This window comes from Williamsia sp. SKLECPSW1, assembly GCF_054332755.1.
This window is the reverse complement of the sequence record NZ_JBTGLI010000001.1, coordinates 1,549,028-1,605,654: the sequence shown is the minus strand read 5'-3', so window position 1 is coordinate 1,605,654 and position 56,627 is coordinate 1,549,028. Positions and strand designations below refer to the sequence as shown.

Here is a 56,627-nt window from a genome sequence, read left to right as displayed (position 1 = left end):
GCGCGTCATGATGTGGCTCGCGCGCTCGGCCGCGGCTGCGATCGGGGTGTCGGCGTAGCGCTCGGTTTCACGTGAAACATCGCGCCGCGGAGCGGGCGCGGGATCGCGCTCGGTCGGTGTTCCCTCCGGAGGTCCGTCGGCCACCACATCACTCCTTCGCCCGCGCCTGCCCAACATCGTGCGCTCAACTCCATCGCTGATCCGGACGGCCGACGCCGACCTCTGCTCCTCGTCACCGCGACGCTCGGCGGCGCTTCTCCGGTCTGTCCACCCGCCGCGCTCGCACGATCGTCGTCGGCATGGAAAGGGTATCCGCCCCGACCGTCTCGACGCGCAGCGCGGTCAGCCCGAACTTTCCGACGGTCGCCTTGTGTGTGGCGATCTCCTCCGCGGCGGATGCACCTTTGATCGCGATGAGCTCGCCGCCGGACCGGATGAGTGGCGCGGACCATCGCGCCAACCGGTCCAGTGGTGCCACGGCACGCGACGTCACCACATCCGCGTCGCCCACCGCATCGCGCACGACGCGCTCCTCGGCACGCCCTCGGACCACCTCGATGTCCAGACCGATCGCATCGATCGCCTCGACGAGGAAGAGGTATCGCCGTTCGAGCGGCTCGACGAGCGTGACACGCAGCGAGCCGGCAGCGAGCGCCAGAGGGATGCCCGGCAGACCCGCACCGCTCCCGATGTCCACGACGGTGCTGCCGTCGGGGATCGCCTCGCCGAGGACGCCACAATTCAACAGATGGCGGTCCCACAGTCGCTCGGTCTCGCGGGGACCGATGAGTCCGCGTTCCACGCCGGCTGTGGCGAGCAGGTCGCGGTACACACGGGCGCGCCCGAGTCGGTCGCCGAACACGGTGAAGGCCGCGGCCGCGATCTCGTCTCGGTCGAACTCGTTGTCGTGTTTCACGTGAAACATCCTCGGTGACGTAGGGGAGGGGAGGGCCGAAGCGGGGGCGACGAGACAGGGCCCCGACCGTGTGGTCGGGGCCCTGTGGTCATCGGCGCAGCACGGGGTCCGAGATCACTCGGCGATCACCACCACCCGGCGGCGCGGCTCGGTGCCCTCGCTCTCGCTGTACACACCCTCGACGGCAGCGACCGCGTCGTGGACGATCTTCCGCTCGAACGGCGACATCGGGTCGAGCTCCTCACGGCCGCCGGCGTCGCGGACTCGCTCGGCGACCTCTGTGCCGAGGCGGCTGAGCCGCTCGCGCCGACCGGCACGCCATCCGCTCACATCGAGCATGAGACGGGACCGGTCGCCGGTCGACTGCTGCACGGCGAGTCGGGTCAGCTCCTGCAGCGCGTCGAGGATCTCGCCGTTCTTGCCGACGAGCTTGCCGAGGTCGCGTCCTCCGTCGATGCTCACGATCGCGCGATCGCCGTCCACGTCGAGATCGATGTCACCGTCGAAATCCAGGAGATCGAGCAACTGCTCGAGGTAGTCGCCCGCGATCTCGCCCTCCTCCACGAGGTGGTCGTCGTCGTCGGTCGTGTCATCGTCGGTCGTGTCGTCGGCACCAGCCGCATCGTCGGACTCGGTCACCGTGGCGTCGTCCGTCGTGTCGACCTCGTCGGTCCCGGCCGCCGCCGTCACCTCGGCCACGTCGTGCTCGGCCTCGCTCGTCTCTGTCGTCATGGGTCATCCCTCGCGATCGTGTGTGGACAGGTCTCTGTACGGCGCCCGTGGACGCCGGGGGAGGGCGGCGGCCGTGCTGGGGCCGCCGCGGATCATCGGCGTTTGCGCCGGCGTTGCTGCGTACCCGTGGGGCGTTGTCCCGGCCGGGGACTGGCGCCGGCGGGTTTGCGGGCGGCACCGCCGCCACCGCGTTTCGCCCCGCCGCCCTTCGTGAGGTCCGTCCGCCCGTTCGGGCTCGGGGCCACCGTCGGTTCCGCCGTGTCCGAGGAGGCGGTCGGCTCGATCTCGTCGCCGGTCTCGTCCTCGCTCGCACCGTTCGTCAGCGCTGCGCCCTTCTTCTTGGCGCGGTCGGGACGTGCACCCGGCTTGGGTGCGTTCGCCTTCAGCTTCTCCTGCTTGGCGAGCTTGTCGGCTTCCTCTTCCTTGGCGATCTGCCCGAAGACGATGTGCTGCTGCGCGTAGGTCCAGAGGTTGTTGCTCACCCAGTACAGGAGGATGGCGACGGGGAAGAACGCACCGGACACGAGGATGCCGAGCGGGAAGACGTACAGCGCGAGCTTGTTCATGATCGCGGTCTGCGGGTTCTCCACCGCTGCAGCGGTCTGCCGCGCCACCGACGCACGCGAGTTCATGTGCGTCGCGATCGACGACAGGATCACCAGCGGGATCACCAGATAGATGATGTGCGCCCGGGTGAAGTCGACGATGCCGTCGGCGCTGAACGCCAACCACTCCGACTTCGGCTGCGACACGGCCGCCGACAGCGGGACACCGAAGAGACGTGCGTCGAGGAAGTTCTGGACCTGGTCGGCGCTGAAGAAGTAGTTGCCGGTCGACCGGGTCTCCGCGGCGGTCATACCCAGCTGGCCGAACCCGGTGCCCATCCGGTTGAACGACCGGAGCACGTGGAACAGACCGATGAAGACCGGGATCTGCGCCAGCATCGGCAGACACCCCAGCAGCGGGTTGAACCCGTGCTCCTTCTGGAGCTTCTGCATCTCCTCGGTCATCTTCACGCGATCCTTGGAGTACTTCTTCCGGATCGCCTGCAGCTGAGGCTGGATCTCCTGCATCTTCCTCGTCGTGCGGACCTGCTTGACGAAGGGCTTGTAGAGGATGGCACGCAGGGTGAACACGAGGAACACCACCGAGAGCGCCCACGCGACACCGCTGCCGCCGGGGCTGTCGGGAAGGACATGGCTGAACAGCCAGTGCCAGACCCACATGATCCCGGAGACCGGGTAGTAGATGAAGTTCAGCACGGTGTCACTCGCTCCTCACTGGCGCGGGTTGATGGACGACGTTCGGGGACCGGGTCGTATCCCGGCGCATGCCACGGCCCGCACCGCAACAGTCGCCAGACGGCGAGACCGCCGCCGCGGACGGCACCCCAGGTGGTGATCGCCTCGACGGCGTAGGCGCTGCAGGTCGGCTCGAACCGACACGACGGCATCCGCGTGGGCGAGATCCAGACGCGGTACAGCTCGATCGACCACACCAGGACCTGCCGTGGGAACGCCGCCACCCTGCTCATGACGCGGCCGCGCGATCGGCGAGACGAGTCCGGGCGGTACGCAGCGCCGCGACGAGCTCGGTGGACAGCTCGGTACTGGTCCGTGTGGCAGCCGACGGCAGTGCACGGATGACTATCAACCCGCTCGCGTCGGGGCCGAGACCGCACCCGGTCTCCTCGACGGACGCGGCGGCGGCACGGAGACGGCGGGCGACGGCATGTCTGGTCACGGCGTCACCGACAGCCTTGCTGACGATGAGGCCGTATCGGGCGCCTCGATCCACCGCCGTCACCTCCGGGCCATCCGTCCGCGCCACATGCACCTGGATGTCGGCACGACGAACCCGCACACCCCTTCGGAGTGCGCGGGTGTAGTCGGAACTCCGGGAGATCCGTCGATGCCGGGCCAGCACGATGCAGGCGTCCGCGAGCCCGTGGGCCGCGGAACTCAGGCGGTCAGGCTCGCGCGGCCCTTGCGGCGACGACCGTTGACGATGGCGCGGCCGGCGCGGGTCCGCATCCGCAGACGGAACCCGTGCACACGGGCACGACGGCGGTTGTTGGGCTGGAAGGTGCGCTTTCCCTTGGCCACGCGAGAACTCCTCGTTCATCTCGACCTCCGCGCACACGGCGCCGACCGGCGCGTGCACGATGGGGTCATCGGTGATGGTCTCCTGCCGTGGACCGTCGTCGCGGGTGGTGACCGGGCACCGGGGAGACCGGTGGGCCGACGATCACGCACTCACGACGATCACACCTCGGCGACCCTGCGAGACTACTGATCGCATTCGGCACCGTCAAACCGCCGTATGGCCGACTACCAGCGACGACGCCCCGATCACAGCCGGATCACGACGGCGTCGACGCCGGTCGACACGCCGTGTACTGCGCGGTCGTTGAAACTCCGGGCCCGGTGTGGTGCGAACTGTTGAGCACACCCCGACGAGTCTGTTAGCTTCTCTCGGACGACGGGGTCCCCGACGGGTCGGATCCGGGGCGTCGCGTGATCCGCATCCTGTCCACAGCTGTGGATAACCGTGTGGACAATCGAGCGTCGCCCGACCACGATGAGTACGCGGCCGTGGTCGAGCAGTGCGCAGCTGCCCACGACGCACAGTGGCTGCGTCGAACGCTGCCGGGAGGGATCCAGTGAGCACCGACCGCGATCAGCTCGATCCATCCGATCGCGACGGGTACCACCGCGAGTCCTTCCCCGAGATCTGGCAGCGCGTCCTCGTCGACCTCACCGCCACCCCCGACACCGGGGAGGAACTGACCCGCCAGCAGAAGGCGTGGCTCTCCCTGGTCCAGCCGCTGACGCTGGTCGAGGGCTTCGCACTCCTCGCCGTCCCGTCGGCACGGGTGCAGGAGCAGATCGAGCGCACCCTGCGTGAACCGATCCGCGCCTCGCTGAGCACCCATCTCGGTCGCGAGGTCGACCTCGGCGTCCGCATCGACCCCGACGCCGAACCCGCCGCGGTGCCGTCCGCCCCCGTCGAGGGCATCCGCACCCCGGACGCCGCCGAGGGCCTCGACGCGTTCTCGGACACCTTCGCCGATCGACGTGACACCGCGGTCGACCACCGCTACGAGCCGGTCGGCCCCGAACCGGTGCGCACCACGGCACCGGGAACGCCCGAGGGCCGCGACGGTGACTGGTCCAGCTGGTTCAACCCCGGCCCCGGCGACCCGAGCAGCCTCAACCCCAAGTACACGTTCGACACCTTCGTCATCGGCGCGTCCAACCGCTTCGCGCACGCCGCCGCGGTAGCGATCTCCGAGGCGCCGGCGCGGGCGTACAACCCGCTCTTCATCTGGGGCGAGTCCGGACTGGGCAAGACACACCTGCTGCACGCCGCGGGGCACTACGCCCAGCGGCTGTTCCCGGGGATGAAGGTCAAGTACGTCTCCACCGAGGAGTTCACGAACGACTTCATCAACTCCCTGCGTGACGACCGTCGGGTCGCGTTCAAACGTCGCTACCGCGACGTCGACGTCCTGCTCGTCGACGACATCCAGTTCCTCGTCGGCAAGGAGGGCATCCAGGAGGAGTTCTTCCACACCTTCAACACCCTCCACAACGCGAACAAGCAGATCGTCGTCTCGTCCGATCGCCCGCCCAAGCAGCTCGCCACCCTCGAGGACAGGCTGCGGACCCGGTTCGAGTGGGGCCTCATCACCGACGTCCAGCCGCCGGAACTCGAGACGCGGATCGCGATCCTGCGCAAGAAGGCGCAGATGGACAACCTCCAGGTCCCCGACGACGTCCTGGAACTGATCGCCTCGAAGATCGAACGCAACATCCGCGAACTCGAGGGCGCACTGATCCGTGTGACGGCGTTCGCGTCGTTGAACAGTGCGGAACTGAACCTGTCGCTGGCCGAGATCGTGTTGCAGGCGCTCCTGCCCGACACCGGCAGCGTCGAGATCAACGCCCCGACCATCCTGGCCATCACCGCCGAGTACTTCGGGATCAGCGTGGACGAGCTCCGGGGCCCCGGGAAGACACGGTCCATCGCGCAGGCTCGTCAGATCTCGATGTACCTGTGTCGCGAACTGACCGACCTGTCGCTGCCCAAGATCGGCGAGACGTTCGATCGGGACCACACGACCGTCATGTACGCGGACAAGAAGATCCGCAAGGAGATGGCCGAGCGGCGCAAGGTCTACGACTACGTCCAGGAGCTCACCGCGCGCATCAAGCAGCGCTCGCACCCCTGACGCCGGCCCGCCCATCGGGGGCGGACACACCGTCATCTCTCGACCCTCAGTCGACACTTCACGCGGCCGAGCGCGCCGTCGTGTCCTCCGGACGGACGATTCCCCAGCTGTGGATAACTCGGTGGATAACCCCGCTGTCCTGTGGATCGGACGTGGAGTTCGATGAACAGGAACCGACGCGTGCACAACCCCGTGGCATCGGTGTGGTGACGGTGCACACAACGTCCACATCCCGACGCGCGACGTGAACTGCACCGCGAGGCTCCTGTCCACAGATTGCACAGCCGCTATGACTGTCATGAAGTTCTCTCTCGAAGAGAGTCTTTGAAAGAAGCGATGTGGACAGAGCTGTGTCCCCACCCCGGACGGGCGGAGGCCTCCGCCCGAGAGCGATCCGCACCCGTTGACCACGACGCGGGTCACAGCGTTCTAGAGTGGGGCGCACATCGAGCATCAGCCACGTCCGACGTGGCCGGCGGGTACGGGAGGGTCGAACGCGGTGAAGTTCCGTGTCACACGCGATGAGTTCGCCGACGCCGTCGCCTGGGTGGCCCGCAGCCTGCCGAGCCGTCCACCGGTCCCGGTCCTCGGCTGCGTCGTCCTCACCGCGGGCGACTCGGGTCTGACCGTCTCCGGGTTCGACTACGAGGTCTCCGCCCAGGTCGACATCTCGGCCGAGGTCGCCGACGAGGGCCGCGTGCTCGTCTCCGGCAAGCTCCTCGCCGACATCACGCGGTCGTTGCCCGCCAAGCCGGTCGACGTCGCGATCGACGGGTCTCGCGTCGTGATCAACTGCGGCAGTTCGCGTTTCTCGCTCCCGACCATGCCGGTCGAGGACTACCCGAGCCTCCCGGAGGTCCCGGGTGTCACCGGGACCATCCCGGCCGAGGTCTTCGCCGAGGCGATCGGCCAGGTCGCCGTCGCCGCCGGCAAGGACGACACGCTGCCGATGCTCACCGGCATCCGCGTCGAGATCGAGGACGACACCGTCGTGCTCGCCGCGACCGACCGCTTCCGTCTCGCGGTACGCGAGCTCACGTGGCAGCCGTCCGGCACCGACACGGCCGCCGTCCTGGTACCGGCGAAGACGCTCTCGGAGTCCGCACGATCCGCCGGATCCGACGGGTCGCCGGTCTCCCTGGCGTTGGGGTCTCCCGGCACCATCGGCGCCGAGGGACTCCTGGGCATCCTCGGGCAGGGACGGCAGACCACGACGCGCCTGCTCGACGCGGAGTTCCCCAAGTTCCGGCAGCTGCTGCCCACCTCGCACACCTCGATGGCGACGGTCGACATCGCCGAGCTCACCGACGCGATCAAGCGTGTGGCCCTCGTGGCCGAACGCGGTGCCCAGGTCCGCCTGGAGTTCTCCGAGGGATCGGTGCAGCTGACCGCCGGCGGGGACGACGCGGGCAAGGCCGAGGAGGAGGTACCCGTCGGTTTCCACGGCGAGCCCCTGACCATCGCCTTCAACCCCACCTACCTGCTGGACGGTCTCTCTGCGCTGCACAGTTCGACCGTCGAGTTCGGTTTCACCACACCCAGCCGGCCCGCGGTGCTGCGTCCGGCCGGCGAGGACGCCCCCGTCCCCGACGACAGCGGTGCCTACCCGGCACCGTCGAGCGAGTTCACCTACCTGCTGATGCCGGTCCGCCTGCCGGGCTGATCGGGAGAGGATGTGCGGCCATGCAACTCGGTCTGATCGGTCTCGGAAAGATGGGCGCCAACATGCGGCGTCGGATCGCGGGAGCCGGACACGAGGTGGTCGGCTACGACCCCCGCCCGGAGGTCAGCGACGTCGACTCGCTGAAGGATCTCGTCGCCGCGCTCACCGCGCCGCGTGTGGTGTGGGTGATGGTGCCGTCCGGTGACCCGACTCGCGAGACGGTGAAGTCGCTCGGCGAACTGCTCGAACCCGGCGATTTGGTGATCGACGGTGGCAACTCTCGATACACCGACGACGCGCCCAACGCAGAGTTGTTGTCCGCCAACAAGATCGGTTACATCGACTGCGGTGTCTCCGGCGGCGTCTGGGGTCTGGAGAACGGCTACGGCCTGATGGCCGGCGGGTCACCCGAGGACATCGAGAAGGCCATGCCGATCTTCGACGCACTCCGTCCCGAGGGTGATCGTGCGGGTGGGTTCGTCCACGCCGGACCGGTCGGTGCGGGCCACTACGCGAAGATGGTGCACAACGGCGTCGAGTACGGCCTCATGCACGCCTACGGGGAGGGGTACGAACTCCTCTCCGCCGAGTCCCTCATCGAGGACGTGCCCGGGACCCTGCGCGCCTGGACGCACGGCACCGTCATCCGGTCGTGGTTGCTCGAACTGCTGGTGGACGCACTCGAGCAGGACCCGGGTCTGGCCGAGATCTCGGACTACACCACCGATTCCGGTGAGGGACGGTGGACTGTCGAGGAGGCGATCCGGCACTCGGTGCCGGCGAACGTGATCTCCGCGGCCTTGTTCGCGCGGTTCGCGTCGCGTCAGGAGTCGGGCTCGCCGACACTCAAGGCCGTGTCCGCGCTGCGTCAGCAGTTCGGCGGGCATGCGGTGCGCCCGGCGGATTCCTGACCGCACCGATCTCCTCGCCTGATCTGCCGTCGTGTTCGTCCGTTCCCTGCGCCTGCGTGACTTCCGGTCCTGGCGCAGCGTCGAGGTCGATCTCGGACCCGGCGCGACGATCATCGTGGGGCGCAACGGTTTCGGGAAGACCAACCTCGTCGAGGCACTGAACTACGTCGCAACCCTCCGCTCCCATCGCGTCGGCACGGACGCCGCGCTGGTTCGCACGGGGGCGGACGCCGCGGCGGTGTCGGCGACCATCGTCAACGCCGGTCGCGAGCTCACCGTCGAGGTGGTCATCAGCCCGGGTCGTGCGAACAGGGCCACCGTGAACGGGGCGCCGTCCCGACGTGCACGGGACGTCGTCGGGATCCTCCGGTCGGTGATGTTCGCACCGGAGGACCTCGCCCTGGTGCGGGGTGAACCGGCGGAACGTCGGCGTCTCACCGACGAGCTCTCCGCCCTCGCGGGCCCGGCGATGGTGGCTGCGCGATCGGACTACGACCGGGTCCTACGACAACGGTCGGCCCTGCTGAAGACCGCCGCGTCCGCACTCCGATCCGGGGGGTCGTCCGCGGAGTCGGTGATCAGCACCCTGGACGTCTGGGACACACAGTTGGCGAACCTGGGTGCGACCGTCACCGCCGGCCGCATCGACACCGTCGCCCGACTGCGCCCGCACTTCGCGGGCGAGTACGCCACGCTGGCGCCGGCATCACGACCGGTGGATCTGCGGTATCGGCCCGCGGCAGGTGACGAGGTGGTCCCGGCCGACGGGCGCGCCGACGTGGAGTTCATCGAGGCGACGTTGCTGACGCGGCTGGCCCAGGCCCGGCAGAAGGAGATCGACCGCGGTATGTGCCTGGTGGGGCCACACCGCGACGACCTCGACATCCTGCTCGACGGCCAGGTCGCGAAAGGTTTTGCCAGTCATGGTGAGTCGTGGTCCCTGGCCCTGGCGATTCGGCTCGGCTCGGTGCAGCTCATCCGCGACGACGGTGCCGAACCCGTGGTGGTTCTCGACGACGTGTTCGCCGAACTCGACGCCTCCCGTCGGGCGGCCTTGACCACGTTCGCCGAGTCGGTGGAACAGGTCCTGGTGACCGCCGCGGTGGGTGACGACATCCCGGGGGCCGTGGTCGGTCGTCGTCTGGCCGTCGGCGTCGACGACGATCATGATGTCCGAGAGTCCCATCTGATCGGGGACACCGGCACGACGGAGGAGGCCGCGGATGGATGACGAACCCGCAGCGAATCCCCCCGGCTCGTACTCGTCCGGTCACGAGCTGGCCCGCAAGGCGCTCGAGGACGCGCGCGAGGCGGCGAAGGCCGCCGGCAAGGCCGTGGGCCACGGCAGGTCGTCGGCCCCGTCTCCCCGTCGCGGTCGTCGACGCTGGTCCGGTGCTCGACCCGACGGTCGGGACCCGCAACCGTTCGGATCCGCGGCGGGGGCACTGGCCAGGAGCCGTGGCTGGCAGCCGAAGCTGGGGGAGGGGCAGGTGTTCGCGGCGTGGGACCGGATCGTCGGCGACGACATCGCGGCCCATGCGCAGCCCACCGATCTGCGTGACCGTGTGTTGTCTGTGACCGCCGAGTCGACGGCGTGGGCCACCCAGCTCCGTCTGGTCCAGCGCGACATCCTCGCGAAGATCGCCGCGGCGGTGGGACGGGACGTGGTGGTGTCCCTGCGCATCACCGGGCCCCGGGCCCCGTCGTGGCGGAAGGGCACCCGGACGGTGCCCGGGCGTGGTCCGCGCGACACCTACGGGTAGGTCGCGCCGACGGGTGGCGACGGGTCTCGAGCGGGTGTGTCGGAGGACATCATCAGCGGCCCGAGACGGCGCGCAGGCGCGTCCGACGTCAAGCGCCCCTGGATTTCGGCCAGAAAATCCGTCAGCGGGCGCGTCAGACGGGCTGCAAGGCCGTTTCCGCACAGGTGAGGCAGTAGTATGGACCGGTACTGCCCCGACTCGGGGCGCAGGCGTGTGCGAGCAGATCGACCAGCCCGGATCCCGACCCCCACCCGGCGGGGCTCCGGCGAGGACAAGGAGCGGACCCCACTCGTGGCGGACACCAACGGCACCAGCAAGCCCACCCGATCGCCGAAGAAGGCCGGCAGCGATTACGGCGCCGACTCCATCAGCATCCTCGAGGGTCTCGAGGCGGTCCGCAAGCGGCCCGGCATGTACATCGGCTCCACCGGTGAACGCGGCCTGCACCACCTGATCTGGGAGGTCGTCGACAACTCCGTCGACGAGGCGATGGCGGGCTTCGCGTCGCAGGTGGACGTGACGATCCTGGCCGACGGAGGCGTGCAGGTCGTCGACGACGGCCGCGGCATCCCGACCGACATGCACAAGACCGGTGTGCCCACCGTCGAGGTCGTCATGACCCAGCTGCACGCCGGCGGCAAGTTCGACTCCGAGGCGTACGCGGTCTCCGGCGGCCTGCACGGCGTCGGCATCTCCGTGGTGAACGCACTGTCGACGAAGGTCGAGCTGGCCATCGCCTACGGCGGCAGCCACTGGTCGCAGACCTACGACCGCGCGGTCCCGGGCCCCCTCGAGAAGGGTGCGGCGACACGGAAGACGGGCACGACGGTGCGGTTCTGGGCCGACCCGGACATCTTCGAGACCACCGACTACAACTTCGAGACCATCGCGCGGCGTCTGCAGGAGATGGCGTTCCTCAACAAGGGACTCACCATCACCCTGACCGACGAGCGCGCGAAGATCGTCAACGACGTCGACGACGTCGAGCAGGCCGAGTCCATCGAGAGCACGACGGCGGCCGAGTCCACCGACGACGCCGCCGACTCCGATGCCGTCGTCGAGCCGGGCCCGGACACGGAGAAGAAGGAGCCGGGCAAGCCCCGCACCCGGACGTACCACTACCCCGGTGGCCTGATGGACTACGTCGCCCACCTCAACCGGACGAAGAGTCCGATCCACGCATCGATCGTCGGGTTCACCGCGAAGGGCACCGGCCACGAGCTGGAGGTGGCGATGCAGTGGAACGGCGGGTACTCCGAGTCGGTCCACACCTTCGCGAACACCATCAACACCCACGAGGGTGGTACCCACGAAGAGGGGTTCCGCGCCGCCCTCACCAGCACGGTCAACAAGTACGCGCTGGACAAGAAGCTCCTGAAGGACAAGGACCCCAAGCTCACCGGTGACGACATCCGTGAGGGTCTCGCGGCGGTGATCTCGGTGAAGGTCGCCGATCCGCAGTTCGAGGGGCAGACGAAGACCAAGCTCGGCAACACCGAGGTGAAGAGCTTCGTGCAGAAGGTGTCCAACGAGCACCTGGCGCACTGGCTGGAGTCGAACCCCGCCGAGGCGAAGATCATCATCAACAAGGCGGTCGGGTCCGCTCAGGCACGTCTCGCCGCGCGCAAGGCGCGAGAGCTGGTGCGTCGCAAGAGCGCGACCGACATCGGCGGTCTGCCCGGCAAGCTCGCCGACTGCCGCAGCAACGACCCGTCCAAGTGCGAGGTGTACATCGTCGAGGGCGATTCCGCCGGCGGCTCGGCGAAGTCCGGCCGCGACTCGATGTACCAGGCGATCCTGCCCATCCGCGGCAAGATCATCAACGTCGAGAAGGCCCGTATCGACCGCGTGCTGAAGAACGCCGAGGTGCAGTCGATCATCACCGCGTTCGGTACCGGCATCCACGACGAGTTCGATCTCGCGAAGCTGCGCTACCACAAGATCGTGCTGATGGCCGACGCCGACGTGGACGGCCAGCACATCTCGACGTTGCTGCTGACGCTGCTGTTCCGCTTCATGCGGCCGCTGGTCGAACACGGCCACGTCTATCTCGCCCAGCCGCCGCTCTACAAGTTGAAGTGGCAGAAGGGCGCCGACCCGGAGTTCGCCTACTCCGACCGTGAGCGGGACGGTCTGCTCGAGGCCGGGCGCGCGGCGGGCAAGAAGATCAACCCCGACGACGGCATCCAGCGCTACAAGGGTCTCGGCGAGATGAACGCCAAGGAGCTGTGGGAGACCACGATGGACCCCGAGGTCCGCGTGCTCCGGCAGGTGACCCTGGACGACGCCGCGGCCGCCGACGAGCTGTTCAGCGTCCTCATGGGTGAGGACGTCGTCGCCCGCCGCAGCTTCATCGCCCGCAACGCCAAGGACGTGCGTTTCCTCGACGTGTGATGACGCCGTTCGTTTCACGTGAAACACGGCGCCGTACAAGGAAAGTGAACTGATGACCGACACCACCCTGCCGCCCGGCGGCACCACCGACGACTCCGGCGGCGACCGCATCGAACCGGTCGACATCCAGCAGGAGATGCAGCGCAGCTACATCGACTACGCGATGAGCGTCATCGTCGGCCGCGCCCTGCCCGAGGTCCGTGACGGCCTCAAGCCCGTGCACCGCCGCCTGCTCTACGCCATGGGGGACGCGGGATTCCGCCCGGACCGCAGCTACGTCAAGTGCGCCAAGCCCGTCGCCGAGACCATGGGCAACTACCACCCGCACGGCGACACCGCGATCTACGACGCCCTGGTGCGTCTGGCCCAGCCGTGGTCGATGCGGTATCCGCTCATCGACGGCCAGGGCAACTTCGGCTCCCGCGGCGATGACGGCGCGGCCGCGATGCGCTACACCGAGGCGCGCCTCACGCCGTTGGCGATGGAGATGCTGCGCGACATCGACGAGGAGACCGTCGATCTCACGCCGAACTACGACGGCAAGACCCAGGAACCGACCGTCCTGCCCAGCCGCATCCCGAACCTGCTCATCAACGGCTCGGGCGGCATCGCGGTCGGCATGGCCACAAACATCCCGCCGCACAACCTGACCGAGGTCGCCGACGCGGTCTTCTGGGCGCTCGACAACCACGACGCCGACGACGAGTCGACGCTCGCGGCGTGCATGGAGCGCATCAAGGGACCCGACTTCCCGACGGCAGGACTGATCGTCGGCACCACCGGGATCACCGAGGCCTACACCACCGGCCGCGGCAGCATCCGGATGCGCGGCGTCGTCGAGGTCGAGGAATCCCGCACCGGCGCCACGACATTGGTCATCACCGAACTGCCCTACCAGGTGAACCCGGACCGGATGATCGTGTCGATCGCCGAGCAGGTCAACGACGGGAAACTCAAGGGCATCAGCAAGATCGAGGACCAGTCGTCGGATCGCGTCGGTATGCGCGTCGTCGTCACCCTCAAGCGCGACGCCGTCGCCAAGGTGGTGCTGAACAACCTCTACAAGCACAGCCAGCTGCAGACGAGCTTCGGCGTGAACATGCTGTCGATCGTCGACGGCGTGCCGCGCACGCTGCGACTCGACCAGATGATCCGCTTCTACGTCGCCCACCAACTCGACGTGATCATCCGACGCACCCGGTACCGGTTGCGCAAGGCCGAGGAACGCGCCCACATCCTGCGCGGCCTGGTCAAGGCGCTCGACGCCCTCGACGAGGTCATCGCGCTCATCCGCGCGTCGTCGAACACCGAGGAGGCGCGTGCCGGCCTGATCGGTCTGCTCGACATCGACGAGATCCAGGCCGACGCGATCCTGGCGATGCAGCTGCGACGTCTGTCGGCCCTCGAACGTCAGAAGATCATCGACGACCTCGCCGAGATCGAGCGCGAGATCGCCGACTACAAGGACATCCTCGACAAGCCGGAACGTCAGCGCGCGATCGTCCGTGACGAGCTGCGCGAGGTCGTCGACAAGTTCGGCGACGAGCGGCGCACCCAGATCGTGGCCGCCGACGGCGACGTGACCGACGAGGACCTCATCGCCCGTGAGGACGTGGTCGTCACCATCACCGAGACGGGGTACGCCAAGCGCACCAAGACCGACCTCTACCGCAGCCAGAAGCGCGGCGGGAAGGGCGTGCAGGGCGCCGGGCTGAAGCAGGACGACATCGTCGCCCACTTCTTCGTCTGCTCCACACACGACTGGATCCTGTTCTTCACCACGAAGGGCCGGGTCTACCGGGCGAAGGCCTACGAGCTGCCCGAGGCGAACCGCACTGCCCGCGGACAGCACGTCGCCAACCTCCTCGCCTTCCAGCCCGAGGAGCGCATCGCTCAGGTCATCCAGATCAAGGGGTACGAGGACGCCCCCTATCTCGTCCTTGCCACCCGAGGAGGTCTGGTCAAGAAGTCGCGTCTCACCGACTTCGACTCGGCCCGCTCGGGCGGGATCATCGCGGTGAACCTGCGCGGCGAGGACGAACTGGTCGGTGCCCGGCTGTGCAGCGCCGACGACGACCTGTTGCTCGTCTCCAAGCGGGGTCAGTCGATCCGGTTCTCCGCGACCGACGAGGCCCTGCGGCCGATGGGTCGGCAGACCTCCGGCGTCCAGGGCATGCGGTTCAACGACGACGACGAGTTGCTGTCGCTCAACGTCGTGGCCGACGACACCTACCTGCTGGTCGCGACCGCCGGCGGCTACGCGAAGCGGACCGCGATGTCGGACTACCCGGTGCAGGGCCGGGGCGGCAAGGGTGTGCTGACGATCCAGTACGACCGGCGTCGCGGTGACCTCGTCGGTGCGCTCATCGTCGACGACCGCAGCGAGCTGTACGCGATCACCTCCGGTGGCGGTGTCATCCGTACCCTGGCGAAGCAGGTCCGCAAGGCAGGCCGTCAGACCAAGGGTGTCCGCCTGATGAACCTCGACGAGGGAACTACCCTCTTGGCCATCGCCCGGAACGCCGACGAGCCCGACGAGGTCGAGTGACCGGACACCCGCACCGACAGGAGCGCACGTGAGCACACCCCGCGACCCCGACGGCCGGAACACCCCGGGCTCCTCCGTCCAGGACCGACCGGATCAGGATCGATCCGATCAGGCCCGGCCGGACGACCAGGGACGATCCGGACAGGCTCGGTCCGACGATCAGGGTCGGTCGGACGAGCAGGGGCAGCGCTCGAACCCGGGCACCGGCCCGGGGGGAGTCCCGCCGTGGCAGCGCGTCGGTGCCGCCCCGGTGAGCTCGCCCGGGCCGTCCCAGCAGCCGGGTCCCGGTGACACCACGCCGCCGGAGCCGCCGCGTCCGCAGCGACCGCTCGTGACCGGGAGTGCGGCACCCAAGCCGCCCGGTCAGGACGCCACGGTCCGAGCGCCGATCGCCAAGCTCGACAAGGACGGCGGGGTGCCGGCCGACGCGGCCGCGGGTCAGCCGGGCGCCGACCGTGGACGGAACTCGTTGACGGGCAAGATCATCGACGGACCGACCCGCAACATCGGTCGAAACCAGGTCCCGGAGGACCTGCCCGATCTCGACGCGATCCACCATCCGGCGACCGCTCCGACGGCGCGGTCTGCGGAGGCGTTCCCCGCGGCTCACCGGGGGCCTGTGCGTGCCGCGGTGCAGCTCCGCCGGATCGACCCGTGGTCGACGTTCAAGGTGTCCGCAGTGCTCGCGATCGCGCTCTTCCTCATCTGGATGATCGCGATCGGCGTGCTCTACGTGGTTCTCGACGGCATGGGCGTCTGGGACCAGATCAACAACTCGTTCGGTCAGCTGGTCTCCAGCGACAACACCACCGAGTCGTCGTTCGAGATCACCGCGGGCACCGTCTTCGGCATCGCCGCCGGCGTGGGCGCTCTGTACGTCATCGTGTTCACCGCGCTCACGACCGTCGGTGCGTTCATCTACAACATGAGCGCGGACCTGGTCGGTGGCGTCGAGGTCACCCTCGCCGACCGCGACTGACAGCCGTTTTGTCGCCGGTCCCGTGTGTCCGGTAGCCTCTGTCCGGTTGACCCACGAGGTTCACGGGCCTATAGCTCAGGCGGTTAGAGCGCTTCGCTGATAACGAAGAGGTCGGAGGTTCAAGTCCTCCTAGGCCCACAGGAGAGGACGGATCCACCATGCGGATCGCGGTTCTCACCGGTGCCGGTGTCGCACTCGTGGTGGTCGCGTTGATCGCCGAGTCGCGACGCAACACCCAGGTGTGGCACTCCCTCCCGAACCACCGGAGCTGATCCGGGCCGGGGCCTTAGCTCAGTTGGTAGAGCGCTGCCTTTGCAAGGCAGATGTCAGGAGTTCGAATCTCCTAGGCTCCACAACCGCCTCTCGGCGAACCTTCTCGTCACCGGATCGGTACCCGACCGCGACGAAGAACATCTTCCCCGTGTCATCTGTTCGACCGTAGCGTCACTCGTCGTGGCGAAGACGACGTCGGGCACGGTCGGGTCGTTGTCGGCGCTCGCACGGGGGACGCGCCGTCTGGCGCTGCTGGGGATCACGATCGTGGCGGTCGGCACGGCACCTGCTCCGACGGCGTCCGCCGCGGCCCTCGCCGACGTGCTGCGACAACCCTTTGCCGCCACCAGTGTCTGGAACACCCCGATCGGCACCGGGGCCCGCTATGTCCCCGCCGGCCTGCCGGCCGTGCCGCGGGGAGACCAGTGGGCGCCGATGCCCCAGGACGACGGCAATCACCTGATCTTCACCCCCGATGCCCCGTCGACGGCGGTCCACGCGTCCAGCGCGGGGTGGAGTGGTCGCAGCCGCTGTGGGACCGGGGGTCCGGTGTTGTTCTCCGCACCGATACCCCGCGACTACGTCGTCGGTACGTCGAACGAGAACGAGGGGGCCGCGATCCTCATGGCCGACGGGCGGACGCTGCGCGACGTCGTGCCGTTCGCGCGCTGCCGCGTCGGGAGCGCCGCCACGGCGATGGACACGAGCGGCCCGATCGACATCTACGGGGACGGGCTGTCGCGCCGGCCCGGGGGCGCGGGTCTGACCGGCAGTCCGGGCGGTGTGCTGCGCCTGGGTGACCTCGCGCCCGGCCGACCGACCGGCCCCCGCCATGCCCTGCGGGTGCTCGTCGACACCGCGCAGGTCCTGTTCCGGTGCCGTACCGAGGCGCAGTGCTTCCGCTGGCCGGCCGCGACGTCGGACGCGGGCTCGGTCGGCGGATACGGGACCCTGGGCAACAACCAGAACGCGGCGATGCGGATGGGGTCGCTGCTCGCCATCCCGGCGGATGTGGACCTGTCCCGGATGGGCCTGGAGACCGAGCCGGGACGGCAGCTGGCGTGGACGATGCAGAACTTCGGCGCCTACATCGCCGACTCGACCGGCGGGGCGTCGTTCGGGTTCGTGACCGAGCGTGGACCGGCAGGATCGTTCGCCGACCGCTTCGCCGCCGACCACGGCTACCCGTTCGCACAGCGCGTGCGCGACAACACACCGTGGGAACGTGACGTCCAGCGGATCATGGTGGCCCTGGCCGTCGTCGACGACAACGGGCCGACGTCGATCGGTGGCGGCGGATCACCGCGCGTCGCGCGCGCATCCCTGCCCGGTCGGTGACGCGGGGGCCGTCAGGGACGGGACGAGATCAGGAGCCCTGGCCGGCGATCGCCAGATAGACGACGAGACACAGCACCACCGTCGCGACGTAGGCGTAGCCGATCCACAGCGCCGCGGTCGCGAGCGGTTCGCCGTACTCCTTGCGGCGACGGATCTGACCGCGGGCGACGTGGCCGCAGACGATGCCGAACAGGGCGGTGACGCCGAGGAACGACAGGACCAGGGCGACGATCGACAGGATGTTCGTCGAGGGTTTCGGCGCGGCGGTCATCGAACTCGATTCCGGGTCGTCGGGGGCCGTGTCGTTCTCGGCCTGCGTGCGGCCGGGGGTGTCCGTGTAGACGGTCGTCGGACGCTCGTCGGGCGCGGGCCCCCGTCGCGGCGGTTGCTGTGAGTAGGCGAGCGATCCGCTGTCGCCGGGACGGGGCACCGACGCGGTCGGCGGGGCGGGCCGCGACCCGGTGTCCATCGGCCGGTGTGGCGGCGGTGCGGGACGCCCGGGCGGGGGCATCGGCCGCCCCGGCTGCTGCATGGGCCGACCGGGTGGCATCGACCGACCGGCCGGCGGGGGCCCGCCGGACGGACCCGCGTGGCGCGGAGCCTGCGGGGGACCACCGGGCGCGGACCGGCCGCCGGGCGGGCGGGTCATCTCCCCGCTCGGCGGGGGTGACGTCGGGCGATCGTCGGGATGCACGCCTGCAGGTTACTCGGGGGCGGGACCCGTCTCCGCGGCATCCGCCGTCGGGACGTCCTGGACGCGCGGCGGAGAGGGGGCGACGGGCGGCGGGGTGTGGGTGCGGCTGCGCACCACGACGACGGCGCCGACCGCGACCACGGCACCGATCGCGGAGACGCCGGCGACGGTGCGCAGCCGCGAGCGGCGACGCCGAGCCCGGCGTGCACGCGGGGTGGGTATCGGGCCCCCCGGAGTGCGATCGCGGCGTGCGGCGAGAACCCGTCGGGCGGCCAGCAGTCGCACCGGCGCCGACCAGGGGGTCAGCACACCGAGGGCCGTCGTGGCGACGGTGGTGGCCTTCGACATGTGTGCGCTCCGATCTCCGGCCGCGGCGGCGGGCCGCGGCATCGTGGGCACAAGCCTGCCAGGTCGTGCACGAATGGCACGATGGGGGAGTGAGCACACCACAGAAGACCGCGACCGCGACCCTGCACACGAACCGCGGCGACATCGTCATCGACCTGTTCGGCAACCACGCCCCGAAGACGGTGGAGAACTTCACCGGTCTCGCGAGCGGTTCGGCGGACTACAGCCAGCCCAACGCCTCGGGCGGCGACTCCGGTCCGTTCTACGACGGCTCGGTGTTCCACCGTGTCATCGACGGGTTCATGATCCAGGGCGGTGACCCGACCGGCACCGGCACCGGTGGCCCCGGCTACCAGTTCGGCGACGAGTTCCACCCCGAGCTGCAGTTCGATCAGCCCTACCTGCTGGCCATGGCGAACGCGGGCCCGGGGACCAACGGGTCGCAGTTCTTCATCACCGTCACCAAGACGCCGCACCTGAACCGCAAGCACACCATCTTCGGTGTCGTCGCCGACGACGCCTCCCGTGCCGTGGTCGACGCCATCGCCACCACCAGCACCGACCGTCGCGACAAGCCGCTCGACGCGGTCGTCATCGAGAAGGTCGAGATCAGCTGAACCAGCCGTACCCGCCGCCACCGTCCGCGCCGCGGACGGTGTGCGTGCGGCACCCCGACCGCCCGACCGGACTCGCATGCTCCCGGTGCGGGCGTCCGGCGTGCCCGGATTGCCTGACCCCCGCGGCGGTCGGTCAGCACTGCGTCGACTGCGTGCGCCAGGCGCGCGGGTCGACCCCCCGTGCGATGACCATCGGGACGACGCGCCCGCGCGCCACGTACGCGCTCATCGCCGTCAACGTCCTCGTCTTCGTGCTGACCGCGGCGCAGGCGCACGGGATCGGCAACGTGAACCCCGCGGATTCGCGGTTGTTCTACGACGGTGTCCTGTTCGGGCCGTTCGTCGGTCAGGGCGAGGTGTGGCGGATCGTCACGTCCGGCTTCCTGCACTTCTCGTTGATCCACATCGGCCTGAACATGTTCACGCTCTACATCCTCGGGCGGGAACTCGAGAGTGCCCTGGGCACAGCACGATTCGTCGGGATCTACGTGGTCGCCCTGCTCGGGGGGAGCGCAGCGGTGCTGGCGTTCAGCCCGGACGTGGCGGCCGCGGGCGCGTCGGGGGCCATCTACGGGGTGATGGGCGGACTGCTGGTGGCGGTGCTGCGCGCCAAGATGCCCGCCGGCCAGATCGTCGGACTGATAGTGATCAACATCGTCATCTCGGTGACGATCCCGAACATCTCGCTGTGGGCGCATCTGGGCGGCCTCGTCTTCGGCGGCGCTGCCACCGCCGGTGTGCTGATGCTCCCGGGTCTGGCACTCGCCGGCCGCACCCGCACCGCCCGATCGGTGTCCGGTGTGGGATGGGCGGCGATCGGCACGCTGGGCGTGCTCGCCGCGGCCATCTGCCTGCTCGTCAGCGCGTGACGCTCAGCGCGTGACGCGGAACCCAGCCGTCGCGAGGGCGTCGACGACGTCGTCGGGATGACCGCCGAGATCCCACCGTCCGAGGACCACCAACCTGTCGTCGGACAGGTCGAACTCCAGGGTCCGGACCTTCCGTCCGAGCCTCGCCGTGGACACCGCGCGGATACGGGTGATCTCCGACGGCGTGTACTCCGTCGCACCCCGCAGGGTCCGCAGCCGGATGAGAGAGGGCGCGACGACGAGGCGGGGGCGCAGGACGAGCGCGCCCGTCCCGGTCGCGATGAGCAGGATCGCTGCGACACCCATGATCACCGTGCCGGCCGGATCGGACAGTGACGCGACGGCTCCGGCCGCCAGCACGAGTCCCCCGACGATCAACGCGACGCCGGCAGGGCGCGGCGTCGACCAGCTCGTCACGCCGTGGGCAGAGTTGTCCACAGGCTCTGTCCACAGTGGGGACAAATGACACACATGTCATTCCCCAGGCTGGGGATGGATTCGGTGGTCAGCGCCACCGCATCGTCATCAACAGACCGGTGATCATGAAGCCGAAGCCGATCAGGAAGTTCCAGGCGCCCAGCGCGTACATCCAGTGCAGCACCTTGCCGTCGGCCCCGAGGCTGCTCGGTGTCGCGACGAGGTAGAAGACGATCAGCCAGGCCAGGCCGAGCAGCATCAGCCCCAACATGGCGCTGACGTAGATCTGGCTCGACGGGCCGACCTTCACCTTGACCGGCGTACGGCTCGCCGGGTTGATGGTGTAGTCGGTCCGCTTCCGTACTTTGGATTTCGGCATCGCTTCCTCACTGTGAACAGACGACTCCACGGTATCCCACCTGCACAGCGGCGGGTACGGTGTGGCGGATGAGCACGGTCCGCTCCGACACCGGCGCCGCGTCCCCGGCGGTCCTCGTCGTCGACAACTACGACAGTTTCGTCTACAACCTCGTCCAGTATCTCGGACAGTTGGGCGTCTCGGCCACCGTGTGGCGCAACGACGACCCCCGCCTCGACGACCTCGACGCCGTGGTCGCCCGGTTCGACGCGATCCTGCTGAGCCCGGGCCCCGGCACACCGCAGCGCGCCGGCGCGACGATGCCGATCGTCGAGGTCGCGGCCTTGACGCGGACCCCGGTTCTCGGGGTGTGTCTGGGTCACCAGGCGATCGGTGCCGCGTTCGGTGCGACCGTCGACCGGGCGCCGGAACTGTTGCACGGCAAGACCTCGACCGTCCACCACGAGGGCGACGGCGTCCTCGCGGGATTGGCGGATCCGTTCGTCGCGACGCGCTACCACTCGCTGACGGTCCTGCCCGAGACCATCCCCGACGAGCTGGTCGTCACCGGCCGGACGGAGAGCGGCATCGTGATGGCGATGCGCCACCGCGATCTCCCGATCCACGGTGTGCAGTTCCACCCGGAGAGTGTGCTCACGCAGGGCGGGCACCGGATGCTCGCCAACTGGCTGCGTCTCGCCGGCTACGACGTGCCGGAGTCGCTCGTCGCCGACCTCGAGCGGGCCATGGCGTCGGCGATCGCACCGGTCGCGTAGACCGTCGGCCGCCCGGTGCTCAGCCCGGGAGCAGACTCGCCTGCCCGACGGTGACCTCGATGGCCTGATCGTCGTTGACGACGCTGTCGGTCGGCGGCTTCTGTGCCACCACACGACCGGTGTCCGGGCTCCCCAGTCCCACGTTGCGCGGGACCTGGTTCAACGTCGTGTTCTTCCACCCGGCCGCGGTGAGGGTGTCCTCCGCCTGCTGGACCGTCTTGCCGGTGAGGTCCGGCATCCGGAACTGGTTGCCGCGGGAGACCGTCACCGTCACGGTGCTGTTCTCGTCGACCCGTGTGCCCGCGGTCGGCGTCGAGCTGAGCACGGTGCCTGCGGGTTGCTCGGAGTCGGCCTGCTGCGTCTGCATCTGCAGCCGCGCGTTCTGCAGCGTCGCACGTGCCTCGTCGGTGGTCTGCCCGGTGACCGTCGGTACCGACACCTGGCGGGGGCCGGTGCCGATCTGGATGGTGATCGTGGTGTTCACCGACTGCGACGTACCGCTCTGCGGCGCCAGCCCGGCCACCTTGCCGCGCAGGTCGTTCGTCGACGGGATCTGCGCCGACTTCACGTCGGTGAAACCCAGTTCCTTCAGGGCCCGTTCGGCGTCCTGGAGCGTCTGTCCGGTCAGGTCGGGGAGGTCCTGTCGCTGCGGTCCACTGGAGATGTACAGCGTCACCGCCGACCCCTTGTCGGCGCGGACGCCCTCGGACGGCGCCGTGCGGGTGACGCTTCCGGACGGGACGTCGTTGCTGGGCTCCTGCAGCGTGTTGACCTCGAATCCGGCGTTCTTCAACGTCGTCTGCGCCTGGGTCGACGTCATGTCGGAGACGTTGGGGATGGCGACCTGGTCGTCGTCGGCGGCCCACGGGCGCACCAGCAGCAGCGCGATCACGACCACGAGCACCGTCGCGAGAGCACCGAACGCGAGGACGCGTCGACCGGTGCGCCGCGGCGGTTCGTCGTCGGAGTCGGGTCGACGATGCGACGTCGGGCCCGCCCGGCCGGGGCGGTGACGCGCGACGGGTTCGATGATCCCGGTCTTGTCCTCGTCGGACAGCAGCATCGGTGCGCTCGGTCGTCCGCCGGCGAGGACCTTCATCAGGTCCGATCGCATCTCGCCCGCCGACTGGTACCGATTGGCGGGGTTCTTGCTCATCGCCTTGAGGACCACGGAGTCGAGCACGGAGGGGATCTCGCGGCGGATGCTCGACGGGATCGGGGGGTCTTCGCGCACGTGCTGGTAGGCGACGGCGACGGGGGAGTCACCGGTGAACGGCGGTTGGCCGGTGAGGAGTTCGAAGAGCACGCACCCCATCGAGTAGACGTCGCTGCGGGCGTCGACGCTCTCGCCCCGGGCCTGCTCCGGCGAAAGATATTGCGCGGTACCGATCACCGCGGAGGTCTGCGTCATCGAGCCGGTCGCGTCGGACATCGCACGGGCGATACCGAAATCCATCACCTTCACCGCGCCGGCGCGGTCGATCATCACGTTCGCGGGCTTCATGTCCCGGTGCACGATGCCGTTCTGGTGCGAGAAGTCCAGCGCCGCAGCGACATCGGCCATCCACGTCATCGCCTGACGCGGCGACACGTGGCCCTGGGCGCGCAACACGTCACGCAGGGTCTCGCCGTCGACGAACTCCATCACGATGAACGGAAGCGGGCCCTCGGGCGTCGTCGCCTCACCGGTGTCGTACACCGACACGATCGTCGGGTGGTTCAGGGCGGCGGCGTTCTGGGCCTCCCGCCGGAAGCGGAGGTAGAAGCTCGGGTCGCGGGCCAGGTCGGCCCGGAGCACCTTGATGGCCACGTCCCGGTGGAGCCGGAGGTCACGCGCGTGGTGCACCTCGGACATGCCGCCGAAGCCGAGCGTCTCACCGAGCTCGTAGCGGTCGGAGAGGTGACGCGGCGTGGTCATCAGTCACCTCTCTCGCTCGGACCGCCGGACGACCCCGGGACCGTGCTCTGACCGGCCAACGGCGTCGGGGTCGCCCTGCCATCGTAGTTCTGCCCGAGACCGGGGATCAGCGAGCCGAGGTCCGGCAGGAGACCGCCGGCCGTCGTCGTGGTGGTGGTGGTCTCCGGGGGCGTCGTGGTGGTCGTCGTCTCCGGCGGCGTGGTGGTGGTCGTGGTCTCCGTTGTCGTGGTGGTGGTCTCGTCCTGGGTGGGGGTGACCTCGGTCGTCCGGGTGACCGTCGACGGGGTCGTCGACGGTGTGGTCGACCCGTCACCGCTGCCGCTGGTGGCCAGCCAGTAGCCCACCAGCCCGAGCGCGGCGAGGAGCAGCAGGACGGCGACGGCCGCGAGCGCCTTCTGCCCGGCGGTCCACCCGTTGTCGGCCGGGGGCGGGGCCGCGGGGATCGGACGGCGCGAGGTGGCCGTCGGGGGCGGGGGTCCCGCGGGACGCGGGATCGGCGCCGACATCTCCCGTGTGTGCATCGGGGGCGGTGCCACCGGACCCACGCCGGCTCCCGGAGCCGGTGGACGTCGACCGGCCCGCACCGCGCTGACGGCGTCGGCGAACTCGCCGCCGTCGGCGTACCGCCGGTGCGGATCCTTGGCCATGGTGAGGGCGATGAGCTCACGGATCCCGCCCGGTAGTTCCGCCGGCAGCGGGGGAGGGGTCTCGCGGATGTGCTTCATCGCGACGGTGATCGCGCCGTCACCCAGGAACGGGCGCCGACCCGAGATCGACTCGTAGCCGACCACTCCGAGCGAGTACACGTCCGACGCGCTCGTCGCGTCCTCACCGAGGGCCTGCTCCGGCGAGATGTACTGCGCCGTACCCATCACCAGCCCGGTCTGGGTGACCGGCGCGGCGTCGACAGCCTTCGCGATGCCGAAGTCGGTGATCTTCACGCGTCCGGTCGGTGTGATGAGGATGTTGCCGGGTTTGACGTCGCGGTGGACCAGGCCGGCGGTGTGCGCGGCGTTCAGTGCCCGACCGGTCTGCTCGAGCATGTCCAGAGCGTTGGTCAGCGACAGTCGACCCAACCGGGCCAGGACCGCGTTGAGCGGTTCACCGTTGACCAACTCCATCACCAGGTACGCCAGCGCGGGACCGCCCTGGCGGTCCGGCGTCTCGCCGTAGTCGAAGATGCTCGCGATGCCCGGGTCGTGCAGCCGGGCGGTCGTCGTCGCCTCGATCCGGAAGCGCTGCAGGAACTCCGCGTCGTCGGAGAACTCCGACTTCAGCACCTTCACCGCGACCCGCCGGTCCAGCCGGGTGTCGAGGCCCTCCCACACCTGGCCCATGCCGCCGGTGGCGATCAGCCGCATCAACCGGTAGCGATCGGCGATCGTCGTCCCGCTCTGCAGACTCATCCGTGCCCCCTCTCCCCCGACCCGAACCCTGCGTCGAGCCCGCGGACCACGCCGCGGCTCACTGGTTGCCCCCGACCATCGCGTCGATCACCTTGCGCCCGATGGGCGCTGCCGACGATCCGCCGGTGGACTGGAGGCCGCGGTCGCCGTTCTCCACGATGACCGCGACGGCGATCTGTGCGTTGCTCGACGGTCCGAACGCGATGTACCAGGCGTACGGGGTCGTCGAGGCGTCGGAGGTCGCCGAGTGCTCGGCGGTGCCCGTCTTCGACGCGATGGTGACCGACGACCCGCCGGAGCCCGTGGTGTTCCGCTCGGAGTCGATCATCAGGCTGGTCAGCGTCGCGGCCGTCTGCGCCGAGATCGGCTCGTCGATGCTGTTCGGCGAGGTCGTGTACAGCGTCTTGAGGTCCGGGCCCTGCAGCTTGTCGACGAGGTACGGCTGCATGCGGACACCGCCGTTGGCGACGGTCGCGGCGATCATCGCGTTCTCCAGCGGCGTCATCCGCACGTCCCGCTGGCCGATCGCGCTCTGCCCGAGGGCGGCCAGGTCGGGGATGGGCCCGGTGGTGGAGCCGGCCACCGACATCGGGATGTCGGGGGTGTCGGAGTCGAGGCCGAACTTCGTCGCCGCCGACTTGATCGAGTCGATCGGGTTCGCCAGGCGCTGGGTGGCGAGCTGGACGAACGCGGTGTTGCACGAGTACTGGAACGCCTGGCGCAGGGTCACCTGACCGCCCGAGGCGTTCGGGCACGTCTCGCCGTCGTAGTTCGTGAGGTTGGTCGTGGTGTCCGGCAACGTGATCGAGCTCGACGAGGTGAGCCGCGTGGTGTCCGGGTTCACGCCCTGGGCGAGTGCCGCGGCGGTGGTGATCACCTTGAACGTCGACCCCGGGGGGTAGGTCTGGTCGATCGCGCGGTCGAGCATCGGCTGCGGCGAGGTGTCGGTGACATCGGGGGGATTCCACCGGTTCCACGCCGCCTCGCGCACCGCGGCGTCGTGGCTGGCGAGGAGGTTGGGGTCGTACGACGGCGTCGACACCATCGCGAGGATGGCGCCGGTCTTCGGCGCGATCGCCACCACGGAGCCGCGGCATCCGCCGTCGCACCCGGCGTTCATCGCGTCGTAGGCGACCTTCTGCAGGTTGGGCTTGATCGTGGTGACGACGTTGCCGCCCCGGGGATCCCGACCGGAGAACATGTCGAGGAAGCGCTGACCGAACAGACGGTCGTCGTTGCCGTTGAGCAGCGAGTCGTAGGCCTGTTCGATGCCGGCGCTGCCGTACTGGAACGAGTAGAAGCCGGTGACCGGTGCGAAGGCCGCGGCATCGCGGCCGGGGTACACGCGCAGGTACTTGAGGCGGTCGTTCGTCGGGACCGACTGCGCGATCACCGTCTGCCCGGCGGTGATCTGACCACGCTGCCGCGAGTACTCGTCGAGCAGGACGCGCTGGTTGCGGGGGTCGCTGCGGAGCGAATCCGCCTTGAACACCTGGACATACGTGGCGTTCGCCAACAGCGCGACCACCATCACCATGACGGCGACGACGACGCGTCGGATCGGGACGTTCACGCGCGCTTCACCACCTGGGTCTGTGCGGCCGCGACGGGCACCTGCCGGCGCTTGGACGTGTCGGGCTCACGGGCGGCGTTCGACACCCGCACCAGAAGCGCGACGAGGACGAAGTTCGCCAGCAGGGACGAACCGCCGTAGGACATGAAGGGTGTCGTCAGGCCGGTCAGCGGGATGAGGGTGGTGACGCCGCCGACGACGACGAACAGCTGCACCGCCATCGAGAACGACAGGCCCGTCGCGAGGAGCTTGCCGAAGCTGTCGCGCACGGTGATCCCGGTGCGCAGGCCACGCACCACCAGGATGAGGTACAGACCGAGGATGGCCGTCATACCGACGAGGCCGAGCTCCTCGCCGATGGTGGCGACGATGAAGTCGGTGTTGGCGAACGGCACGATGTTCGGGCGTCCGGAGCCCAGGCCGGTCCCGAACAGGCCGCCGGTCGCGAGGCCGAACAGCCCCTGACCGACCTGATACCCCTGACCGTAGAAATCGCTGAAGGGGTTCTGCCACACCTGGACCCGCACCTGCAGGTGGGGGAACAACTCGTAGGCGAGCACCGCGCCGACGGTGAACAGCACGGCACCGATGACCACCCAGCCGACACGTTCGGTGGCGACGTAGAGCATCACGAGGATCGTCGTGAAGATCAGGAGCGGTCCGCCGAGATCGTTGGCGAGCGCGAAGATCCCGATCGTCACGATCCACGCCGCCAACAGCGGCCCCAGGTCGCGGGCGCGCGGCAGGTCCATGCCGAGGAAGTGTTTCCCGGCGGTGGTGAACAGGTCGCGCTTGGACACCAACAGCGACGCCGTGAAGATGATGATGAGGATCTTCGAGAACTCGCCGGGCTGGATGTTGAACAGCGGCGTGCGGATCCAGTTCTTGGAGCCGTTGATCTCCGACAGCGACGCCGGCAGCAGGACGGGGATCGCGAGGAAGATCAGACCCGACAGGCCGAGGATGTAGCTGTACCGCGACAGGGTGCGGTGGTCGCGGACGAACACCAGGATCAGCGTGAACGCGATGATGCCCAGCACCATCCACACCAGCTGCAGGTCGGCGTTCGATGTCGACGCCGTCGTCTCGGCGGTCTCGCCGTTGCGTCCCGACCCCAGGTCGAGCCGGTGGATGATGACCAGCCCCAGGCCGTTGATGATCGCGACCAGCGGGAGGATCAGCGGGTCGGCGTAGGGCGCGAAGCGCCGGATGACGATGTGCGCGAACCCGTACAGCGCGACGAACACGACGAGGTACTTGCCGACGGCCCAGGTCAGCTCCTGCTCCTGGGCGGCCTCGACGTTGATCAGCGCAGCGGCCACCACGACGGACACCAGCGCGAGCAGCGCGAGTTCCGTCCGTCGTCCGGTGGGACGGCGGATCGGCCCGGAGGTGGGCACGGGTGTCACCGATTCCTGCGACATGTCAGTGCCCCCGACAGATCTTGCGGCCGCTGTCGTCGAAACGGTCGACACTGGTGTCGACGGTGGAGCTGGGAGCGGGCGACGAGGCGGGCGGGGCGCCGGGTCGGCCCGGGACGGTGGTCGTCGCCGGCGGCGGGAGCGGTGTCGCCGGGGTGGGTGACGGTGGTGTCGAGGACGGCACGGCGGTGCCCGTGGTCCCTGCGGCGGTGGTCCCGACCCCGCAGAGCGGGAGCAGCGACAGCAGGGTCACGTTCTGCTTCGCCTCGTCGAGGGGAACGCTCGGCTTGCTCGCGCGGACCGTGTTCTGGCTCGGCTGCGACAGGTCGGCGACGCGCAGCGGGGTACACGACGACTCGACCGCGTCGGCGTCGGCGAACGTGATGGTCGGTGTCGCCGAGGACGGGTCGCTCACACAGGCGGTGAGGCTGACCGAGTTCAGGGAGATGCCGAGCACGGAGCCCTGCATCCCGCGGTAGAGGACGACCTCGCCGTTGTGTTCGCCGACGTAGTAGTTGGACCGGATGATCGAGCGGGCGACGAATCCACCGGCGACGACGAGCACGATCAGGACGACGGCCACCAGGGCCCACAGCCACTTCCGACGCGGCCGGCGGTGCTCGACGACCTCCTCGGGCTCGACGGTGGGGCGACGGGGCGACTCCTTCGGCGGGCGCAGGGCCGCGGCACGGCCTGCCGACGTCGTCGGGTCGGGGGTGTAGTCGTCGTCGCCCTCGCCGGCCGCCCCGGCCCGGATGGGACGGTGATCGCCGTAGTCGACGTCGACGACGTCGGCGACCACGACGGTGACGTTGTCCGGCCCGCCGCCGCGCAGCGCCAACTCGATGAGGCGGTCGGCACAGTCGCCGTGGTCGGCCACCGAGGACATCGTGTCCGCGATGGTCTCCTCCGACACCACGTCGGACAGACCGTCCGAGCACAACAGGTAGCGATCGCCCGCGCGGGCTTCGCGGATGGTGAGTGTCGGCTCGACCTCGGTGCCGGTGAGCGCCCGCATGATCAGCGACCGCTGGGGATGGGTGTGCGCCTGCTCGGCGGTGATCCGACCCTCGTCGACGAGGGTCTGCACGAACGTGTCGTCGCGGGTGATCTGGTTGAGCTCGCCGTCGCGCAGCAGATAACCGCGGGAGTCACCGATGTGGCACAGGGCCAGCCGGTTGCCGGCGAACAGGATGGCGGTGAGCGTCGTGCCCATCCCGTCGAGTTCGGGGGAGCGGTCGACCTGGTCGGCGATGGCGGCGTTGCCGCTGCGGATGGCCGACTCGAGCTTGCCGAGCAGGTCACCGCCCGGTTCGTCGTCGTCGAGCGGTTGCAGGGCCTCGATGACGAGCTGGCTGGCGACCTCGCCGGCCGCGTGCCCGCCCATGCCGTCGGCGAGAGCGAGGAGACGCGCGCCGGCGTAGACGGAGTCCTCGTTGTTCGAGCGCACCAGTCCCCGGTCGCTCCGCGCGATGTAGCGCAGGACGAGCGTCACGGGCGCAGCTCGATCACGGTCTTGCCGATGCGGATCGGCGTGGCCAAGGGCACCTTCACCGCCGTCGTGACCTTTCCGCGGTCGAGGTAGGTGCCGTTGGTGGAGCCCAGGTCTTCCACGTACCAGTCGTCACCACGCCGCGAGATGCGGGCGTGCCGCTCGGAGGCGTAGTCGTCGGTGAGGACGAGCGTGGAGTCGGCGGCGCGCCCGATGAGAACCGGCTGCGCACCGAGGGTGATGCGGGTGTTGGCGAGTGCGCCGTGCGTGACGACGAGGTATCGCGCCGCGCCCTTCGCTCTCGGGGCACCGCCCGACCCCCGAACCGAGCGCTGGAAGCGGGGGACGGGTCGCTGACCGGTCGCGGCGAACACGTCGTTGCGGAGCGCACGGAGCACCGCCCAGACGACGAGCCACAGCAGGAGCAGGAACCCGAGGCGGGTCAACTGCAGCACGATGCCCTGCACAGCGGTTCACCTCCGTCGTGGGTGGTCGTGGTCCGGGGTCGCGTGGGCTGGGGTCGCGCGCAGCATCGACCCACGACGCCTGCGGCGACTCATGGAGTCACATCCTATGGGGGCGGGGCCGGGGCGTCGGTATCCGTAGGTGTCAGCTTCGCATCGCTTGCCCCGCGCGCGGGCGCGGACGTGTCACGTCCGCGCACCGGTCACTGGAAGCGGACGGTGATGTCGGAGTGGCCGACCCGGATGCGGTCACCGTCGGCGAGTTCCCAGCTGCTCACGGCGACATCGTTGACGGTGGTGCCGTTGGTGGAGTTCAGATCGTGCAGGAGGGCGGTCCGCCCGTCCCAGCGGATCTCCACGTGGCGACGGGACACGCCGGTGTCGGGGAGACGGAACTGTGCGTCCTGACCACGGCCGATGACGTTCGATCCGTCGCGCAGCGAGAACGTGCGGTTGGAACCGTCCTCGAGCACCAGCGTCACGCCGGTCGGGGCGTAGGTGGGCGCGGCCGTGGCCTGGCCGTATCCCTGCTCGTACCCGGCGGGCTGGTAGGCGCCCTGGTCGTAGGCGCCGCGGTCGTATCCGCCCTGGTAGGCGCCGCCGCTGCGCGGGGCGTAACCACCCTGGTCGTAGCCGCCCTGCTGGTAGCCCGCGTCGCGGTAGTCGGCGTCGGCGTAGTACCCGGCGTCACCCTGCTGGTAGCCGCGATCGGCCTCGTAGCCGCCACCCTGGTCGTAGCCCTGCTGGTCGTACCCGCCGGCCTGGCCGTAGCCGCCCTGCTGGTAGCCGGAGGGCTGGCCGTAGGTGCCCTGCTCGTGACCGCCGCGCTGGTCCCAGCCGCCCTGCTGGTAGCCGCTGTCACGGTAGCCGCGGTCGGCGTGACCATGCCCGTAGCCGGCGTCGCCGCCGTTCTGGTCGTAGGCGCGCGGGTCGTAGCCCTCGCCGCCGCCGTAGGCGTCGGGGCCCCGGCCGGCGTCGGAGTGTGAGCCGTGCTCGTAGGCGCGCTGGTCGTATCCGCCTGCGGAGTATCCGCCCTGCCCGTACGAGCCGGCGGCCTGACCGCCCTGGTCGTAGGCGCCCTGGTCCCACGAGCCCTGGTCGTGACCGGACTGGTCACCCTGCTCGTAGGAGCCCCGGTCGTACTCGCGGTCGTCGTATCCGCGGCGCGAGTCGTGTCCTGGGTTCTGCGTCATGGGAAGCACTCCTGGTCTGGGATGGGCGGTGGCGTTCGCGGGCGGCGGGACAGGGGAGCCGATCGGTCGCAGGGTGGCATCCGGGTCGACTCGACCGCGTGCCCGGAACTGGCCGGTGTGCAGAGACGGCGACTGTTCGAACTCGACGACGACCTCGCCGTACGTCTGCCACCCGTTGTCTCGGATGAAGTGTTCGAGATGACGCGAGAACGTCTTCCGATTCAACTCGTGTTCGGAGGTCAACTGGTCGTGATCGGTGGAACTGACGACGACGGTGTAGGCGTTGGGTGCGAGCGCGCCGCCGTCACCGAGATCCTCGACGGAGTCCTCGGCCTCCCGCTGCAGCGCGTTCTCCACCTCCTGCGGGGCGACCTTGCCGCCGAAGACGCGTGCGAAACCGTCGTCGACGGCCCCTTCGAGCTTGCGTTCCAGCCGCTGCAGAATCCCCATGTCGGGACACCTCCCTCCACGTCGTCAGCGTGTCACCGTGCATTCTGCGCGGTTTGATGATAGCGATCGAGCAGGCCAATCGTGCCATCGTGTCATCAACCGTCTCGTCTGTCACACCGACTCCCTGCCGGGACGCGACCCGACGGAGCCCGCGCGATTTATCCCGCTGCGGCCCTGCGTGTTATCGTCGTCGACGTTCGTCTCCCAGACGGACATGCCGGTCCGGACCTCGTCCGGGCTTGTCACGGGCGAGTGGCGGAATGGCAGACGCGCTGGCTTCAGGTGCCAGTGTCCTTCGGGACGTGGGGGTTCAAGTCCCCCTTCGCCCACCCACACACCCACCGGGCACACTCTCCCCGTGGGTTTCGACGTCACCGAGTACACGACAGTGCTCATCACGCTCCTGGTGATCATGGACCCGCCGGGCCAGATCCCGATCTTCCTGAGCCTCGTGGGCGGGCAGACGCCGGCGGTCCGCAATCGGGCCGCATTCCAGGCGCCGGCGGTGAGCCTGCTCGTCATCTCCACGTTCGCCATCGGCGGGAAGTTCATCCTCGCCTACCTCCACATCGGGGTCCCCGCGCTCCAGGGGGCGGGCGGCCTTCTTCTCCTGCTGGTCGCCCTGCAGCTGCTGACGGGCCTCGGGAACGCGTCGAACCCGCGTGCCGCCGACGGGGTGAACGTCGCACTGGTCCCTCTGGGCACGCCGTTGTTGGCCGGCCCGGGTGCGATCGCCGCGGTCATCGTGGCCGTCTCGCAGGCCCACAGCGAGGCCGGCACCTACCTCGCCATCGGGGCGGCGATCGTCACCGTCCACCTCGTCCTGGCGACGGTGCTGCGTTTCTCCACCGTCCTCATCCGCATCCTCGGCGTCGGCGGCGTCACGCTGCTCGCCAAGATCGCCGGCCTGTTGCTCGCCGCGATCGCGGTCCAACTGATCGCCAACTCGATCATGGGGTTCGCCGCCGCGGCCTGACGGCGCGGATGAGCGATCGGAGAACAGCTGTTGTACGTCGTTCAGTCGAACGACTCCTCACCTTCTTCAACAGCCGCTATGATCGCTTCTGGATAACGAACAGCGCACGGAGGCGTTTCGGGGGTCTCGCCCGACGTGCTCGTCTTGACCTGTGGGCGACGACGACGGAGAGCGACGTGAGCGAACTGGGTGACATCCCGGGCGATGTGCAGGGCGGCCCCGTCGTCAACGCCGTCGTCGGACTCCCGGACGGCAGGGGCATGTGCGTCGAGACGCGCACCGTCGGGGAGACCGCGATCGAGATGATGGCCGCCGACGGACACGTCGTCCGCATCACCGTGCGAGCCGGCGGCGAGATCGTCGTCGCGACCGACGGGCTCGACCGCTCCGGCCATGTCGTCACCGTCGACGTCGACGGTGCTGTCCAGCCCGCCGCCATCTCGGCGCACTGACACTGCGCCACCCCCGCCGCCCGGTCGGGCGGCAGGGGCCTCGGCGGCTCACGGCTTCAGCGGGTGACGAATCCCTGCGAGATCAGCCAGTCCCGCGCGACCACCGCGGGTTCCTTGCCGTCCACGTCGACCTCTCGGTTCATGGCGGTGATCGCGGCGTTGGTCAGCTTGTCCGACACCGGGGCCATCACCCGGGCGATGTCCGGGTTGTCCATCGCGAACTTCTTCCGCATCACGATCGCGGCGTTGTAGTTCGGGAAGAACTTCTTGTCGTCGACGAGCACCTGGAGGTCGAGAGCCTGGATCCGGCCGTCCGTGGTGAAGACCTCACCGAAGGCGCACTGCCCGCTGGCGGTCGCGGAGTAGATGATGCCGGTCTGCAGGATCGACACCTGCGCTCGCGTCACCGGGAACCCGTACGCCTGCGCCATCCCGGGGAAACCGTCCTGGCGCGAACGGAACTCGGTCTCCAGGCAGGTCTTCGCGGCACCCGGGTCGCGGTTGACCAGCGCCGCGTAGTCACTGAGCGTCTTCACGCCGGTGCGCGCGACCGTCGCCTTGTTCGCCGCGAGGGCGTAGGTGTTGTTCATCGGCGCCGGGGCGGTCCACACGAGACCGTTCTTCTTGAGGTCCTCGTCGCGCACCGCCTCGAACTGCTTGCGCTCGTCGGGGATCGGCTTCTCGTTGCCGAGGTAGTTGATCCAGCCGGTACCGGTGTACTCGTAGGTGATGTCGACCTGACCCTCGATCTCCGAGTCCCGCGTGGACCGCGAGCCGACGATGCTGGTGAGGTCGCGGACGTCGGCGCCCGCGGCCATCAACGAGAACTCGATGATGTAGCCGAGGATCACCTGCTCGGTGAACTCCTTGGACCCGACGGTCACCTTCACGCCCTCGAGCGCGGGGATGGGTTTGATGGAACCCGGTTGCACGGTGAACGGCGGGGTGCTGCCGGACGCCAACCCGCAGGCGGCGGTGACCGCGACCATCAACCCCGTGAGGGACAGCAGCACAGCGTTTCTCGTGCGACGCGGCAGGGAGGACATGCTCATGCTCCGCGGTGAACCGCTCATACCCTCAGCCCCTTCGGTCCGAGCCAGCGTTCGGCGAGGGCGCCGGCCCAGTCGACCAGGAGCGCGAGGCACGCGGCGAGCACGGCGCCCAGGACGAGAGCGACGTTGTCACGCAGTTTGTAACCGGTGTCGATGAGGATCCCGAGTCCGCCGGCGTCGACGAGGAAGCTCAGTGTCGCGGTGCCGACGGCGAGCACCAGTGAGGTGCGCAGTCCGGCGAGGATGTACGGGATGGCGAGGGGGAACTCGAGTCGCCACAGGATGGCGAGCTTCGACATGCCCTGTCCCCGACCGGCATCGATCACCGAACGGTCGACGCTCGCGTAGCCGAGAAGAGTGTTCGCGAGCACCGGGAGCAGTGAGTAGATCGCGATCGGGATGACACCGATCCAGAAACCGGTGGTCGCGGTCCAGAGGAACAACAGCACCAGCAGGCCGATGGCCGGGGTGGCCTGACCGATGTTGGCGATGGCGATGGCGATGGGCGAGAACCGCACGACACCGGGGCGGCTCAGTGCGGTTCCCAGGGGTACCGCGATCGCCACGACGATGGCGGCCACCACGATGCTGATGAGGAGGTGCTGCCAGACCAGGTGCGCCAGGTTGGACGGGTTGATCGTCTCCTTCTGGGTGGCGGTGAGGTTCTGCGTGAACGCCCACGCGATCACCGCGACGGCGACGGCCAGCACCACGAGCGGCTGGACGAGCAGTCGGACACGGCCCTCGGTGTCGACGTCGGCGCCCCGACCCGCCGTTGTGGTCGCCGTCATGCCGGCTCGCCGGCTGTCTCCACGCGCAGGTCGCGGATGGCCGACATCAAGGTCTCGATGACGACGACGCCCTCGTACCGGCCGTTGCGGCCGGTGACGATCGCGGAGACGCAGCCGGTGGAGAGGATGGCCTCGAGCGCCTGCTGGAGAGTCGACGACATCGACACCAGGTCGGTGGGTACGCCGACGTCACGCAGGTTCGTCGCGGTGCGGAGGTGGTGGTCACGGACCCATCGGACGGGGCGATCGCGGTCGTCGACGATGACGCCCCAGTTGTCGTCGGAGGCGTCGATCGCCCGCGCGAGCTCGTCGACGGGGTCGCTCTCGTGCGCGCTGGGTCGCTGTTCCAACGAGACGTCGCGGACACGCTTGAGACCGAGCTGCTGGAGGAGCGCGCCCTTGCCGACGAAGCCCTCGACCATCTCGGTGGCCGGGTTGGCCAGGATCGCCTCGGGGGTGTCGTACTGCTGGATCGACGACTGGTCACCCAGGACCGCGATCCGGTCACCCAGTTTCACGGCCTCACCGAAGTCGTGCGTGACGAAGACGATGGTGGTGCCGATCTCGGCGTGCAGCCGGATCAGCTCGTCCTGCAGTGACGCGCGGGTGATGGGGTCGACGGCGCCGAACGGCTCGTCCATCAGCAGCACCGGCGGGTCCGCGGCGAGCGCCCGGGCGACGCCGACACGCTGCTGCTGACCGCCGGAGAGCTGGCGTGGGAACCGGCGCGCGTAGATCGCGGGGTCGAGTCCCACCAGCGACAGCATCTCCTCGACGCGGGCGGAGACGCGCTTCTTGTCCCACTTCAGCAGCCCCGGGACCAGCGCGACGTTCTGCTCGATCGTCATGTGCGGGAACAACCCCGCCTGCTGGATCGAGTAGCCGATGGAACGGCGGAGTTCGTTGGCGGGGATCGACAGTGCGTCGCGGCCGCCGATCATGATGGAGCCCGAGGTGGGTTCGATGAGCCGGTTGATCATCCGCATCGTCGTGGTCTTGCCGCAGCCCGACGGGCCGACGAAGACGACGATCTCGCCGGCGTCGATCGTCATGGTCACGTCCTCGACGGCCGACTTCTGTTGGCCCGCATACCGCTTGCTGACGTGGTCGAGGACGATCTCGACGCCGGTCGACTCCGTCGACGAGGCCGTCGCCGACCTCTCCTGCACTCCGGTCATGCTGCGAGTCCCTTCGACGTGGTGAGTCGACCGATGATCTGGTAGATCGCGTCCAGGAGGAGCGCGAGCACGACGATCAGGATGGTGCCGGTCAGGGCCATGGGGATGGCGGTGGGACTGCCGATGCGGGCGAGTCCCGAGAAGATGAGGTTGCCCAGGCCGGGCCCCTTGGCGTAGGCCGCGATCGCGAGGATGCCCATCGCCATCTGCGAACTGACGCGCATGCCGGAGAGCACCGACGGCCACGCCAGCCGCATCTCGACCCGGTACAGCGTCTGTATCCGACTCATCCCGGTACCGCGCGCCGCGTCGACCAGGGCCGGGTCGACGGAGGTGAGTCCGACGATGGTGTTCCTGATGATCGGCAGCAGCGAGTACAGGACCAGCGCGATGATGCTGGGCGTCACGCCGAGGTGGAAGATCGGGATCAACAGCCCCAGGAGCGCGAACGAGGGGATGGTGAGGATCGCCGACGACAGGGAGTTCGCCAGGGAGGCCGCGGTGGCGTTGCGGTAGGTGAGCACCGCGATCGCGACGGCGATGAGGGTGGCGAGGATGACGCTCTGCACCACGGCGCTGACGTGTTGATAACTGTCGAACAACAGTTGGCGCCGGTGGTCGGTGAAGTAGTTCCAGACGTTGTCCAACGGGCCCTCCTCACACTCGACTGATGGCCCGTGCGACCGCCACGCCGTGGTCTCGACGGGCCGTTGCAGTTCGGTCAGTATGCGCGAATCGGTTGGCCATCGCCCGACGTTGCGGCATACATGCTGGTATGACAGCACTTGTGGACCTCATGACGACAGCTGAACGCCCTCGGGCGGCCTTCACCGACCCTCGTGTGCGGTTGACGAAGTTCGGCCACCATCTCGGGGCCCGGATCGACGGCCTGCACCTGTCGGTCGACCTCGACGCGACGACCGTCGAGGAGCTCCGGCGGGCGGTCCTGACGCACAAGGTCGTCGTGGTCACCGGGCAGCACCACATCGACGACGACGGCCAGTACGCGTTCGCCTCGCGTCTGGGGATCCCGACGAAGGCCCACCCGACGGTGTTGTCGCGAGGTGAGGACCTGCTCCCGCTCGAGGGCGCCGCGAACTCCTGGCACACCGACGTCACGTTCGTCGACCGCGTCCCGAAGATGTCGGTGCTGCGCGCGGTCGTGCAGCCGGAGTACGGCGGCGCGACGATGTGGGCGTCGACGGTGGCGGCCTATGCCGGGCTCCCCGAGCCGCTGCGGGTGCTCGCGGACGCGCTGCGTGCGGTCCACACGAACGACTACGACTACGCCGAGCACCTCACCGTCGGCGACTCCAGCGATCCCGCCTACCGGGAGGAGTTCGGACGCACGGAGTTCCGCACCGAGCACCCGGTGGTTCGGGTCCACCCCGAGACCGGGGAGCGCGCGCTCATGCTCGGCCACTTCGTCGACGCGTTCGTCGGGCTGAAGACGTCGGAGTCGGCCGACGTCCTGCGTCTGCTGCAGGCGCGGATCGAGCGGCCGGACAACACGGTCCGGTGGGCGTGGTCGCCGGGTGACATCGCGATCTGGGACAACCGGTCGACGCAGCACTACGGTGTCGCCGACTTCGGCGGGGCCTACCGCCGAGTGAACCGGGTGACCCTCGCGGGAGACATCCCTGTCGGGGTCGACGGCAGGCGGTCGACGGTGCTCGCCGGTGACGCCTCGCACTACTCCGTGATCGACGATCCGCAGCCCGTGACCGACTTCGTCCCGGCGAGCGCGCGCAGCATCTCCGGTCTCGCGGGCTGAGGCGACAGACGCACCTCGCGGGGTGAGACGGTTCGCCTCGATCGACCTGTTCCCCGGAGTGGCTGTGGACCCGCTGCGTTAGTGTCGTTCGCCACAGGGGTTTCGACGGGGATGAGAGAGCGATGCGTGGTCCACGTGCCGCAGGGCCGGTGGCCGGGCAACGATCGGCCGTCGAGTCGGTGTCGCGCTTCACGATCGGTGCCGCATCCGCGAACTTCGCACTGCTCGCATACCTGACCCGGCTCTACACCGACAGCCCGGCGTGGCTGGACGCGATCGTGATCGTCCTCGGCACCATGGCCCTCGTCGCCGCGCCGATCTGGGCGAGCACCCGGTGGCTGCTCACCCCGTGGGGGATCCGAGGGTTCTTCCTCTTCGCCGACATCGGCACCTGTGTGGTGCTCACGTCGATCGAGCCCGTCGCCGACTCGGTGATCGGATGCGCGATGTTCGGCGTGATCGGGCTGATGGCCGTGTTCTTCCTGCCGCGGCGGTGGCTCATCGGTCACACACTGTTCGCCGCGCTGGTCACCCTCGGATTCTCGACCGCCGCGCTCGTCGACGGAGCCGGTGTCGTCTATGTCATCGTGCGCGCGGACGTGGTCCTCGCCGCGGTCGTCGGACCCATCCTCACCGTGGAACTCGCCTGGCGCACCATGCGCGAACGTGCGCTCCTCGCGTCGACCGATCCGCTGACCGGTGTGCGCAACCTGCGGGGGATGTGGCACGCGATGGTCCCGATGGTCGCCCGGTCGACCGAGACGGGGGAGTGTGTGGCGGTGGCCGTCGCCGACATCGACGGGTTCAAGGCCGTCAACGACGAATTCGGCCACGACGTGGGCGACGAGGTGATCCGGCACGTGGCGAGGGAGTTGACCGATCACGTCGGTGACCTCGGAGTCGTCGCCCGCAGCGGTGGGGAGGAGTTCACGATCGCGCTGATCCACCGGGATTCCGACGAGATCAGCCGCCGCGCCCGGGCGATCCCCACCCGGTTGTCGGGTGGCGAGCACGCGCCGACGGTGACGCTGAGCGTCGGCGTCACCTTCGTCGGCGGTGCGGACGCCGGGACACCCCGCGACACCGCCCGGGCCGCCCACCGCGCGGCGGACAAGGCGATGTACGAGCAGAAGCACGCCGGCGGCAACGGCGTCCGGGTCCTGCGATGACGCTGTTCGCGTCGGTGGTCGACGCCTCCGAGCGCGTGGGCGCGACCCGTTCCCGGAAGGCGAAGACGGCCGAACTCGCCGCGGTCCTCACCGCCGCCGGGTCCGACGAGGTCCTGCCGACTGTGGCATGGCTGGCCGGGGAACCCCGTCAGGGCCGGATCGGCATCGGGTGGCGCACGCTGTCCGCGGCGCGACCGGAGCCCGCCGGGGGACCCTCCCTCACGGTGGCCGAGGTCGACCGCGCACTCAGCGGGCTGACCACGATCGCGGGCAGCGGGTCGGCGCAGCGACGCAAGGACGCGTTGGCGGCCCTGCTGGGTGCCGCGACGGACGCCGAACAGCAGTTCCTGATCCGGCTCATCACCGGGGAACTGCGGCAGGGCGCGCTCGAGGGGGTGATGACCGAGGCGATCGCCGCCGCATCCGGTGTGGAGGCGCCGGTCGTACGCCGCGCGGTGATGCTCTCCGGTGACCTGGCCGCGACCGCCGCCGACGCGATGACCGGGGGTGCCTCCGCGCTGCGCGCCGTCGGGTTGCGTGTGGGGCGACCGATCCGCCCGATGCTGGCCTCGCCCGGGGCGACGATCGACGAGGCGCTGGCGTCACTCGGACCCGACGTCGTCGTCGAGTACAAGCTCGACGGTGCACGCATCCAGGTCCACCGCTCCGGTGACGAAGTCCTCGTCGTCACGCGGACCCTGCGCGACATCACCGCGTCGGTCCCGGAGCTCGTCGAGCTGGTCCGCGGACTGCCGTGCGAGTCGGTGGTCCTCGACGGGGAGACCCTCGCCCTGGCCGACTCGGGCCGACCGCGTCCGTTCCAGGAGACGATGAGTCGATTCGGGTCCGCAGAGGGCGAACTCCTGTTGTCGCCGTGGTTCTTCGACTGCCTGCATCTCGACGGCGTCGATCTGCTCGACGCCCCGCTCGAGGATCGGCTGGCGGCCCTCGACCGCGTCGCCGGAGCCCACCGGATCCCGTCGATTCTGCGTCCCACACCGGAACAGGCAGCGGCACATCTCGATTCGTCGCTCGCGGCCGGTCACGAGGGCGCGATGGTGAAGAGCCTGTCCTCCACCTACAGCGCAGGGCGGCGGGGGAAGAGCTGGCAGAAGATCAAGCCCGAACACACCCTCGACCTGGTGGTCCTGGCGTGCGAGTGGGGCAGCGGCCGGCGGTCGGGGTGGTTGTCGAACCTGCACCTCGGTGCACGGGATCCCGACGGGGGTCCGCCGATCATGGTCGGCAAGACCTTCAAGGGGCTCACCGACGAACTGCTGCGGTGGCAGACCGAGGAGTTCCCGCGGTACGAGACGCATCGCGACGCCCACGCCGTGTACCTGCGGCCCGAGATCGTCGTGGAGATCGAACTCGACGGTGCGCAGACGTCGTCGCGGTACCCCGGTGGGGTGGCGCTGCGGTTCGCGCGGGTCCTGCGGTATCGACCCGACAAGACCCCGGCCGAGGCCGACACCATCGACACCGTCCGGGACATGCGTCTCTGACGGCCGCCGATCACCGCAGGTGCAGCGGGACGCCCTCGTCGGAGAAGACGGTGACGATGTCGTCGAAGCGGTCCAGGCGCACACGCGAGGTCTCCGACTCCGCCCACTCGAACTCGAACGCCTCGTCGACCGGGGTGCCGAAACCGCCACGGAGACAGTCGGCCAGTGCGTCGAGGTTGGCTCCGAAGTACCCGCCGGGACCGTTGACGGCCCGACCGATCTCGTCGTAGAAGTCCTGGACGGACGAGATGGCCGAGCCGTCGATGCGATAGCGGATCACGAGGTGATGTCTACCGGATCAGCGGTTCGCGTCGCGGATCTCGCAGAACGAGCCGTAGTGGTCGCCGGTGTAGTAGTAGTGCGGCGGGCTGGTCAGCGGGGTCCCACCGGTGACGATCCGCCGGGTGCCGCGGGTGCTCGAGCCCGGGGTGATGACCGTGTACTCGTGGTAGTAGCCCGACGACGCCGACGGCAGGATGCCTTCGCGGTTGGAGAACACGACACCGTCGTTGTTCGGATACGGGAAAGGGCCGCCCGAGTGGATGAGGTCGACGGTGTCGGTCGCCTGCGACGGCAGGGACGACAGGTAGCAGGACGAGATGGCGGCGTCCGCGGTCGCGGGCGTCGCGAGAGCCAGTGCGCCGGTGGCGAACACCGCTGCCGCGGCGGCGGAGAAACGCATTTTCGTGAGCATGCGTAATGATTACCGGGTCTGTGTGTCCGCCCGGTCAACCGTGGGTGAACGACGGGTGAGCGTGTGTCAGCGACGATGGGCGGTGACGATCCGGACCTTGCGGATCATCGCCGAATACCGTTCGTCGGAGGTGATCCCGCTGCCGCGACCGTGCTCGCCGAGGACCGAGACCACCTGTTCGGACGTCGTCGCCCAGCCGTGGTCGTCGAGCCATGCCTGCACGTCGAACTCGCCGGTGTCGAGGAAGAGGTCCTCGACGGTCACGCCGAACCCGGAGGCGTCGACGTCGAAGTCGGACGGGTCGATGGGTCCACCGGTGGTGTCCAACTGCAGCACACTGCCGCTCGGTGCGACCGAGGTGATGGTCGACAACAGCCGTTCCTGGTCCGCGGGGTGGAGATACGGGAGCAGTCCCTCCGCGAGCCAGAAGGTGGGGACGTCGTCGGCGAAGCCGGCGTCACGCAGTGCGGAGAGCCAGTCGTCGCGGAGATCGCAGGCGACCGACACCCGCGAGGCCGACGAGCGTGCGCCGACGGAGGCGAGCACCTCGTCCTTGAAGCCCATCACCGCGGGTTGGTCGACCTCGAACACGGTGGTGCCCGGGGCCCAGGCGATCCGCGCGGCGCGCGCGTCGAGACCGCTGGCGAGAAGAACCAGCTGACGGCACCGATCGGTGTTCGCGGTGCGGATCTCGTCGTCGATGCGCAGCGTCCGCGCGGCCATCATGTCGGTGAGGAACTCCAGCGATCGCGACATGTCCGTGTCGTCGCGGGCGCGCTCGACGACCGCGTCGGGGGCGAGGTCGTCCTCACCGGCGGCCATCACGAGCGACTCCGCGAACGGGTCGTCGATCAGCGCGTCGTCGCGTCTGGTCTCCAGCGCCCGGCCGAGTGCCACCAGCAGTGCGGTCCGTCCCACGCTCGAGGTGATGGTCCACTGGTCGCCGTCGGAACGCTGATTTGTTCGCATACCTAAATGCTAGCGACGGGGTGGTGGCACCGCCACGTACGCGTTCGCGTCCAGGGCGCGGGCGTCGACGATGCGCGCGCCGAGGGGGAGCAGCGAGACGGGGACGAGCTTGAAGTTCGCGATCCCGAGCGGGATGCCGATGATCGTCAGGCAGAGCAGCGCGCCGGTGACGACATGGCCGATCGCGAGCCAGATGCCCGCGACGATCACCCAGATGATGTTGCCGATCGCCGACGCCACCCCGGCGTTCGGATCGCGGACCACCGATCGCCCGAACGGCCAGAGGGCGTAGGCGCCGATCCGGAACGCCGCGATCCCGAACGGGATCGTGATGATGAGGATGCAGCAGACGATCCCGGCCAGGAAGTAGCCGATCGCCATCCACAGTCCGCAGAGCACCAACCAGATGATGTTGAGAATCGTCCGCATCGGCACATTCTGCCCGGTCGTGATCGGACACGAGGGCGTGTCAGCCCGTGCTCTACGGTTCTCGCATGAGCAATCCTGTGACCTCCCTCGCGCGGGGTGTCGTGCGCACGGCGATGCAGCGGTCGCGCACACCCGCCGACCTCGTCTCGGCGCTGCCGACCGGGTCGCCGGCGGCACGCCTGCGCGGAGCCACCGTGCTGATCACCGGGTCGTCGTCGGGCATCGGCGCCGAGGCCGCCGAGAAGTTCGCCCGCCGCGGGGCCACGGTGTTGCTGGTCGCCCGTCGCGTCGAGGAACTCGACGAGGTGGTCGCCCGGATCCGTGCGGCCGGTGGTTCGGCGCATTCGTGCCCGGCGGACCTGTCCGACACCGATGACACCGCACGTCTCGTCGAGCAGGTGCTCTCCGAGCACGGATGTCCCGACGTGGTGGTCAACAACGCGGGCCGGTCCATCCGCCGTGATGTGCTCGACTCCACCGACCGCCTGCACGACTACCAGCGCACCATGGCGATCAACTACTTCGGCCCGGTCCAGCTCACGCTGGGCTTCCTCCCGGCGATGAAGGAGCGCGGCAGAGGCCACTTCATCAACGTCTCCACCTGGGGGATCCCGATGGGTGCGATGCCGAAGTTCTCCGCCTACGCCGGATCGAAGGCGGCGATCTCGGCGTTCGGTCGCAGTGTCGCCGCCGAGCTGCGCGGGACGGGGATCACGGTCAGCACCGTCTACTTCCCGCTGACCCGGACCCCGATGATCGCGCCCACCGACGAGTACCAGCGTGCCCCGGCCCTCACCGCGACCGAGGCCGCGGACTGGCTCGTGCACGCGGCCGTGCACCGCGAGCTCGAGATCATGCCGCGCGTCGCCCGGTTCCTGCGCCGGGTCGGTGCCGTCTCCTCCGACGTCGCCGACGGGTTGGTGGCGCGCAACGCCGTCTGAGCAGCGGCTGACGCCTGCTGTGGCGTAGGGCACAATGGGGGTCCCACGGGGAGCCCCGACACAGGTGACCGGCCACAGAGGAGGCGTCGATGTCCGCTGGCCACGACGCGCGCGACTCGTCCGTCCGGACCGCCTTCGAACGGCTCATCTCCGACGGCGACGCCCCCGCCGACGTGCGGTCGGTGGTGCGTGAATCGTGGCTGCGGTCGCTGCGCGGCGGTGTCGACCCGTCGTCGACCTCGACGGTCGACTCCGTCGTCGGTGTGGACGACTTCACCGGGTACCGCGCCGCGCACCCGATGACCGTGGTCCGGCCGATGGTCCGGTCGATGATGCTCGACGACATCGCCGGCACCGGTGTGGTGCTCGCCCTCACCGACGAGCACGGTCGGCTGCTCTGGGTCGAGGGCGACAACGACGCCCGCGACCGTGCCGCGGCGATCGACTTCGTCGAGGGTGCGGTGTGGGCGGAGGAGATCGTCGGGACCAACGCCCCCGGCGTGGCGTTGGCCGTCGACAGCGGCGTGCAGATCATCGGGGCCGAACACTTCGCCGCACCCGTCCAGCAGTGGAGTTGCGCGGCCGCGCCCGTGCACGACCCGGTCACCGGGCACGTCATCGGTGTCCTCGACGTGACCGGCGGCAACGCGGTCGCCGCGCCGTTCGCCCTGTCGGCGGTGCGATCGGTGGTCTCGGCCATCGAGCTGCACCTGCGGATGGGTGCCGTCGACCTGTCCGGGGCCGGTCGGTCGGCACCCTCGACCACCACGGCCACGGTGTCCGTCCTCCACGCCGACGGGCCACGGTGGATCTCGCGGGACGGCGTACCCCGTCGGTTGAGCCCGCGGCACGCGGAGATCCTGCTCCTGCTGGCCTGGCACCGCGACGGGCTGACCACCGAACAACTGGCGATGGAACTGTCCGAGGACGGTGTCGACGCGGTCACCGTTCGTGCCGAGATCTCCCGGCTCCGAAGGGATCTCGGCGCGGACGCCGTGTTGTCGCGGCCGTACCGCCTCGGTGTGCCCATCACCTGCGACCTCGCGGAGGTCCTCGAGCGGGCGCGCGGCGGCGACGTCGCCGCCGCGATCGCCGCATTCGGTCGCGGTGGACTCGCGGCCGACTCCCGCGCGCCCGGGGTCACCGCGATCTTCGAGGAGGTGCTGTCGGACCTCCGCGGCCTCGCCGGCACCGACGTCGCCGGGCTGCGCGCGTGGACGTCGTCCGTGCACGGTCGTGACGACTCGGTCGCCTGGCACGCGCTCGCGCAACGGGTGCCGTCCGACGCCGTCGAGGCCGCGCGTGCCCGGGGGCGTGCCGCGCTCGCCGATCGACGACTCGGGGTCCAGATCTAGCCGCTGTCTGCGATGGAACAGACCTGTTATTTTGTTCCAGTGATGGTGAGCAGTGCACTGAGCAGCCGGTTCCGCTGGACCGATCTGCCGTCGACCGTCCCCGAGGGCGTCGCCACCGACGAGATGCTCAGCCGTACCCCGGAGCAGGGGAGCCCGGCTCCGTGGCGGATCGCGGGCACCGGCGTCTGGTGGTCGACACGGGCCCACCGGGCCGATCGGGAACTGCTGCCGGCGTCACTGCGTCGAGGAGCGGTCCCGCTGTTGCGCGTCGGGTTCGCCGTCACCTACAGCGAGACCCCCGTGGGCGGATACCACGAACTCGGCGGCGCCATCCTCTATGCGCGTCTCGGCGGGATCTTCGGACACATCCCGTTCCTGCCCGTCGACTCCGCGGCCACCATGCGCGGTGGTCGGGAGAACTGGGCGCTGCCCAAGGTCCTCGCGGACTTCACCGGCGATCCCGCCGCCGACACCACGGTGACCGCGTCCGGCTCCGGGCCCGACGGTGACTGGTCCGTGGCGATCACCGCCGACACCGCGGGGGCGTCGAAGCAGGTCCGCATCCCGCAGGCGGCCACCGGGTCGATCGCGACCCGACTGATCTCCGCGGTGTCCGGACTCGAGCAGGTCGACGCCGACGGGGTCTGCGGCCGAACGGGATTCGCCGACCTCGGCGCTATGTCCCTGACGACGACGCCCACCCGCATCCGACTGTCGACGTCGGGCAGCCCGCGGTTGCGGCAGCTGTTCGCCGACCGCAGTCACAAGGGCGGGACCATCGACTACTCGGGCGTCACACTCGCCGCGCCGCGGATCCGCTGACGCGGCCTCAGCTGTAGCTCTGGGCGAGCTTGGTGAGGGTGTTGCTGATGCCCTCGCCGTTCTTCTTGTCGTACCCGGTGATCTCGAGGAACTTCGGCGACTTGGCGCTCGTGTAGTCGAAGGTCTCGGTCACCTCGGTGACACCGGGCGCGGTCTCGTGGAAGTCCCAGCGCCACTTGTGGCCCATCGGATGCTGCCACTCGACGGTCTGCCCGTCGACGATCTCGGTCGCGGTCGACTTGATGACGTAGGGCACGCCGAACTGCTTCATCCCGACGCTGAACTTGTCACCGGTGGACAGCTTCTCGGGGCCCTTCACCGTCGAGTCCCGCACGGTGCCCGATCCGTCCAGTTCGTGATGACGGTGCGGGTTCGCGGCGAGAGCGAACAGATCGGCGGCGGGGGCGTTGACGGTGACGCGGCGGGCGACCTTCCGCGGGCCGGCCTCGACGGTGCTCACTGCAGGTTGGCTCATGTCCCCAACGTACGCGGACCAGCCCATTCCCCCGCTGCAACGGGCCTGCAACGTTCGCTGCGTAGCGTTTGTGGTGCACATCACAAACCATCAGGGCAGTGAGGGAGAACAACCAATGCCGGTTTTCGCCAACCCGGGCACCGAGGGTGCCGTCATGTCGTTCGAGTCGCGGTACGACAACTGGATCGGCGGGAAGTGGGTCCCGCCGGTGAAGGGTCAGTACTTCGAGAACCCGTCGCCGGTCAACGGCAAGACGTTCTGCGAGGTCGCGCGGTCGACCGCCGAGGACATCGACCTCGCGCTCGACGCCGCACACGCCGCTGCGCCGGCCTGGGGCAAGACCGCCCCCGCCGAGCGCGCGCAGGTGCTGCTCCGCATCGCCGACCGGATGGAGCAGAACCTCGACAAGATCGCCGTCGCGGAGTCGTGGGAGAACGGCAAGGCCGTCCGTGAGACGCTCGCCGCCGACATCCCGCTCGCGATCGATCACTTCCGCTACTTCGCCGGCGCCATCCGCGCGCAGGAGGGGTCGCTGTCGCAGATCGACGAGGACACCGTCGCGTACCACTTCCACGAGCCGCTCGGCGTCGTCGGACAGATCATCCCGTGGAACTTCCCCATCCTCATGGCGGTGTGGAAGTTGGCCCCGGCGCTCGCCGCGGGCAACGCGGTGGTGCTCAAGCCCGCCGAGCAGACCCCGGCGTCGATCCTCTACCTGATGAGCCTCATCTCCGACGTGCTGCCCGACGGTGTGATCAACATCGTCAACGGCTTCGGCGTCGAGGCCGGCAAGCCGCTCGCGTCGAGCAACCGCATCCGCAAGATCGCCTTCACCGGAGAGACCACCACCGGCCGGCTGATCATGCAGTACGCGTCGGAGAACCTCATCCCCGTCACGCTCGAGCTCGGCGGCAAGAGCCCGAACATCTTCTTCGACGACGTCATGTCGGCCGACGACGGTTTCCGCGACCGCGCGTTGGAGGGCTTCACCATGTTCGCCCTCAACCAGGGCGAGGTGTGCACCTGCCCGAGCCGTGCGCTGGTGCAGAAGTCGATCTACTCCGACTTCGTCGACCTCGCCGTCAAGCGCGTCGAGCAGATCAAGCAGGGCAACCCCCTCGACACCGACACGATGATGGGTGCGCAGGCGTCGAACGACCAGTTCGAGAAGATCACCTCGTACCTCAACATCGGTCGTGAGGAGGGCGCGAAGGTCCTCACCGGTGGTGAACCCGCGCAGCTCGACGGCGACCTCGCGGGCGGCTACTACATCAAGCCGACCGTCTTCGAGGGCAGCAACTCGATGCGCATCTTCCAGGAGGAGATCTTCGGACCGGTGCTCGCGCTGACGTCGTTCTCCGATTACGACGACGCCATGACGATCGCCAACGACACGCTGTACGGCCTCGGCGCCGGGGTGTGGTCGCGCGACGGTGCCCGCGCGTACCGGGCCGGCCGCGACATCCAGGCGGGTCGTGTGTGGACGAACACCTATCACGACTACCCGGCCCACGCGGCGTTCGGCGGCTACAAGCAGTCGGGCATCGGCCGGGAGAACCACGCGATGATGCTCGACCACTACCAGCAGACGAAGAACCTGCTCGTCGGGTACGCGCAGAACGCGAAGGGCTTCTTCTGATCACGCAGGCGCCTCCGCGAGCGATCGCGCTGGACTCCGCCGTGCAGCTCCTGACGAAGCTGTCGGAGCTGCACGGCGGCCTCATGATCCACCAGTCCGGCGGATGCTGCGACGGATCGGCGCCGATGTGCTACCCGGTCGGTGACTACCGGGTCGGCCAGCGTGACGTGCTGCTCGGTGAGATCGAGTTGCCCGAACCCCTTCCCGCGGTGCGGGTGTGGATCAACGGCGATCAGTTCGAGTTGTGGAAGCACACACAACTGATCCTCGACGTCGTCCCCGGGCGCGGTGCGGGTTTCAGCCTGGAGGCACCCGAGGGCGTGCGGTTCCTCTCGCGGTCACGGGCTTTCAGCGCGGAGGAGAACACCGCCCTGGACGCCGAGACGCCGAAGAAGGGGTCGGACTTCTTCTGACGGTCATCCCTGGGTGGTCGGGCGGATGGTCAGATCGCCGATCTCGACCTCCCAGGGCTGGTCGACGACGAACTCGACCGCGCGGGCGACGTCGTCGGGGTCGAGCCCGAACGTGGCTGCCCGCGCGGCGATGTCGCCGCGGATCGTGTCGTCGGTGATGGACTCGCTGAAGTCGGTCCGGACGAAGCCGGGGGAGATCGACGAGGTCTTGAGCACCCCGTCGGTGGACTCCTGACGCACTGCCTCGAGGATGGTCCGGACGGCGTTCTTCGTCCCCGCGTACACACCCATCGTCGGGACGATGGCGATACCCGCGGTCGAGAGCACCGTCACCAGGTGCCCGCGCCCCTGCGCGGTGAACACCGGCAGGGCCGCGTCGATCCCGTGCAGGACGCCCCGCAGGTTGACATCGATCATCGCGTCCCAGTCCTGTGTTCGGCGGGCGTCCATCCGCGAGATGGGACCGATCCCGGCGTTCGACACCAGGACGTCCAGCCGGCCGAGACGATCGACCGCGGTGCCGACCAGGGCACGCAGGTCGTCAGCCGAGGTGACGTCCACGGGGACCGCCTCCGCGCGGCCGCCGCCGTCCCGGATGTCCTGCGCGACCGCCTCGAGGCGGTCGATTCGTCGTGCGCCGAGTACGACGGCCGCACCCGCGCGTGCCAGGCGCCGCGCCGTGGCCTCACCTATGCCCGTCCCTGCTCCCGTCACGGCCACGACCTGCTCTGTCAGCGCTGCCACGGTGTTGCCCTCTCGTCGACAAGCGGACACACTGTCCGCATCACTCGAGACTAAGCGGACAGACTGTCCGCTTGCAAGGGGAGGGTTCTGTCGTGCGCAGCGACGCCGAACGCAATCGTGCGGACATCGTGGACGCCGCCCGCCGGATGCTGGTGGAGACGGGGGACGTGACGCCGAGCCGCGTCGCCCGACAGGCCGGTGTCGGACAGGGAACCCTCTACCGCCACTTCGCCGACCGGGAGTCGTTGATCGGCGCGGTCTACGCGAGCGAGATCGACGACCTCACCGCGGCCGCGCGGACCCTGGCCTCGGAGAGGTCGCCTGTCGACGCCCTGCGCGCATGGCTGGTCCGGCTGGCGGACTACGCCGTGGTGAAGCGGGGCGTCATGACGGCCGTGTCGGCGTCGACGTGGTCGGACGTGTCCTCGGCGACTCACGGTCTGCTCGGTGACGCCGTGTCCGAACTGCTCCACGCCGGTCGGGTCTCCGGAGACCTGCGGGACGACGTCGACGCCCGTGACGTCATCCTGCTCGTGTGGTTCCTGAGTCGGATCGGGCCCGACGAGTGGGAGGAGCGTGTACCGCGGTTGCTCGACGTGCTCGTGAACGGCCTGCGCAGCCCGGGGTCTGCGACGTCCCCCACGATCTAGGGTGGATCGGGGCCGACTCGGGGCCCGCGGTCGAGAGGATTCACACATGGCGTCGCTACGGGGCAAGGTCGTTCTCATCACGGGTGCGGCCCGCGGGATCGGATGCGAGACGGCACGAGCGGTGGTGAAGCGCGGCGGCAAGGTGGTCATCGCCGACATCGAGGAGAGCACCCTCGCGCTGCTCGCCGACGAGTTGGGTGACTCCGCCGTGAGCGCCGTCGCCGACGTGACCGACCTCGCCAGCATGCAGGCCGCCGTGGACGCCGGCGTCGCGAAGTTCGGTGGGATCGACATGGTGCTGGCCAACGCCGGCATCGCGTCCTACGGCTCCGTCCTGCACGTCGACCCGATCGCGTTCCGCCGCGTCGTCGACATCAACGTCACCGGCGTGTTCCACACCGTGCGTGCCGCGCTGCCGTCGCTGATCGAGCGCAAGGGGTATGTGCTGGTCGTGTCGTCGCTGGCCGCGTTCACCCCGGCACCCGGCCTCGCCGCCTACAACGCGAGCAAGGCGGGCGCCGAGATGTTCGCCAGCGCACTGCGTCTCGAGGTCAAGCACCTCGGCGTCGACGTCGGGTCCGCCCACATGTCGTGGATCGACACCCCGCTGGTCCAGGACGCGAAGAAGGACCTGTCGGCGTTCGCGGAGATGCTCTCGAACCTGCCGGGCCCGCTCAGCCAGACCACCACCGTCGACAAGTGTGTCGACGCGTTCATCGCGGGACTGGAGAAGCGCAAGCGGCGCGTGTACGTCCCCGGCTGGGTCGGTGCGATCGGGACGCTGCGGTCGGTCATCACCTCGAAGGTCGGGGAGCAGTCGTCGCTGCAGCAGGCGCCGCACATCATCCCCAAGATGGACGCCGAGGTCGCCGCGTTGGGCCGGTCGACCAGTGCGCGCAACATCGAGTCAGGCGCCGTCGTCGAGTCCGAGCACTGACCCGTCCCCGTCGCTGCGCCGCGCCACCGCGATCGCAGCCACGCAACAGGCGACGAGGATGAGGACCGCGACCACGGTCTGCGACGTCGCCGGCGTCTCTCCGGTGATGCCGTCGAACGCCGGTCCGTCGCTCAGCGGTGTGTACGAGGTCCAGCCGAAGTCGGTGCCGGTCGACGACGGCAACAGGGTGAGTACCCCGACGGCGCCGACGACGACGGCCTGATCCGGCTCGGTCGACACGACCGCGGCCGCGACGGCGATCGTGAGGACGACCGGAACGCCGAACGCTCCCACCAGAGCGGGTGTCGCCGACCAGAACCCGTCGGTGATGAACTGCGTCGCCGTGCACGCGGTCAGGATCGCCACGGCGATCGGTACCCCGCGTGCCCGATCGGCCGGCGGTGAACGCCGGATGACGACGACGGTGAGCGCCGCGGCGACGGTCACGAGGACTGCTGTCACCAGGGCCACGGTCGCGCCGGACGTCGTGGTGCCGTCGGCCGCGATCGCCACGACGCTTGCGGCCGCCGCGACCCAGAGGAGTCGTCCGGGTCCTCGGAGGCCGACGGCGAGAACCAGCACGATCCCGACGGCCACGTAGCCACCGTCGAAGGTGTGCAGGCCGGTGGTCTCGGTGTCCGTCACGGTGTCCGACAGGAATCGCAGGAACCACCAGTGGGTGAGTACGCCGACGAGCACGATCCCGGCGGCCCCCACGATCCCGGCGCGTGATGGGGTGGTGATCTCGTCGCGCCACGCGCGCATGCGCCCAGCGACCAGCGCCGCGACGGCGAAGACCGCCAGGAGGCACGCGCCGAGGTCGACGAGAGTGCTGTCCCCGACGAGCCAGACACTCGGGGACGGGATGTAGTCGGCGTAGCGACGGTTGTCCGTCGGGAGCCCTGCACGCAGTCCGGCGAGCATTGGCGCAACGAGAATCCCGGTGACCGCTCCGATCACCACCGCGAGGCCGGCGGCGCGGCCGGTCCTCGTGCGGCTCACCTGGATCGCCGAGCCGAGCAGCAGACCGGCGGCCACGGCGGTGAGGATCCGCGGGGGCGCGCTGCCGATGGCGATGACGAGGATGCCGTGAGGAACATCCCGGCGGCCGCCGCTGCGACGGCCAGTGCTCCGACGACGAGTCGGTCACGCATCGGGGGCCCGCCGTCGGAGGACGCGCAGCGCGATCACACAGATGACGAGCGAGACCACGGCGGGCACGACGTATTCCGCTGCAAGAGAGACGCTCTGCGGCACGGTGTACCGGCCGGTGTCGAATGACCGGGAACCGTCGCCGAAGCCGGCCACGACGAACACGACCACCCGCGGCGAGGTGACCCACAGAGCTGCCGAGGTGAGGGCAACAGCGACCACCTCGGGTGGAACGGTCCGGCGGCGGCGGATCTCACCCGTCAGCGCGGCGATGACGACGACGGGCACGACGAACAGGGCGAGGACGGAGAAGGTGCGCGTGAGCGGGCCGCCCGTGATCAACCACGTCGCCGCGCACGGGATGAGCAGTGCGACGAGCAGTTCGGGCCGATCAGTTCGACGGCCGACCGCGACGCCGAGCGCAGCGAGTGGGATCAGGGCGAGAAGCCATGTCAGGCCGGGGATGTAGCTCAGGTCGGCGGAGTGGAGCACGGCCCACGCCGCGGCGATCGTCAGGAGGGATGATCCGCCACGATCGCGCAGCACCAGCGCAGCGGCGATCACCGCGGGGACCAGCACCCATCCCCAGCACCAGCCCCTGATCGGCATGGCCGCCTCGAACCAGATCGCGAGCAGCCACGCGACTGCGGTCACCCCCAGACAGATCGCCACGCCGAGGGGATGCCGACGCGGGCCCACCGGGTTGCCCTCGGATGCCAGGGCCGCCGGCACCAGTGCGACGGCAGCGATCGCCGCGAGGACGATCCCCACAGACCGGGTGTCGACGACGTGGTCGGGCGCGGGCCCCCTGAGGACCAGTTCGAACGGGTGACGCAGGGGTCGGGAGATCACGACACCGACGACCGATCCCGCGGCGAGCGCAGTCGTCAGCAGATCGGAACGGTGCGTCACCCATCCGACCAGGCCGCCCAGAGCGAGGCCGGCAAGGGCGGAGATCCCGATCGCCGCCGACGGCGACACGATCGCGGCGTCCACGGTCACGCAGACGCCGACGAGTCCGATCATCGCGACGCCCGCCGACATGCGCCGGGAGCGCTCCGCGAGCGCAGCCGCCACGAGGACGGCCACGACGACACCGATCGCCGTCGCCGTCTCGGGTGCGTGGGTGATGACCGTGGTGGTGGACTCGTCGTCGCCGACGAACCCACGCCCCGTCGACAGGCTCAGGAGGGTTGCAGCGCCGCCCGCCGCCGCCGCGACACCCGACAGAACCGCGAGAATCCGCGACCGGTCCACGCCACCCCCTTGATCGTTACCAGGAGCAACGTATCCGATCCGTACGGGCGAACCGGACGAAACGCGCGCGACGATTCTCCACCCGGCCTCCACCCAGGGGCCGATCCGCGGCAGGCCGCCGCCGACGACTCTGAGATGCATGCCCCGAGAGGCGGGGCGGATGCGAACTGGAGGACTTCCGATGCTCGTGAACATCGTTGTGGGACTGATCGTCGTCGGCGTGATCCTGGTGCGTCAGATGGCGCCGCGGGCGGTCAAGGCCTCGCCGAAGGCCGCGCTGATCATCAGCGTGATCGGCCTCGTGTCCGCCGCACAGTTCGTCGACCACCATCACCTGTCGGCCGTGGCGCTCGCGACGATGGCCGTCTCGGCGCTGCTCGGCATCGCGATCGCCGCGGGGCGCGGCTTCACCGTCCGCATCTGGCGGGACACCGACGGTGTCCTGATGTCGCGCGGGACCGTCGCGACCCTCGTCCTGTGGATCGTCGGTCTGGGGGCGCACGTCGGACTCGACCTGCTCGCCGGTCACGGCATCGGGTCGTCGACACTCGTCCTCTACATCGGCACGATGCTGCTCGCGCAGCAGCTGGTCGTGCAGTGGCGGGCCCGGTCGCTCACCACCACCCCGATGAAGCAGACGGTGTCAGCGCTCCACGGGTGAGCGACGCGTCCGGGCGATGACGGTGGTGGCCAGCACGACGGCCACCACCGTCAAGCTGCCGGTGTAGACGACGATCCCGGCCCACCCGAACCCGCTGAACGCGACACCGCCCAGCGCACCGAGCACCGAGCTGCCGAGGTAGTAGCCGAACAGGTAGAGCGACGACGCCTCCGCGCGGTGGGCGCTCGCCCGGGCACCGACCCAGCCGCTCGCCGTCGAGTGGGCGCCGAAGAACCCGCCGGTGAACAACAGGACACCGAGCAGTGTCGACGGGAGCCAGTCCGGCAGGGTGATCACCAACCCGAAGGCCATCACCGAGATCGACACGGCGAGAACACGTCCCCGCCCCACCCGGTCGGACATGCGCCCGGCCCAGGTGGAGGAGAACGTCCCCGCGAGGTACATCACGAACACGACACCGACGAGGCCCTGCGGCAGCGAGAACGGTGCGGCGAGCAGTCGGAACGACAGGAAGTTGTAGACGGTGACGAACCCGCCCATCAGCAGGAACGCGAGCCCGAACAGGCAGAGCATCGAGATGTCCCGCAGGTGGCCGGCGAGGTTGGCGGCGACGGCACGGAACGCGATCGGCTGCGGGGCGAAGTTGCGTGACGCGGGTACCAACCGGATGAAGACCAGCGCGAAGGTCAGCGAGACCAGGCAGGCGATCTCGAGTGCCCACCGCCAGTCGACGACGTCGGCGGCCACGCTCGGCACCAGCCGCCCGGTGAGCCCCCCGATCGTCGTCCCGGACACGTAGTAGCCCATCGCCTTGCCGAGCGAGGCCCCGTCGATCTCCTCGGCGAGGTAGGCCATGGCCACGGCGGGCACGCCCGCACAGAGGATCCCGACGACGGCACGACCGGCCAACAGCACCTCGATGGACGGCGACCACGGCAGCGCGAGACCCAGCAGCGACGCCGCGACCGCCGAGACGACCATGACCTTGATGCGTCCGAACCGCTCCGACAGGACACTCACCGGGATGATCGCGAACGCGAGGAAACCGGTGGTGAGCGAGACCGTGAGCGCCGACGTCGTGGGCGAGACACCGAAGTGGTCGGCGATCACGGGGAGCATCGCCTGCACGTGGTACATCGCCATGAACGCCGCCATCCCCGCGGCGAACATGGCGACGGTCGCGTTGCGGAACGGTCGTGATCCGGCCACGTGACCCGTCGTTCCGGCGGGCGGGGAGCCGAGTCGGTCGCGTGTCGTGGTCACGTGCTTCACGGTCTCACCGCCCGCCGGCGATCAGAAATGAATCTTTCCGAGCATCGTGATGCACTGAGCGCATAATCGCTGCATGCGGTCGGAGATGGACTGGTTCGTCGAACTCGCCGAAGCGGAGAACGTCACCGCGGCGGCCGGTGCGCTGCACCTCTCACAACCGACCCTGTCGCGGATGCTGGGCCGTCTGGAGCGAGATCTGGGCACGCCGCTGTTCGACCGGGCGGGGCGGCGGCTGGTGTTGAACGACCGCGGCCGTGTCTACCTCGACCACTGCCGACGGGCCCGGGCCGAGATGGACTCCGGCCGTGCCGCGGTGCGGGCACTGGTGGACCCCGTGGAGGGCACGGTGCGGCTGGCGTTCCTGCACTCGTTCGGGATCCGGCTCGTGCCCGAGCTGATCGGCGGGTTCCGACGGCAGGCACGGGTGTCCTTCACGCTGTTCCAGGATGCGGCCGAGGTGGTGGCCGATCGGGTCCGCTCCGGCGACGCCGACCTCGCGATCGTCTCGCCCAGGCCGACCGGCACAGACCTGGTGTGGGCGTCGTTGCTGACGCAGCGCCTCGGCCTCGCCGTCCCCGCCGACCATCACCTCGCCGACCGTGCGGAGGTCTCGCTGGCGGAGGTCGCCGGCGAACCGTTCGTGGCGATGGAGGCCGGGTTCGGGATGCGGCGGATCCTCGACGAGCTCTGTGCCGCGGAGGACTTCCGCCCCGACATCACCTTCGAGACCACCGAACTGGGCACCATCGCGGGTCTCGTCGGCGCGGGCCTCGGGGTGGCCGTGATGCCGATCGAGCACCCCGGACCCCCGGCCGGCGACGTGGTCCTCGTCCCGCTCGCGGGGTCGCAGACGACCCGCGAGATCGTCCTCGTCTGGCGCCGGGACCGCCCGCTCGTCGGCGCGGCGGCCCGGTTCCGTGACTTCGTCGTCGAGCGACGAGGATGATCGGGCGCATGGACGTTTTCCGCACCCCGGACGACCGTTTCTCCGACCTGCCCGGCTGGGACTTCCCGCCGCGGTACGTCGACGTCGACGGCCTCCGCATCCACCACATCGACGTCGCCCCCGACGGGCCCCCGACGGGCGGGCCCGTGGTGTTGTTCCACGGTGAGCCGACGTGGTCGTACCTGTACCGCCGGATGATCCGTCCGCTCGCAGCCGCCGGCCGACGCGTGATCGCCTACGACCACGCCGGATTCGGGCGATCCGACAAGCCGACCGACCGCGACTGGTACACCTTCGACCGGCACTCCGCGATCGCCGACTCCGTGCTCGACCACCTCGCTGTCGACGACGCGACGGTCGTCGTGCAGGACTGGGGCGGACCGATCGGACTGCGCTGGGCCACCGAGCATCCCGACCGTGTCTCGCGCCTGGTCGTGATGAACACCGGGCTCTTCAGCGGCCGGGTGAGCCGGGGGTTCCTCGCGTGGCGGGAGTTCGCGGCGAGCAACCCCGACCTCCCGGTCGGTCAGATCATCCAGGGCGCCACGGTGACCGACGTACCGGCCGAGGTCATCGCCGCCTACGATGCGCCGTTCCCGACGGTGGAGTCGAAAGCCGGTGCGGCACAGTTCCCGCTGCTGGTCCCGGTCGACGCCGCCGACCCGG

At 69.4% G+C, this 56,627-nt stretch carries 58 protein-coding genes and 3 tRNA genes (2 of these 61 running past the window's edge); 30 read left to right on the top strand and 31 right to left on the bottom strand.

The genetic code is table 11. From position 1 onward, the window contains the following. From ACXVUM_RS07260 to rpmH, 7 genes are all read right to left on the bottom strand, one after another. Positions 1-9: the 5' portion of a ParA family protein gene (locus ACXVUM_RS07260; RefSeq protein WP_458521155.1), read on the bottom strand. It extends 843 nt beyond the left edge of the window; the window shows 9 of its 852 coding nt (coding positions 1-9); its start codon is at positions 7-9; its stop codon lies off the left edge, out of view. Positions 10-232: 223 nt separating this feature from the next. Further along, positions 233-925, bottom strand: coding sequence for a 16S rRNA (guanine(527)-N(7))-methyltransferase RsmG (rsmG, locus tag ACXVUM_RS07255; RefSeq protein ID WP_458521154.1), 693 nt, complete (start codon positions 923-925; stop codon positions 233-235). A 105-nt stretch (positions 926-1,030) separates the two neighbouring features. Continuing rightward, the gene (locus tag ACXVUM_RS07250) at positions 1,031-1,648 is read right to left on the bottom strand and encodes a Jag family protein (protein ID WP_458521153.1); all 618 of its coding nucleotides are present in this window, start codon (positions 1,646-1,648) and stop codon (positions 1,031-1,033) included. Between the two features lie 92 nt (positions 1,649-1,740). Then, positions 1,741-2,910 (bottom strand): membrane protein insertase YidC, encoded by a 1,170-nt coding sequence (gene yidC / locus ACXVUM_RS07245; protein ID WP_458521152.1) that lies wholly within the window; start codon positions 2,908-2,910, stop codon positions 1,741-1,743. Continuing rightward, positions 2,904-3,182: a membrane protein insertion efficiency factor YidD gene (yidD, locus tag ACXVUM_RS07240; RefSeq protein ID WP_458521151.1), complete on the bottom strand. Its 279-nt coding sequence runs from the start codon at positions 3,180-3,182 to the stop codon at positions 2,904-2,906. The genes yidC and yidD overlap by 7 nt, the downstream gene beginning before the upstream one ends. Further along, entirely contained in the window at positions 3,179-3,511 is a 333-nt protein-coding gene (locus ACXVUM_RS07235) for a ribonuclease P protein component (protein ID WP_458521150.1), read from the bottom strand. The genes yidD and ACXVUM_RS07235 overlap by 4 nt, the downstream gene beginning before the upstream one ends. Positions 3,512-3,609: 98 nt before the next feature. Further along, positions 3,610-3,753: a 50S ribosomal protein L34 gene (gene rpmH / locus ACXVUM_RS07230; protein WP_076479106.1), complete on the bottom strand. Its 144-nt coding sequence runs from the start codon at positions 3,751-3,753 to the stop codon at positions 3,610-3,612. A 557-nt stretch (positions 3,754-4,310) separates the two neighbouring features. Between rpmH and dnaA the strand changes: the two genes are divergently transcribed. From dnaA to ACXVUM_RS07175, 11 genes are all read left to right on the top strand, one after another. Then, on the top strand, positions 4,311-5,882 hold the full coding sequence (dnaA, locus tag ACXVUM_RS07225) for a chromosomal replication initiator protein DnaA (protein WP_458521149.1): 1,572 nt from the start codon (positions 4,311-4,313) through the stop codon (positions 5,880-5,882). A gap of 499 nt (positions 5,883-6,381) precedes the next feature. Beyond that, positions 6,382-7,545 carry a DNA polymerase III subunit beta gene (dnaN, locus tag ACXVUM_RS07220; RefSeq protein ID WP_458521148.1) on the top strand — a complete coding sequence of 388 codons (1,164 nt, stop codon included), beginning with the start codon at positions 6,382-6,384 and terminating at the stop codon, positions 7,543-7,545. Beyond that, positions 7,545-8,456 (top strand): phosphogluconate dehydrogenase (NAD(+)-dependent, decarboxylating), encoded by a 912-nt coding sequence (gene gnd / locus ACXVUM_RS07215; protein WP_458522811.1) that lies wholly within the window; start codon positions 7,545-7,547, stop codon positions 8,454-8,456. Before dnaN ends, gnd begins: the two co-directional genes overlap by 1 nt. A gap of 31 nt (positions 8,457-8,487) precedes the next feature. Further along, positions 8,488-9,687: a DNA replication/repair protein RecF gene (gene recF, locus ACXVUM_RS07210; protein ID WP_458521147.1), complete on the top strand. Its 1,200-nt coding sequence runs from the start codon at positions 8,488-8,490 to the stop codon at positions 9,685-9,687. After that, a complete protein-coding gene (locus ACXVUM_RS07205) occupies positions 9,680-10,219 on the top strand; it encodes a DUF721 family protein (protein WP_458521146.1) in 540 nt (179 codons plus the stop codon). The genes recF and ACXVUM_RS07205 overlap by 8 nt, the downstream gene beginning before the upstream one ends. Before the next feature lie 291 nt (positions 10,220-10,510). Next, positions 10,511-12,613 carry a DNA topoisomerase (ATP-hydrolyzing) subunit B gene (gene gyrB / locus ACXVUM_RS07200; RefSeq protein ID WP_458521145.1) on the top strand — a complete coding sequence of 701 codons (2,103 nt, stop codon included), beginning with the start codon at positions 10,511-10,513 and terminating at the stop codon, positions 12,611-12,613. 52 nt (positions 12,614-12,665) lie between these two features. Further along, a complete protein-coding gene (gene gyrA, locus ACXVUM_RS07195; RefSeq protein ID WP_458521144.1) occupies positions 12,666-15,161 on the top strand; it encodes a DNA gyrase subunit A in 2,496 nt (831 codons plus the stop codon). A 28-nt stretch (positions 15,162-15,189) separates the two neighbouring features. Further along, positions 15,190-16,140 carry a DUF3566 domain-containing protein gene (locus ACXVUM_RS07190; protein ID WP_458521143.1) on the top strand — a complete coding sequence of 317 codons (951 nt, stop codon included), beginning with the start codon at positions 15,190-15,192 and terminating at the stop codon, positions 16,138-16,140. 64 nt (positions 16,141-16,204) lie between these two features. Then, a tRNA-Ile gene (locus tag ACXVUM_RS07185) sits at positions 16,205-16,278 on the top strand. 142 nt (positions 16,279-16,420) lie between these two features. Beyond that, positions 16,421-16,493 (top strand) — tRNA-Ala (locus ACXVUM_RS07180). A gap of 100 nt (positions 16,494-16,593) precedes the next feature. After that, positions 16,594-17,751, top strand: coding sequence for a hypothetical protein (locus ACXVUM_RS07175; RefSeq protein ID WP_458521142.1), 1,158 nt, complete (start codon positions 16,594-16,596; stop codon positions 17,749-17,751). A gap of 28 nt (positions 17,752-17,779) precedes the next feature. Here ACXVUM_RS07175 and ACXVUM_RS07170 read toward each other — a convergent pair whose 3' ends face one another. Together ACXVUM_RS07170 and ACXVUM_RS07165 are read right to left on the bottom strand one after the other, a co-directional pair. Then, complete coding sequence (locus ACXVUM_RS07170) at positions 17,780-18,283, bottom strand: DUF4190 domain-containing protein (protein ID WP_458521141.1); 504 nt, start codon at positions 18,281-18,283, stop codon at positions 17,780-17,782. Positions 18,284-18,454: 171 nt separating this feature from the next. Further along, positions 18,455-18,793, bottom strand: a complete 339-nt coding sequence (locus tag ACXVUM_RS07165) for a hypothetical protein (protein WP_458521140.1) — start codon at positions 18,791-18,793, stop codon at positions 18,455-18,457. Between the two features lie 89 nt (positions 18,794-18,882). Between ACXVUM_RS07165 and ACXVUM_RS07160 the strand changes: the two genes are divergently transcribed. Both ACXVUM_RS07160 and ACXVUM_RS07155 read left to right on the top strand, forming a co-directional pair. Beyond that, positions 18,883-19,410, top strand: a complete 528-nt coding sequence (locus ACXVUM_RS07160; RefSeq protein ID WP_458521139.1) for a peptidylprolyl isomerase — start codon at positions 18,883-18,885, stop codon at positions 19,408-19,410. A gap of 185 nt (positions 19,411-19,595) precedes the next feature. Then, entirely contained in the window at positions 19,596-20,279 is a 684-nt protein-coding gene (locus ACXVUM_RS07155; RefSeq protein WP_458521138.1) for a rhomboid family intramembrane serine protease, read from the top strand. A gap of 3 nt (positions 20,280-20,282) precedes the next feature. Here ACXVUM_RS07155 and ACXVUM_RS07150 read toward each other — a convergent pair whose 3' ends face one another. Further along, on the bottom strand, positions 20,283-20,717 hold the full coding sequence (locus ACXVUM_RS07150; protein ID WP_458521137.1) for a PH domain-containing protein: 435 nt from the start codon (positions 20,715-20,717) through the stop codon (positions 20,283-20,285). A gap of 67 nt (positions 20,718-20,784) precedes the next feature. Continuing rightward, entirely contained in the window at positions 20,785-21,075 is a 291-nt protein-coding gene (gene crgA, locus ACXVUM_RS07145; RefSeq protein ID WP_458521136.1) for a cell division protein CrgA, read from the bottom strand. 68 nt (positions 21,076-21,143) lie between these two features. Between crgA and ACXVUM_RS07140 the strand changes: the two genes are divergently transcribed. Beyond that, complete coding sequence (locus tag ACXVUM_RS07140; RefSeq protein ID WP_458521135.1) at positions 21,144-21,830, top strand: aminodeoxychorismate/anthranilate synthase component II; 687 nt, start codon at positions 21,144-21,146, stop codon at positions 21,828-21,830. Between the two features lie 19 nt (positions 21,831-21,849). On the opposite strand, the gene pknB is transcribed toward ACXVUM_RS07140, so the two are convergent. From pknB to ACXVUM_RS07105, 7 genes are all read right to left on the bottom strand, one after another. Next, positions 21,850-23,748, bottom strand: a complete 1,899-nt coding sequence (pknB, locus tag ACXVUM_RS07135; RefSeq protein WP_458521134.1) for a Stk1 family PASTA domain-containing Ser/Thr kinase — start codon at positions 23,746-23,748, stop codon at positions 21,850-21,852. Then, positions 23,748-25,154, bottom strand: coding sequence for a protein kinase domain-containing protein (locus ACXVUM_RS07130; RefSeq protein ID WP_458521133.1), 1,407 nt, complete (start codon positions 25,152-25,154; stop codon positions 23,748-23,750). The genes pknB and ACXVUM_RS07130 overlap by 1 nt, the downstream gene beginning before the upstream one ends. Before the next feature lie 58 nt (positions 25,155-25,212). Further along, complete coding sequence (locus tag ACXVUM_RS07125) at positions 25,213-26,727, bottom strand: peptidoglycan D,D-transpeptidase FtsI family protein (protein ID WP_458521132.1); 1,515 nt, start codon at positions 26,725-26,727, stop codon at positions 25,213-25,215. After that, positions 26,724-28,151, bottom strand: a complete 1,428-nt coding sequence (locus ACXVUM_RS07120; protein WP_458521131.1) for an FtsW/RodA/SpoVE family cell cycle protein — start codon at positions 28,149-28,151, stop codon at positions 26,724-26,726. The genes ACXVUM_RS07125 and ACXVUM_RS07120 overlap by 4 nt, the downstream gene beginning before the upstream one ends. 1 nt (position 28,152) lies before the next feature. Beyond that, positions 28,153-29,643, bottom strand: coding sequence for a PP2C family protein-serine/threonine phosphatase (locus ACXVUM_RS07115; RefSeq protein ID WP_458521130.1), 1,491 nt, complete (start codon positions 29,641-29,643; stop codon positions 28,153-28,155). Further along, positions 29,640-30,107: an FHA domain-containing protein FhaB/FipA gene (locus ACXVUM_RS07110; RefSeq protein ID WP_458521129.1), complete on the bottom strand. Its 468-nt coding sequence runs from the start codon at positions 30,105-30,107 to the stop codon at positions 29,640-29,642. The genes ACXVUM_RS07115 and ACXVUM_RS07110 overlap by 4 nt, the downstream gene beginning before the upstream one ends. Before the next feature lie 200 nt (positions 30,108-30,307). Further along, the gene (locus ACXVUM_RS07105) at positions 30,308-31,747 is read right to left on the bottom strand and encodes a DUF3662 and FHA domain-containing protein (protein WP_458521128.1); all 1,440 of its coding nucleotides are present in this window, start codon (positions 31,745-31,747) and stop codon (positions 30,308-30,310) included. Positions 31,748-31,993: 246 nt separating this feature from the next. On the opposite strand from ACXVUM_RS07105, the gene ACXVUM_RS07100 reads away from it, so the two are divergent. The 3 genes from ACXVUM_RS07100 to ACXVUM_RS07090 all read left to right on the top strand — a co-directional run bounded on the left by ACXVUM_RS07100 (position 31,994) and on the right by ACXVUM_RS07090 (position 33,175). Continuing rightward, positions 31,994-32,076, top strand: a tRNA-Leu gene (locus tag ACXVUM_RS07100). Positions 32,077-32,105: 29 nt separating this feature from the next. Beyond that, complete coding sequence (locus tag ACXVUM_RS07095) at positions 32,106-32,723, top strand: MarC family protein (RefSeq protein WP_458521127.1); 618 nt, start codon at positions 32,106-32,108, stop codon at positions 32,721-32,723. A gap of 176 nt (positions 32,724-32,899) precedes the next feature. Continuing rightward, positions 32,900-33,175, top strand: a complete 276-nt coding sequence (locus tag ACXVUM_RS07090) for a hypothetical protein (RefSeq protein ID WP_458521126.1) — start codon at positions 32,900-32,902, stop codon at positions 33,173-33,175. A gap of 56 nt (positions 33,176-33,231) precedes the next feature. Here ACXVUM_RS07090 and ACXVUM_RS07085 read toward each other — a convergent pair whose 3' ends face one another. From ACXVUM_RS07085 to ACXVUM_RS07070, 4 genes are all read right to left on the bottom strand, one after another. Beyond that, complete coding sequence (locus ACXVUM_RS07085; protein ID WP_458522810.1) at positions 33,232-34,164, bottom strand: glycine betaine ABC transporter substrate-binding protein; 933 nt, start codon at positions 34,162-34,164, stop codon at positions 33,232-33,234. A gap of 80 nt (positions 34,165-34,244) precedes the next feature. Continuing rightward, complete coding sequence (locus ACXVUM_RS07080) at positions 34,245-35,018, bottom strand: ABC transporter permease (RefSeq protein ID WP_458521125.1); 774 nt, start codon at positions 35,016-35,018, stop codon at positions 34,245-34,247. After that, positions 35,015-36,196: an ABC transporter ATP-binding protein gene (locus ACXVUM_RS07075; RefSeq protein WP_458521124.1), complete on the bottom strand. Its 1,182-nt coding sequence runs from the start codon at positions 36,194-36,196 to the stop codon at positions 35,015-35,017. Before ACXVUM_RS07075 ends, ACXVUM_RS07080 begins: the two co-directional genes overlap by 4 nt. Then, positions 36,193-36,843 carry an ABC transporter permease gene (locus ACXVUM_RS07070; RefSeq protein ID WP_458521123.1) on the bottom strand — a complete coding sequence of 217 codons (651 nt, stop codon included), beginning with the start codon at positions 36,841-36,843 and terminating at the stop codon, positions 36,193-36,195. The genes ACXVUM_RS07075 and ACXVUM_RS07070 overlap by 4 nt, the downstream gene beginning before the upstream one ends. A gap of 128 nt (positions 36,844-36,971) precedes the next feature. On the opposite strand from ACXVUM_RS07070, the gene ACXVUM_RS07065 reads away from it, so the two are divergent. The 3 genes from ACXVUM_RS07065 to ACXVUM_RS07055 all read left to right on the top strand — a co-directional run bounded on the left by ACXVUM_RS07065 (position 36,972) and on the right by ACXVUM_RS07055 (position 40,644). Next, positions 36,972-37,970, top strand: coding sequence for a TauD/TfdA dioxygenase family protein (locus ACXVUM_RS07065; RefSeq protein WP_458521122.1), 999 nt, complete (start codon positions 36,972-36,974; stop codon positions 37,968-37,970). 122 nt (positions 37,971-38,092) lie between these two features. Continuing rightward, entirely contained in the window at positions 38,093-39,139 is a 1,047-nt protein-coding gene (locus tag ACXVUM_RS07060) for a diguanylate cyclase (protein WP_458521121.1), read from the top strand. Beyond that, positions 39,136-40,644: an ATP-dependent DNA ligase gene (locus tag ACXVUM_RS07055; protein WP_458521120.1), complete on the top strand. Its 1,509-nt coding sequence runs from the start codon at positions 39,136-39,138 to the stop codon at positions 40,642-40,644. The genes ACXVUM_RS07060 and ACXVUM_RS07055 overlap by 4 nt, the downstream gene beginning before the upstream one ends. Positions 40,645-40,654: 10 nt before the next feature. On the opposite strand, the gene ACXVUM_RS07050 is transcribed toward ACXVUM_RS07055, so the two are convergent. From ACXVUM_RS07050 to ACXVUM_RS07035, 4 genes are all read right to left on the bottom strand, one after another. Further along, positions 40,655-40,924, bottom strand: coding sequence for a barstar family protein (locus ACXVUM_RS07050; RefSeq protein ID WP_458521119.1), 270 nt, complete (start codon positions 40,922-40,924; stop codon positions 40,655-40,657). An 18-nt stretch (positions 40,925-40,942) separates the two neighbouring features. Continuing rightward, positions 40,943-41,326 (bottom strand): ribonuclease domain-containing protein, encoded by a 384-nt coding sequence (locus ACXVUM_RS07045; protein WP_458521118.1) that lies wholly within the window; start codon positions 41,324-41,326, stop codon positions 40,943-40,945. A gap of 78 nt (positions 41,327-41,404) precedes the next feature. After that, positions 41,405-42,307 (bottom strand): SAM-dependent methyltransferase, encoded by a 903-nt coding sequence (locus ACXVUM_RS07040; RefSeq protein ID WP_458521117.1) that lies wholly within the window; start codon positions 42,305-42,307, stop codon positions 41,405-41,407. Between the two features lie 9 nt (positions 42,308-42,316). Further along, positions 42,317-42,736 (bottom strand): YccF domain-containing protein, encoded by a 420-nt coding sequence (locus tag ACXVUM_RS07035; protein WP_458521116.1) that lies wholly within the window; start codon positions 42,734-42,736, stop codon positions 42,317-42,319. Between the two features lie 65 nt (positions 42,737-42,801). Between ACXVUM_RS07035 and ACXVUM_RS07030 the strand changes: the two genes are divergently transcribed. From ACXVUM_RS07030 to ACXVUM_RS07020, 3 genes are all read left to right on the top strand, one after another. Continuing rightward, positions 42,802-43,677, top strand: coding sequence for an SDR family NAD(P)-dependent oxidoreductase (locus ACXVUM_RS07030; RefSeq protein ID WP_458521115.1), 876 nt, complete (start codon positions 42,802-42,804; stop codon positions 43,675-43,677). An 89-nt stretch (positions 43,678-43,766) separates the two neighbouring features. After that, positions 43,767-45,032 (top strand): GAF domain-containing protein, encoded by a 1,266-nt coding sequence (locus tag ACXVUM_RS07025; RefSeq protein WP_458521114.1) that lies wholly within the window; start codon positions 43,767-43,769, stop codon positions 45,030-45,032. Between the two features lie 42 nt (positions 45,033-45,074). Next, the gene (locus tag ACXVUM_RS07020; protein ID WP_458521113.1) at positions 45,075-45,854 is read left to right on the top strand and encodes an acetoacetate decarboxylase family protein; all 780 of its coding nucleotides are present in this window, start codon (positions 45,075-45,077) and stop codon (positions 45,852-45,854) included. A gap of 7 nt (positions 45,855-45,861) precedes the next feature. Here the strand turns inward: ACXVUM_RS07020 and ACXVUM_RS07015 are convergent, their stop codons facing one another. After that, the gene (locus ACXVUM_RS07015; RefSeq protein ID WP_458521112.1) at positions 45,862-46,329 is read right to left on the bottom strand and encodes an SRPBCC family protein; all 468 of its coding nucleotides are present in this window, start codon (positions 46,327-46,329) and stop codon (positions 45,862-45,864) included. 115 nt (positions 46,330-46,444) lie between these two features. Between ACXVUM_RS07015 and exaC the strand changes: the two genes are divergently transcribed. Together exaC and ACXVUM_RS07005 are read left to right on the top strand one after the other, a co-directional pair. Next, positions 46,445-47,968, top strand: a complete 1,524-nt coding sequence (gene exaC, locus ACXVUM_RS07010) for an acetaldehyde dehydrogenase ExaC (protein ID WP_458521111.1) — start codon at positions 46,445-46,447, stop codon at positions 47,966-47,968. After that, on the top strand, positions 47,965-48,381 hold the full coding sequence (locus ACXVUM_RS07005; protein WP_458522809.1) for a DUF779 domain-containing protein: 417 nt from the start codon (positions 47,965-47,967) through the stop codon (positions 48,379-48,381). Before exaC ends, ACXVUM_RS07005 begins: the two co-directional genes overlap by 4 nt. Positions 48,382-48,384: 3 nt before the next feature. Here the strand turns inward: ACXVUM_RS07005 and ACXVUM_RS07000 are convergent, their stop codons facing one another. After that, on the bottom strand, positions 48,385-49,125 hold the full coding sequence (locus tag ACXVUM_RS07000) for an SDR family oxidoreductase (RefSeq protein WP_458521110.1): 741 nt from the start codon (positions 49,123-49,125) through the stop codon (positions 48,385-48,387). 92 nt (positions 49,126-49,217) lie between these two features. On the opposite strand from ACXVUM_RS07000, the gene ACXVUM_RS06995 reads away from it, so the two are divergent. Both ACXVUM_RS06995 and ACXVUM_RS06990 read left to right on the top strand, forming a co-directional pair. After that, positions 49,218-49,775 carry a TetR/AcrR family transcriptional regulator gene (locus ACXVUM_RS06995; protein ID WP_458521109.1) on the top strand — a complete coding sequence of 186 codons (558 nt, stop codon included), beginning with the start codon at positions 49,218-49,220 and terminating at the stop codon, positions 49,773-49,775. A gap of 46 nt (positions 49,776-49,821) precedes the next feature. Continuing rightward, positions 49,822-50,712 (top strand): SDR family oxidoreductase, encoded by an 891-nt coding sequence (locus ACXVUM_RS06990; protein WP_458521108.1) that lies wholly within the window; start codon positions 49,822-49,824, stop codon positions 50,710-50,712. Here the strand turns inward: ACXVUM_RS06990 and ACXVUM_RS06985 are convergent. Together ACXVUM_RS06985 and ACXVUM_RS06980 are read right to left on the bottom strand one after the other, a co-directional pair. Then, entirely contained in the window at positions 50,683-51,750 is a 1,068-nt protein-coding gene (locus ACXVUM_RS06985; protein ID WP_458521107.1) for a hypothetical protein, read from the bottom strand. The two genes, ACXVUM_RS06990 and ACXVUM_RS06985, sit on opposite strands and share 30 nt — an antisense overlap. Before the next feature lie 108 nt (positions 51,751-51,858). Then, on the bottom strand, positions 51,859-53,121 hold the full coding sequence (locus tag ACXVUM_RS06980; RefSeq protein WP_458521106.1) for a hypothetical protein: 1,263 nt from the start codon (positions 53,119-53,121) through the stop codon (positions 51,859-51,861). Between the two features lie 181 nt (positions 53,122-53,302). Here ACXVUM_RS06980 and ACXVUM_RS06975 point away from each other — a divergent pair, with 181 nt between their 5' ends. After that, entirely contained in the window at positions 53,303-53,782 is a 480-nt protein-coding gene (locus ACXVUM_RS06975) for a hypothetical protein (RefSeq protein ID WP_458521105.1), read from the top strand. Here ACXVUM_RS06975 and ACXVUM_RS06970 read toward each other — a convergent pair. Continuing rightward, a complete protein-coding gene (locus tag ACXVUM_RS06970; protein WP_458521104.1) occupies positions 53,765-55,006 on the bottom strand; it encodes an MFS transporter in 1,242 nt (413 codons plus the stop codon). The genes ACXVUM_RS06975 and ACXVUM_RS06970 overlap by 18 nt on opposite strands. An 82-nt stretch (positions 55,007-55,088) precedes the next feature. Here ACXVUM_RS06970 and ACXVUM_RS06965 point away from each other — a divergent pair, with 82 nt between their 5' ends. Beyond that, positions 55,089-55,961: a LysR family transcriptional regulator gene (locus tag ACXVUM_RS06965; RefSeq protein WP_458521103.1), complete on the top strand. Its 873-nt coding sequence runs from the start codon at positions 55,089-55,091 to the stop codon at positions 55,959-55,961. A gap of 8 nt (positions 55,962-55,969) precedes the next feature. Continuing rightward, on the top strand, positions 55,970-56,627 hold the 5' portion of the coding sequence (locus ACXVUM_RS06960; protein WP_458521102.1) for a haloalkane dehalogenase. Its footprint extends 239 nt past the window's final position; only the first 658 of its 897 coding nucleotides appear in the window; it begins with the start codon at positions 55,970-55,972; its stop codon lies off the right edge, out of view.

Coding starts and splice junctions, on each gene's coding strand:
- pknB (WP_458521134.1), bottom strand. CDS start 23,748: ATGACCACGCCGCGTCACCTCTCCGACCGCTACGAGCTCGGTGAGACG.
- ACXVUM_RS07080 (WP_458521125.1), bottom strand. CDS start 35,018: ATGACGGCGACCACAACGGCGGGTCGGGGCGCCGACGTCGACACCGAG.
- ACXVUM_RS06965 (WP_458521103.1), top strand. CDS start 55,089: ATGCGGTCGGAGATGGACTGGTTCGTCGAACTCGCCGAAGCGGAGAAC.
- ACXVUM_RS07020 (WP_458521113.1), top strand. CDS start 45,075: ATGGTGAGCAGTGCACTGAGCAGCCGGTTCCGCTGGACCGATCTGCCG.
- ACXVUM_RS07055 (WP_458521120.1), top strand. CDS start 39,136: ATGACGCTGTTCGCGTCGGTGGTCGACGCCTCCGAGCGCGTGGGCGCG.
- rsmG (WP_458521154.1), bottom strand. CDS start 925: ATGTTTCACGTGAAACACGACAACGAGTTCGACCGAGACGAGATCGCG.
- ACXVUM_RS07205 (WP_458521146.1), top strand. CDS start 9,680: ATGGATGACGAACCCGCAGCGAATCCCCCCGGCTCGTACTCGTCCGGT.
- ACXVUM_RS07060 (WP_458521121.1), top strand. CDS start 38,093: ATGCGTGGTCCACGTGCCGCAGGGCCGGTGGCCGGGCAACGATCGGCC.
- ACXVUM_RS07030 (WP_458521115.1), top strand. CDS start 42,802: ATGAGCAATCCTGTGACCTCCCTCGCGCGGGGTGTCGTGCGCACGGCG.
- ACXVUM_RS07165 (WP_458521140.1), bottom strand. CDS start 18,793: ATGTCGAAGGCCACCACCGTCGCCACGACGGCCCTCGGTGTGCTGACC.
- yidD (WP_458521151.1), bottom strand. CDS start 3,182: ATGAGCAGGGTGGCGGCGTTCCCACGGCAGGTCCTGGTGTGGTCGATC.
- ACXVUM_RS06975 (WP_458521105.1), top strand. CDS start 53,303: ATGCTCGTGAACATCGTTGTGGGACTGATCGTCGTCGGCGTGATCCTG.
- gyrA (WP_458521144.1), top strand. CDS start 12,666: ATGACCGACACCACCCTGCCGCCCGGCGGCACCACCGACGACTCCGGC.
- ACXVUM_RS07155 (WP_458521138.1), top strand. CDS start 19,596: ATGACCATCGGGACGACGCGCCCGCGCGCCACGTACGCGCTCATCGCC.
- ACXVUM_RS07045 (WP_458521118.1), bottom strand. CDS start 41,326: ATGCGTTTCTCCGCCGCCGCGGCAGCGGTGTTCGCCACCGGCGCACTG.
- crgA (WP_458521136.1), bottom strand. CDS start 21,075: ATGCCGAAATCCAAAGTACGGAAGCGGACCGACTACACCATCAACCCG.
- ACXVUM_RS07015 (WP_458521112.1), bottom strand. CDS start 46,329: ATGAGCCAACCTGCAGTGAGCACCGTCGAGGCCGGCCCGCGGAAGGTC.
- ACXVUM_RS07170 (WP_458521141.1), bottom strand. CDS start 18,283: ATGCAGCAGCCGGGGCGGCCGATGCCCCCGCCCGGGCGTCCCGCACCG.
- ACXVUM_RS07035 (WP_458521116.1), bottom strand. CDS start 42,736: ATGCGGACGATTCTCAACATCATCTGGTTGGTGCTCTGCGGACTGTGG.
- ACXVUM_RS07040 (WP_458521117.1), bottom strand. CDS start 42,307: ATGCGAACAAATCAGCGTTCCGACGGCGACCAGTGGACCATCACCTCG.
- ACXVUM_RS07075 (WP_458521124.1), bottom strand. CDS start 36,196: ATGACCGGAGTGCAGGAGAGGTCGGCGACGGCCTCGTCGACGGAGTCG.
- exaC (WP_458521111.1), top strand. CDS start 46,445: ATGCCGGTTTTCGCCAACCCGGGCACCGAGGGTGCCGTCATGTCGTTC.
- ACXVUM_RS07130 (WP_458521133.1), bottom strand. CDS start 25,154: ATGAGTCTGCAGAGCGGGACGACGATCGCCGATCGCTACCGGTTGATG.
- ACXVUM_RS07250 (WP_458521153.1), bottom strand. CDS start 1,648: ATGACGACAGAGACGAGCGAGGCCGAGCACGACGTGGCCGAGGTGACG.
- ACXVUM_RS06990 (WP_458521108.1), top strand. CDS start 49,822: ATGGCGTCGCTACGGGGCAAGGTCGTTCTCATCACGGGTGCGGCCCGC.
- ACXVUM_RS07025 (WP_458521114.1), top strand. CDS start 43,767: ATGTCCGCTGGCCACGACGCGCGCGACTCGTCCGTCCGGACCGCCTTC.
- ACXVUM_RS07105 (WP_458521128.1), bottom strand. CDS start 31,747: ATGGGGATTCTGCAGCGGCTGGAACGCAAGCTCGAAGGGGCCGTCGAC.
- ACXVUM_RS07085 (WP_458522810.1), bottom strand. CDS start 34,164: ATGGTCGCGGTCACCGCCGCCTGCGGGTTGGCGTCCGGCAGCACCCCG.
- ACXVUM_RS07140 (WP_458521135.1), top strand. CDS start 21,144: ATGAGCACGGTCCGCTCCGACACCGGCGCCGCGTCCCCGGCGGTCCTC.
- ACXVUM_RS07065 (WP_458521122.1), top strand. CDS start 36,972: ATGACAGCACTTGTGGACCTCATGACGACAGCTGAACGCCCTCGGGCG.
- ACXVUM_RS07120 (WP_458521131.1), bottom strand. CDS start 28,151: ATGTCGCAGGAATCGGTGACACCCGTGCCCACCTCCGGGCCGATCCGC.